Annotated in this window: 55 protein-coding genes and 2 pseudogenes; 29 read left to right on the top strand and 28 right to left on the bottom strand. The window is 39.7% G+C overall.

Annotated elements, in window-relative coordinates; genetic code table 11:
- The first annotated feature begins 123 nt into the window (after positions 1-123).
- From HLH14_RS08515 to dnaX, 5 genes and pseudogenes are all read left to right on the top strand, one after another.
- Positions 124-1,515, top strand: a complete 1,392-nt coding sequence (locus tag HLH14_RS08515) for a 3-oxoacyl-ACP reductase (protein WP_171532908.1) — start codon at positions 124-126, stop codon at positions 1,513-1,515.
- A gap of 163 nt (positions 1,516-1,678) precedes the next feature.
- Positions 1,679-2,533 carry a MaoC family dehydratase gene (locus HLH14_RS08510; RefSeq protein WP_171532907.1) on the top strand — a complete coding sequence of 285 codons (855 nt, stop codon included), beginning with the start codon at positions 1,679-1,681 and terminating at the stop codon, positions 2,531-2,533.
- A gap of 86 nt (positions 2,534-2,619) precedes the next feature.
- A pseudogene (locus tag HLH14_RS08505) lies at positions 2,620-3,743 on the top strand (serine hydrolase domain-containing protein).
- Positions 3,744-3,970: 227 nt separating this feature from the next.
- A complete protein-coding gene (locus HLH14_RS08500) occupies positions 3,971-4,432 on the top strand; it encodes a copper resistance protein NlpE N-terminal domain-containing protein (RefSeq protein WP_171532906.1) in 462 nt (153 codons plus the stop codon).
- Between the two features lie 135 nt (positions 4,433-4,567).
- Positions 4,568-6,661: a DNA polymerase III subunit gamma/tau gene (dnaX, locus tag HLH14_RS08495; RefSeq protein WP_171532905.1), complete on the top strand. Its 2,094-nt coding sequence runs from the start codon at positions 4,568-4,570 to the stop codon at positions 6,659-6,661.
- 2 nt (positions 6,662-6,663) lie between these two features.
- Here dnaX and HLH14_RS08490 read toward each other — a convergent pair whose 3' ends face one another.
- Complete coding sequence (locus tag HLH14_RS08490) at positions 6,664-7,101, bottom strand: acyl-CoA thioesterase (protein WP_171532904.1); 438 nt, start codon at positions 7,099-7,101, stop codon at positions 6,664-6,666.
- A gap of 186 nt (positions 7,102-7,287) precedes the next feature.
- Positions 7,288-8,448 carry an iron-containing alcohol dehydrogenase gene (locus HLH14_RS08485; protein WP_171532903.1) on the bottom strand — a complete coding sequence of 387 codons (1,161 nt, stop codon included), beginning with the start codon at positions 8,446-8,448 and terminating at the stop codon, positions 7,288-7,290.
- A 116-nt stretch (positions 8,449-8,564) separates the two neighbouring features.
- On the opposite strand from HLH14_RS08485, the gene HLH14_RS08480 reads away from it, so the two are divergent.
- From HLH14_RS08480 to HLH14_RS08465, 4 genes are read left to right on the top strand one after another with little or no spacing between them, the layout of a single operon-like run.
- Positions 8,565-9,089 (top strand): low molecular weight protein-tyrosine-phosphatase, encoded by a 525-nt coding sequence (locus HLH14_RS08480; protein ID WP_171532902.1) that lies wholly within the window; start codon positions 8,565-8,567, stop codon positions 9,087-9,089.
- Between the two features lie 12 nt (positions 9,090-9,101).
- On the top strand, positions 9,102-10,136 hold the full coding sequence (murB, locus tag HLH14_RS08475) for a UDP-N-acetylmuramate dehydrogenase (RefSeq protein ID WP_171532901.1): 1,035 nt from the start codon (positions 9,102-9,104) through the stop codon (positions 10,134-10,136).
- Between the two features lie 7 nt (positions 10,137-10,143).
- Positions 10,144-11,271: a YdcF family protein gene (locus HLH14_RS08470; protein WP_171532900.1), complete on the top strand. Its 1,128-nt coding sequence runs from the start codon at positions 10,144-10,146 to the stop codon at positions 11,269-11,271.
- Positions 11,271-12,314, top strand: a complete 1,044-nt coding sequence (locus tag HLH14_RS08465) for an alpha/beta hydrolase (RefSeq protein ID WP_067726148.1) — start codon at positions 11,271-11,273, stop codon at positions 12,312-12,314. The genes HLH14_RS08470 and HLH14_RS08465 overlap by 1 nt, the downstream gene beginning before the upstream one ends.
- An 88-nt stretch (positions 12,315-12,402) precedes the next feature.
- Here HLH14_RS08465 and HLH14_RS08460 read toward each other — a convergent pair whose 3' ends face one another.
- Both HLH14_RS08460 and HLH14_RS08455 read right to left on the bottom strand, forming a co-directional pair.
- Positions 12,403-14,073, bottom strand: coding sequence for an FMN-binding glutamate synthase family protein (locus tag HLH14_RS08460; RefSeq protein WP_214645556.1), 1,671 nt, complete (start codon positions 14,071-14,073; stop codon positions 12,403-12,405).
- A 527-nt stretch (positions 14,074-14,600) separates the two neighbouring features.
- The gene (locus tag HLH14_RS08455) at positions 14,601-15,599 is read right to left on the bottom strand and encodes a helix-turn-helix transcriptional regulator (RefSeq protein WP_067726150.1); all 999 of its coding nucleotides are present in this window, start codon (positions 15,597-15,599) and stop codon (positions 14,601-14,603) included.
- A 244-nt stretch (positions 15,600-15,843) separates the two neighbouring features.
- On the opposite strand from HLH14_RS08455, the gene HLH14_RS08450 reads away from it, so the two are divergent.
- From HLH14_RS08450 to HLH14_RS08430, 5 genes are all read left to right on the top strand, one after another.
- Positions 15,844-17,397, top strand: a complete 1,554-nt coding sequence (locus tag HLH14_RS08450) for a circularly permuted type 2 ATP-grasp protein (RefSeq protein WP_171532899.1) — start codon at positions 15,844-15,846, stop codon at positions 17,395-17,397.
- A gap of 24 nt (positions 17,398-17,421) precedes the next feature.
- Entirely contained in the window at positions 17,422-18,024 is a 603-nt protein-coding gene (locus HLH14_RS08445; RefSeq protein WP_067726153.1) for an alpha-E domain-containing protein, read from the top strand.
- Complete coding sequence (locus HLH14_RS08440) at positions 18,021-18,800, top strand: transglutaminase family protein (RefSeq protein ID WP_171532898.1); 780 nt, start codon at positions 18,021-18,023, stop codon at positions 18,798-18,800. The genes HLH14_RS08445 and HLH14_RS08440 overlap by 4 nt, the downstream gene beginning before the upstream one ends.
- 26 nt (positions 18,801-18,826) lie before the next feature.
- The gene (locus HLH14_RS08435) at positions 18,827-19,567 is read left to right on the top strand and encodes a proteasome-type protease (RefSeq protein ID WP_067726157.1); all 741 of its coding nucleotides are present in this window, start codon (positions 18,827-18,829) and stop codon (positions 19,565-19,567) included.
- Positions 19,568-19,692: 125 nt separating this feature from the next.
- Positions 19,693-20,115 carry a BLUF domain-containing protein gene (locus HLH14_RS08430; protein ID WP_067726159.1) on the top strand — a complete coding sequence of 141 codons (423 nt, stop codon included), beginning with the start codon at positions 19,693-19,695 and terminating at the stop codon, positions 20,113-20,115.
- Positions 20,116-20,170: 55 nt separating this feature from the next.
- Here the strand turns inward: HLH14_RS08430 and alr are convergent, their stop codons facing one another.
- The 12 genes from alr to ppsA all read right to left on the bottom strand — a co-directional run bounded on the left by alr (position 20,171) and on the right by ppsA (position 33,163).
- Complete coding sequence (alr, locus tag HLH14_RS08425) at positions 20,171-21,238, bottom strand: alanine racemase (RefSeq protein WP_067726161.1); 1,068 nt, start codon at positions 21,236-21,238, stop codon at positions 20,171-20,173.
- 398 nt (positions 21,239-21,636) lie between these two features.
- Positions 21,637-23,088: a replicative DNA helicase gene (gene dnaB / locus HLH14_RS08420; RefSeq protein WP_067726163.1), complete on the bottom strand. Its 1,452-nt coding sequence runs from the start codon at positions 23,086-23,088 to the stop codon at positions 21,637-21,639.
- Between the two features lie 250 nt (positions 23,089-23,338).
- Positions 23,339-23,785 (bottom strand): 50S ribosomal protein L9, encoded by a 447-nt coding sequence (gene rplI, locus HLH14_RS08415; protein ID WP_067726165.1) that lies wholly within the window; start codon positions 23,783-23,785, stop codon positions 23,339-23,341.
- A gap of 9 nt (positions 23,786-23,794) precedes the next feature.
- On the bottom strand, positions 23,795-24,022 hold the full coding sequence (rpsR, locus tag HLH14_RS08410; protein WP_004676982.1) for a 30S ribosomal protein S18: 228 nt from the start codon (positions 24,020-24,022) through the stop codon (positions 23,795-23,797).
- A gap of 11 nt (positions 24,023-24,033) precedes the next feature.
- Positions 24,034-24,420, bottom strand: a complete 387-nt coding sequence (gene rpsF / locus HLH14_RS08405) for a 30S ribosomal protein S6 (RefSeq protein WP_053578020.1) — start codon at positions 24,418-24,420, stop codon at positions 24,034-24,036.
- Positions 24,421-24,693: 273 nt separating this feature from the next.
- On the bottom strand, positions 24,694-25,572 hold the full coding sequence (gene cyoE / locus HLH14_RS08400) for a heme o synthase (RefSeq protein ID WP_067726167.1): 879 nt from the start codon (positions 25,570-25,572) through the stop codon (positions 24,694-24,696).
- 10 nt (positions 25,573-25,582) lie between these two features.
- On the bottom strand, positions 25,583-25,909 hold the full coding sequence (gene cyoD / locus HLH14_RS08395; protein WP_067726169.1) for a cytochrome o ubiquinol oxidase subunit IV: 327 nt from the start codon (positions 25,907-25,909) through the stop codon (positions 25,583-25,585).
- Positions 25,909-26,526 carry a cytochrome o ubiquinol oxidase subunit III gene (cyoC, locus tag HLH14_RS08390; RefSeq protein ID WP_067726171.1) on the bottom strand — a complete coding sequence of 206 codons (618 nt, stop codon included), beginning with the start codon at positions 26,524-26,526 and terminating at the stop codon, positions 25,909-25,911. Before cyoC ends, cyoD begins: the two co-directional genes overlap by 1 nt.
- A 4-nt stretch (positions 26,527-26,530) precedes the next feature.
- Positions 26,531-28,519 carry a cytochrome o ubiquinol oxidase subunit I gene (gene cyoB, locus HLH14_RS08385; protein WP_067726173.1) on the bottom strand — a complete coding sequence of 663 codons (1,989 nt, stop codon included), beginning with the start codon at positions 28,517-28,519 and terminating at the stop codon, positions 26,531-26,533.
- Between the two features lie 3 nt (positions 28,520-28,522).
- Entirely contained in the window at positions 28,523-29,596 is a 1,074-nt protein-coding gene (gene cyoA, locus HLH14_RS08380; protein ID WP_067726175.1) for a ubiquinol oxidase subunit II, read from the bottom strand.
- Between the two features lie 316 nt (positions 29,597-29,912).
- On the bottom strand, positions 29,913-30,683 hold the full coding sequence (locus tag HLH14_RS08375) for an RDD family protein (protein WP_067726177.1): 771 nt from the start codon (positions 30,681-30,683) through the stop codon (positions 29,913-29,915).
- A gap of 101 nt (positions 30,684-30,784) precedes the next feature.
- Positions 30,785-33,163, bottom strand: a complete 2,379-nt coding sequence (gene ppsA / locus HLH14_RS08370; RefSeq protein WP_067726180.1) for a phosphoenolpyruvate synthase — start codon at positions 33,161-33,163, stop codon at positions 30,785-30,787.
- 154 nt (positions 33,164-33,317) lie between these two features.
- Between ppsA and ppsR the strand changes: the two genes are divergently transcribed.
- Together ppsR and HLH14_RS08360 are read left to right on the top strand one after the other, a co-directional pair.
- Positions 33,318-34,154, top strand: a complete 837-nt coding sequence (ppsR, locus tag HLH14_RS08365) for a posphoenolpyruvate synthetase regulatory kinase/phosphorylase PpsR (protein WP_067726182.1) — start codon at positions 33,318-33,320, stop codon at positions 34,152-34,154.
- A gap of 151 nt (positions 34,155-34,305) precedes the next feature.
- Complete coding sequence (locus HLH14_RS08360) at positions 34,306-34,992, top strand: hypothetical protein (RefSeq protein ID WP_171532897.1); 687 nt, start codon at positions 34,306-34,308, stop codon at positions 34,990-34,992.
- A 51-nt stretch (positions 34,993-35,043) separates the two neighbouring features.
- Here HLH14_RS08360 and HLH14_RS08355 read toward each other — a convergent pair whose 3' ends face one another.
- The 6 genes from HLH14_RS08355 to HLH14_RS08330 all read right to left on the bottom strand — a co-directional run bounded on the left by HLH14_RS08355 (position 35,044) and on the right by HLH14_RS08330 (position 39,556).
- On the bottom strand, positions 35,044-35,598 hold the full coding sequence (locus HLH14_RS08355) for an NAD(P)/FAD-dependent oxidoreductase (RefSeq protein WP_171532896.1): 555 nt from the start codon (positions 35,596-35,598) through the stop codon (positions 35,044-35,046).
- 364 nt (positions 35,599-35,962) lie between these two features.
- Positions 35,963-36,439, bottom strand: coding sequence for an inner membrane protein YiaA (yiaA, locus tag HLH14_RS08350; protein WP_171532895.1), 477 nt, complete (start codon positions 36,437-36,439; stop codon positions 35,963-35,965).
- 174 nt (positions 36,440-36,613) lie between these two features.
- On the bottom strand, positions 36,614-37,615 hold the full coding sequence (locus tag HLH14_RS08345) for an LLM class flavin-dependent oxidoreductase (protein WP_067726191.1): 1,002 nt from the start codon (positions 37,613-37,615) through the stop codon (positions 36,614-36,616).
- Positions 37,616-37,774: 159 nt separating this feature from the next.
- The gene (locus HLH14_RS08340) at positions 37,775-38,308 is read right to left on the bottom strand and encodes a hypothetical protein (RefSeq protein WP_067726193.1); all 534 of its coding nucleotides are present in this window, start codon (positions 38,306-38,308) and stop codon (positions 37,775-37,777) included.
- Between the two features lie 187 nt (positions 38,309-38,495).
- Entirely contained in the window at positions 38,496-38,933 is a 438-nt protein-coding gene (locus HLH14_RS08335) for a hypothetical protein (protein ID WP_086194715.1), read from the bottom strand.
- A gap of 191 nt (positions 38,934-39,124) precedes the next feature.
- Complete coding sequence (locus HLH14_RS08330; RefSeq protein ID WP_067726197.1) at positions 39,125-39,556, bottom strand: hypothetical protein; 432 nt, start codon at positions 39,554-39,556, stop codon at positions 39,125-39,127.
- 368 nt (positions 39,557-39,924) lie between these two features.
- Here HLH14_RS08330 and prfA point away from each other — a divergent pair, with 368 nt between their 5' ends.
- Positions 39,925-41,013 carry a peptide chain release factor 1 gene (gene prfA, locus HLH14_RS08325; protein ID WP_067726199.1) on the top strand — a complete coding sequence of 363 codons (1,089 nt, stop codon included), beginning with the start codon at positions 39,925-39,927 and terminating at the stop codon, positions 41,011-41,013.
- Complete coding sequence (gene prmC / locus HLH14_RS08320) at positions 41,013-41,831, top strand: peptide chain release factor N(5)-glutamine methyltransferase (RefSeq protein ID WP_067726201.1); 819 nt, start codon at positions 41,013-41,015, stop codon at positions 41,829-41,831. Before prfA ends, prmC begins: the two co-directional genes overlap by 1 nt.
- Before the next feature lie 48 nt (positions 41,832-41,879).
- On the opposite strand, the gene HLH14_RS08315 is transcribed toward prmC, so the two are convergent.
- The 3 genes from HLH14_RS08315 to HLH14_RS08305 form a co-directional block, all read right to left on the bottom strand.
- Positions 41,880-42,713, bottom strand: coding sequence for an ABC transporter permease (locus HLH14_RS08315; RefSeq protein WP_067726203.1), 834 nt, complete (start codon positions 42,711-42,713; stop codon positions 41,880-41,882).
- Positions 42,714-42,715: 2 nt separating this feature from the next.
- Positions 42,716-43,594: an aliphatic sulfonate ABC transporter substrate-binding protein gene (locus tag HLH14_RS08310; RefSeq protein WP_228283959.1), complete on the bottom strand. Its 879-nt coding sequence runs from the start codon at positions 43,592-43,594 to the stop codon at positions 42,716-42,718.
- A gap of 842 nt (positions 43,595-44,436) precedes the next feature.
- Positions 44,437-45,648 carry a multidrug effflux MFS transporter gene (locus HLH14_RS08305; protein WP_171532893.1) on the bottom strand — a complete coding sequence of 404 codons (1,212 nt, stop codon included), beginning with the start codon at positions 45,646-45,648 and terminating at the stop codon, positions 44,437-44,439.
- 89 nt (positions 45,649-45,737) lie between these two features.
- On the opposite strand from HLH14_RS08305, the gene HLH14_RS08300 reads away from it, so the two are divergent.
- Entirely contained in the window at positions 45,738-46,355 is a 618-nt protein-coding gene (locus tag HLH14_RS08300; protein ID WP_171532892.1) for a TetR/AcrR family transcriptional regulator, read from the top strand.
- Positions 46,356-46,449: 94 nt separating this feature from the next.
- On the opposite strand, the gene HLH14_RS08295 is transcribed toward HLH14_RS08300, so the two are convergent.
- A complete protein-coding gene (locus tag HLH14_RS08295; RefSeq protein ID WP_171532891.1) occupies positions 46,450-46,803 on the bottom strand; it encodes a hypothetical protein in 354 nt (117 codons plus the stop codon).
- Between the two features lie 204 nt (positions 46,804-47,007).
- The gene (locus HLH14_RS08290; protein ID WP_171532890.1) at positions 47,008-48,030 is read right to left on the bottom strand and encodes an AraC family transcriptional regulator; all 1,023 of its coding nucleotides are present in this window, start codon (positions 48,028-48,030) and stop codon (positions 47,008-47,010) included.
- Between the two features lie 155 nt (positions 48,031-48,185).
- Here HLH14_RS08290 and HLH14_RS08285 point away from each other — a divergent pair, with 155 nt between their 5' ends.
- The 10 genes and pseudogenes from HLH14_RS08285 (at position 48,186) to HLH14_RS08240 (ending at position 57,097) form a co-directional block, all read left to right on the top strand.
- Positions 48,186-48,956, top strand: coding sequence for a 3-hydroxyacyl-CoA dehydrogenase (locus tag HLH14_RS08285; RefSeq protein ID WP_171532889.1), 771 nt, complete (start codon positions 48,186-48,188; stop codon positions 48,954-48,956).
- A 259-nt stretch (positions 48,957-49,215) separates the two neighbouring features.
- Positions 49,216-50,352, top strand: coding sequence for an acyl-CoA dehydrogenase family protein (locus HLH14_RS08280; protein WP_067726218.1), 1,137 nt, complete (start codon positions 49,216-49,218; stop codon positions 50,350-50,352).
- A gap of 239 nt (positions 50,353-50,591) precedes the next feature.
- The gene (locus HLH14_RS08275) at positions 50,592-52,238 is read left to right on the top strand and encodes an AMP-binding protein (protein ID WP_171532888.1); all 1,647 of its coding nucleotides are present in this window, start codon (positions 50,592-50,594) and stop codon (positions 52,236-52,238) included.
- 245 nt (positions 52,239-52,483) lie between these two features.
- Positions 52,484-52,741: pseudogene (locus HLH14_RS08270) on the top strand (ATP cone domain-containing protein); the annotation flags it as partial.
- Positions 52,742-53,021: 280 nt separating this feature from the next.
- Entirely contained in the window at positions 53,022-53,222 is a 201-nt protein-coding gene (locus HLH14_RS08265) for a hypothetical protein (RefSeq protein WP_171532887.1), read from the top strand.
- A 91-nt stretch (positions 53,223-53,313) separates the two neighbouring features.
- A complete protein-coding gene (locus HLH14_RS08260) occupies positions 53,314-54,069 on the top strand; it encodes a HesA/MoeB/ThiF family protein (RefSeq protein ID WP_171532915.1) in 756 nt (251 codons plus the stop codon).
- A gap of 58 nt (positions 54,070-54,127) precedes the next feature.
- Entirely contained in the window at positions 54,128-55,426 is a 1,299-nt protein-coding gene (locus HLH14_RS08255; RefSeq protein WP_171532886.1) for an ABC1 kinase family protein, read from the top strand.
- 120 nt (positions 55,427-55,546) lie between these two features.
- Positions 55,547-55,927 carry a dihydroneopterin aldolase gene (gene folB, locus HLH14_RS08250; RefSeq protein WP_171532885.1) on the top strand — a complete coding sequence of 127 codons (381 nt, stop codon included), beginning with the start codon at positions 55,547-55,549 and terminating at the stop codon, positions 55,925-55,927.
- Positions 55,884-56,321: a 2-amino-4-hydroxy-6-hydroxymethyldihydropteridine diphosphokinase gene (locus HLH14_RS08245; RefSeq protein ID WP_171532884.1), complete on the top strand. Its 438-nt coding sequence runs from the start codon at positions 55,884-55,886 to the stop codon at positions 56,319-56,321. The genes folB and HLH14_RS08245 overlap by 44 nt, the downstream gene beginning before the upstream one ends.
- A 338-nt stretch (positions 56,322-56,659) precedes the next feature.
- Positions 56,660-57,097, top strand: a complete 438-nt coding sequence (locus HLH14_RS08240; protein ID WP_171532883.1) for a hypothetical protein — start codon at positions 56,660-56,662, stop codon at positions 57,095-57,097.
- A gap of 500 nt (positions 57,098-57,597) precedes the next feature.
- Here HLH14_RS08240 and HLH14_RS16245 read toward each other — a convergent pair.
- Positions 57,598-57,671 (bottom strand): IS3 family transposase (locus HLH14_RS16245; RefSeq protein WP_171532914.1); only part of this gene is annotated, 74 nt, incomplete at its 5' end.

Raw genomic sequence — 57,671 nt, 5'->3', positions numbered from 1 at the left:
ACTCAAGTATGATTCTATAGAAACTGATGGATGTATTGAAATATAAGACTCTAGACATCATATTGAAGTTAAAAGGATATCTTTAAATCCATCAAAAATTAATTTGTATGAGAGATAATAAACATGACTGACCAATACCAAACCTTCGCAAAATCTCCTATTGGTAAATTTGTCATCAAAAATTTAGGTTTGCCATCACCGATTTTTTTAGATCGTTTTGAGTCGGCAACTCCGGTGGTTAAGGGGGCAGTTTTATTTGGTGCTGCACCATCTTCAACTTTATCGGGTTCAATTGCGCAAGTTCTTGCAAACATTCATGCCAACAGCTATGCAGGTAACAATACTGAATTACAACAAGCTGCTGCAAAAACAGGTTTAAACCTGAGTGCATTTAATGAAGGCGACAAAGAATCTAAGTTTAAAGCTGTGATTTTTGATGCATCTGGTATTCAAAATTCTGAACAACTCAAAGAGCTCTATAACTTCTTTAATCCGATTGCACGTCAAATCCAGACGTCTGGTCGTGTTGTGGTTGTTGGCATCACACCTGAAACTGCAAAAACAGTGAAACAAGCCATTGCACAACGTGCACTTGAAGGTTTTGTGAAATCTGTGGGTAAAGAATTCAAGAAAGGTATTGCTGCCCAACTAGTTTATGTCGATGAAGGTGCTGAAGCAAACCTTGAATCTACAGTTCGTTTTGCATTGTCTCCACGTTCTGCTTATGTGTCAGGTCAGGTGATCCGTGTTTCTAAAGCAGATGTTGTAGATATTGACTGGGCAAAACCACTTGCGGGTAAAACAGCTGTTGTCACAGGTGCGAGCCGTGGTATTGGTGAAGCGATTGCACATGTATTGTCACGTGATGGCGCGCATGTGATTTGCTTGGACGTTCCGCAACAACAGGCTGACCTTGACCGTGTTGCCGGTGAAATTGGTGGTTCAACGTTAGCGATAGACATTACTGCTGCGGACGCTGGTGAAAAAATCAAAGCCGCTGCGGCTGCTCAAGGCGGTCTGGATATTATCGTGCATAACGCAGGGATTACCCGTGACAAAACTTTGGCAAACATGAAGCCTGAGCTTTGGGACTTGGTGATTAACATTAACTTGTCTGCAATTGAGCGTGTCAATGATTACCTTCTTGAAAATGATGGCTTCAATACAAATGGTCGTATTGTGTGTGTATCTTCTATCTCAGGTATCGCAGGTAATTTAGGTCAAACCAACTATGCAGCATCTAAAGCGGGTGTAATTGGGGTAGTTAAATTCACTGCACCATTATTGAAAAATGGTGTGACCATTAACGCCGTTGCACCTGGTTTTATTGAAACACAAATGACAGCTGCAATTCCATTTGCCATTCGTGAAGCAGGCCGTCGTATGAACTCGATGAGCCAAGGTGGTTTACCTGTCGATGTTGCTGAAACGATTGCATTATTTGCATCTTCTGCTTCTACAGGTTTAAATGGCAACGTAGTTCGTGTGTGTGGTCAAAGCTTGTTGGGTGCTTAATCCTCAAAAGCCTTGAATTTTCCCTCTCCTTAAAGGAGAGGGCTAAGGAGAGGTAAAATTATTTGTATTATAAATGGGATGGAATTCACCCCTCATCCCAACCTTCTCCCTGAGGGAGAAGGAGCTTTCAAAATATTGAAATAAAAACTTCCAAAGGTTCAGTATGAATACTCGCCATTTTAGTCAACTTCCAAAACCTTATTTAGCCTATCCGAAAGTGATTCAAGGCTTGATTTTTAAAAAGCCGAAGGGTGAAAAAGTGCTACCGCAAGTTGAATATGTGGTGGATTCATTCAAGGTCGATCAAAAACATTTAAAAGCCTACAACGAAGTGTGTGGCTTTAAAAATAACGGTTATATTCCTGCGATTTATTTAGCGGTACTGTCTCAAAGCCTGCAAATGCACATGATGACGCAAGAAGCATTTCCATTTGCGATTTTAGGTCTGGTGCATATTCGTAACCAGATTAAGCAGACCCGTAAAGTTGGGGTAAATGAACAACTGACTTTGTCTTGCAAGTTTGGTGAATTACAAGCGCATGACAAAGGTGTTCAGTTTGACTTTATTACCATTACAAAAGTGGGTAATGAAGTGGTGATGGAAGGTACAACGACTTATCTGGCACGCCAAAAAACCAATGGCAAAGTTGCAGCTAAAGTCGCTGAATCAAAAGCACCTGCCTATGAAATGCAAGCAGAGTGGAATGTGTCGGAAAATACCGGTCGCCGTTATGCTTTAACTTCAGGTGACTTTAATCTGATCCATATTCATGCCATTACTGCAAAAGCTTTTGGTTTTAAACAAGCCATTGCCCACGGGATGTGGAGTAAAGCCAAAGCATTGGCGAGCTTAACTCTTCCAGACAGCTATGAAGCGGATGTCTGGTTTAAGTTGCCGATGTATTTACCTTCAAAAGTTGAGTTTTTAACGGCAAATAAAGGTAAGGATATCGAATTCCTGATTCGAAATACAAAAAACCAAAAACCACATGTGTCGGGTAGTATTAAAGCACTATAAGAGCAAAGCCTAATTCACTGCTGATTTAGGCTTTTTTGTTTTAAGCTCTGGGTAAATAACGACTGGTTTAGGGAAAGCACAGTTTAATGAACAAAATAAAAGAATATATCTTCGCCAATACAGAAAATTATCAGGGACAGGTGGATAAGCGCTTTAAAGACCTCGCCAAACAATTTAGCCGTATGCAGGATGCGCGTGCTGAACAAGGTGGGGCAGCTTAGTCGTTTATTTCCAGGGGCAGAAAGTCGTTGATATTTACACAGGTAAAAAATCAGAAACTGAAAACTGGCAATCCGATACTCTGTCAGTGTGCTATTCAACGGGTAAAGGTGTACTTTCGACACTGGCTCATATTTTGGTGAGTGAAGGTTTTTTAGATTACGACACGCCAGTTGCACAGTATTGGCCTGAATTTGCACAGAATGGTAAAGAGCAAATTACTTTAAGGCATATATTGAGCCATCAAAGTGGCTTATATGACATTCGTAATCATATTGCTGATGCATCTGAGATGGCTGACTGGAATCATATGCTCGATGTCATTGCCAATGCCAAACCGCGATTTGAAATAGGTGTAGATGCAGCTTATCAACCCTTAACTTTTGGCTGGCAGGTGGGTGGTGTGCTTGAAAAGGCGACAGGGAAATCTTTGTCAGCTTTAATGCAACAGTATTTGGTTGAACCTTTAGCTTTAGATGGTGCGTACTTTGGCGTTGCTGAATCTGAGTTGGCTCGAGTTGCAAGACCATTCTCAAAATTAAAAACAGAACAAAAGCCTTCATTACAAGCAAAACCGAAAAAAAAGAAAGCTTCAGTATTTGATAAGGTTGCTGAATGGTCAGGACAAAACCCGCAAGATTTCCAAGATGCCATGATTCCCAAAGGAATGAAGAAATTTAGTTTCTTTAGTGACGAAGGTTTAAAAGCGGTTATCCCTGCTGCAAATGGAGTTTTCACTGCGAATAGTCTGGCAAAAATTTATGCCATGCTTGCGAATGGGGGTGAGTGGAACGGTCAGCAATTGATTCGCCCAGATATCTTTAAAAATTTAAGTACAGTTCAATATACCAAGCGTGACCGTATTATGCCCTTACCGATGCATTGGCGTTTGGGCTATCACCGGGTTTTAACTATGGGAAAAAATCAAACGGTTTTGGACATATTGGATTTAATGGCTCTGGCGCATGGTGTGACCCTGAGCGTAATCTGAGTTTCGCTTATACGCATAATTTTGCTACAGCTTCGATCACGGGGGATTATCGTCTGTGGGGTTTAACCCAAGAAACCTTACGTAGTGCGGATGCAGCATTAAAAGGGCGTAAGGGCTGGTTTTAAACGGCATATCATTTGGAAATGTAAGCGCATATTCTGAAGGCGTAAATTCGGAAAAAGTGTGATATTTTCCCCACACCAAAATCTCTACATTGGGTTGTCCTGATGAAAAAGCCGATTCTTATTCCCCTAATTGCTTCTTCTGTCTTGTTGGGTTGTCAGGATTCTACACAGGTGAGTAACGAAAATAATAAGCAAACCGACACTGTTGCAGAGCAGAAAGTCACAGTTGCGAAATGGGTTGGGGAATATCAAGGAACGACACCGTGTATGAGCTGTATTTCACGTTGTGAAGAATGTCCTGGCATGGCTGTAGATTTAGTGCTCAATCAGGACAAGAGCTATACTTTAAAACGTGAAAGTTTAAGTGGAAATGATAAGCGGGAAATCTATACAGGACATTTCCTGTTTAGTAATCCTGATCAGAGCAAGCTTGAATTGATGCAGGTCAAGACACGGAATTTAATCTATGTGGATTTAGATCAGCAACTGCTTGAAATTCTGGAAGATCAGACTGGTAATATTTATAATGCGGAAGATGATTTTATTTTAGAAAAGAAGGTTTAATCCATTTTCTTTAAGTTATGGCAAAATCGAAAAAATAGTTCTACTTATCTCGTATTTGATTGAAAGCTTTTGCAGATTGTTCATTCACTCTTACTCAAAAAAACAGTATGCTTAGACCTGTAAAAAGGAGCATACATGTATCAAGTACTTGCGCGTAAATATCGTCCACGTAATTTTATTGAATTGGTTGGACAAAACCATGTGTCACGAGCGCTCACCAGTGCCTTAGAACGTGGTCGTTTACACCATGCGTATTTATTTACTGGCACACGTGGGGTCGGTAAAACTACGATTGCCCGTATTTTGGCAAAGTGCTTGAACTGTGAAACGGGTGTAACCTCTACACCGTGTGAAGTGTGCGCAACCTGTAAAGCGGTCAATGAAGGTCGTTTTATCGATTTAATTGAAATTGATGCTGCATCACGTACTAAAGTTGAAGATACACGTGAACTATTGGATAACGTTCCGTATGCGCCAACGCAAGGTCGTTTTAAGGTTTACTTAATCGATGAAGTGCATATGCTTTCTACGCATTCATTCAATGCCTTACTGAAAACATTAGAAGAACCGCCTGAACACGTCAAATTCCTTTTTGCGACCACCGATCCACAAAAGCTTCCGATTACCGTCATTTCTCGTTGTTTGCAATTTACTTTGCGTCCGCTTGCTGTGGATGAAATTACTGAACATCTGACGCATATTTTACAGAAAGAAGAGATTCAGGCAGAACAGGATGCAATTTGGCAAATTGCTGAATCTGCACAAGGTTCATTGCGTGATGCATTGTCTTTAACCGATCAGGCGATTGCTTATGGTCAGGGCGCAATCCAGCATCAAGATGTCAAAGAAATGCTTGGCTTGATTGACCGAACCATTATTTATGATCTGGTTTTAGCCATTCATCAAAATCAAAAGCAACGTGTTAGCGAATTGTTGATGCAATTTAGACAACAGGCTTTAGATGTTTCACTGGTTTTAGATCAGTTGATTTCCACTTTGCATGAATTGGCTTTACTGCAATATTTACCAGATTTAAGTCTGAAATATAGCGCTGAAATTAATAAAAAAATCATGCAATTATCGCAGCTGATTTCAGCACAAGATTTACAACTGTATTATCAGGTGGCTTGTAAAGGCCGTGCGGATTTGCAACTTGCGGTGACACAAGAGCAAGGTTTTGAGATGTGCGTGTTACGCTTACTCGCGTTCCGTCCATTACAACCGAATGAAGTTTTGGTATCTGCACCACAGCAGGTTCAGCAACAAGCGCCACAGATCACCGCTCAGGCACCTGTCCAAAATGCACAACTACACGTTGACGAATATCAAGCACCTGTTGCTGAAATTCAATCACAGTTAAGTACGCAAATTCAAGAACCATCTTCAGATGATTTCTTGGACGAACCGATGCTTGAGGTTACAGAGCCGAATTCAACAGCAAACTCAGATCAAATTGTATTTGATCCTGCATCAGAAGATGCATTGTTTGATTTAGATGAATCGAATGATGATGTTAATGTTGTAGCAGATAACGCAGATCAAGAAGACGCAAGCAGTGATGATTTCCTGTTTGATGAAATCGCACCGTTAAATGATGCGGTAGAAGCTGAAACGATAAAACCACAAGATGGCATTGTTGTAGCTGTTCAAGAAGATGATTTATTCTTAAGCCAAGAACAGATGCCGATTGAGTCGGTATCTAAAGTTGCAGCAGTCAAGGTTGTCGATGAGCCTGTTCTTGAATTAGAACAACCGAGTCTTGAAGAAAAGCGAGTTGCTGTTGAAACTGTATCAGCTCAAAATTCAGGCTTAATGCCACAAGATATCTTAAGACTAACGCCTCAACAGCTTGAAGGTGATTGGACGGTAGACAAGTGGGAATACTGGTTTAGAAATAGCACTTTAACGCCTGCTGTACAGGAACTGGCACAACAAGGTGTGATGACCGGTCAGATTGATGGGGAATCATTATTCCATATTCCACCGCAATATGAACAGTTGTTAAATCAGTTACAACACACCTTAGAACAAGCATTAAAAAATGAATGGCCGAATACGCATTTTCAGGTCAAATATGCTGAAGTTGAAGCAATCACGCCATATAGCATGCAAAATCAACGTAAAGAAAAGGCCTATGCACGTGCTTCAGAGCTACTTCATGCAGAAGCAGCAGTGAAGGATATTCTGCAAAACTTTGATGCTGAAATACAGAATATCCAGCTCAAATAAGTTTATTCATTCACACAATATTGAGATAAAGCATCCCGCATTTCGATTGGAATCGGGGTGCTTTTTCTTGTCTGGCGATCCACAAAGACATGTACGAAATGACCTTGTGCAGAGGCGACATCATGGAACGGTTTAAAAATTGCTAAATCGTATTGCATGGATGAATTACCAAGTTTGGAAATCACCACGCCGACCTCAATAATTTCAGGATAAGAAAGTTCTTGGAAAAAACTGCAGGCCGAATCAACGACCAATCCAATGACTGGAGAATATCGAATATCAAAGCCTGCCTTTTCAATCAATAAAGCATTGGCTGCGGTATCAAAATAACTGTAATAGGTGACATTGTTGACATGACCATATATATCGTTATCTGACCATCGCGTTTGAATGGGTAAGAAGTATGAAAAATCAGCGCGTTGTTTTGGTATTTGCTTCATTGTGATTTTATGTTCTACAGGTCATTTATATTCAGTTGTACTGTTAAAAATAAATGAATGCAAGCGGGTAAAAGCAAGGTCATCTACAGGCGAGCAAATGACTTTGCGATATTGTTTTTATTGATACGATCTTTTGATTGCAATAAAAAATCGCTTAAAAATGATATGAAGATAAACAAAAACAAATTATGCATAAATAGCTTCATAAATTTTTCGGGCATCCTGCAATTGGAGTTCACGCGGATTATTTTGTAAAAGTCGGGTTTGCAACATGGCATCATTGGCTAATTGCTCAAGCTTATTTTCCGGAACATTTAAATCTTTCAGTTTTAAAATCAAACCGCTTTTATCTAAATGATTCTGCATATGATCAATAAATAAATCGCATAAACCATCAGTGCTGCCGGTACTTTTGGGATCCAACCAGCACATCAATTCAGCATAGAGTTGCTTTGCCTTGGGCGCATTAAATTTTAAAACCTCAGTCAAGACCAAGGCATTGCTATGACCATGCGAAATATGGAAATGTCCACCTAGCGGATAAGCCAGTGCATGTACCGCAGCGACAGGTGCATTGGCAAAGGCTTGACCGGCAAGCATTGAACCGACCAGCATATTTTGACGTGCCTCTAAATTCTGTCCATCCGTCAAGACTAAGCTTAAGTTTTTATTCAGTAATCTGAGCGCCTGTTTGGCCAACATATCGGCATAGGGATTCTTTTTTATTTTTGATGTGTAGGCTTCAATCGCATGCACCATCGCATCTATGCCGGTAGCAGCCGTAATATGTGCAGGCAAGTTTTGAGTAAAAGTCGCATCTAAAATGGCGACATCTGCAAATAACACCGGAGAGACGATGCCAGTTTTTGTGGTTTCACCTGTGGTGACAATAGAAATAGGGGTCACTTCAGAACCCGTACCTGCCGTAGTGGGAACTAAAAATAACGGCAGTCGTGGATTTTTAACATTATTTACGCCATATAAATCTTGCAAAGTTTGCTGTTGCTCAGGATGTGCCAAAATGGCGATCACTTTCGCGACATCTAGAGAACTTCCGCCACCAAAACCTAAAACGATATCGATTTTTGCATTTTTTGCGAATTGAACCGCTTCTAGAACAATATGTTCGGGAGGATCTGCTTGAACGCTAGAATAAATGACATAATCAAGCCGAATCATCTCCAAAATTTCAATAATCGGTAAGTGTAATTGTTGCTTAATCATTCCAGCATCGGTGACCAATAATAGTTTTTTATAGGGCTGCTGTTGCAACAATTGCTTTAACTCATAGATCGAGCCGAGCCCTGAAATAATATTCGAGACGGTCTGGAATTGAAAATGGCTCATCTATTGCATCCTTTTTGATATCAAATTCAAGATTATTGTTTTAGCGTTCTATAGGATTCATCCCATAAATAACTTAACATAAGACACCTGAAAATAAAGCAGTTATCGAGGTTGTTATGTCATCCAAAACGCCATATAAGGTGTTATGTGTGTGTTTAGGAAATATTTGTCGCTCTCCTACGGCAGAAGTTGTGCTTAGACATTTTTGTGATGAACATCAGCTCAATATTGTGATTGATTCAGCGGGAACCAGTAATTATCATCCCGGAAAAGCGCCCGATGAACGTAGCCAGAAACATGCTTTAAAGCGTGGTTATGATTTATCAGCCCTGCGTGCGCGCCAATTAAAGCCTCAAGATTTCATTGAATTTGATCTGATTTTGGCGATGGATCATGAAAATTTATTTAATATTCAGGCTCTTTCAGAACAGGTACATATAGAATATGGAACAGGTCAGATTCGGGCAAAAATTGCATTGATGAGTGAATACGATCAAATTTATCTCAAACAAGCTTTACCAGACCCATATTATGGCGGTGTAGAGGGTTTTGAGCGTGTACTCGATCAGTGTGAATCGAGTAGTTTGGCGTGGGTCACTATTTTCAAACAACAGTTTAAACAACAGATCGATGTGAAATAAAGGTTTAAGCACATGAATATTCAAACTCAAATTCAACTTAAGCCTTTTAATACCTTAAGTCTTGATGCGACTGCATCACATTACATTAAAATCCAATCGCAACAAGAGTTGGTGGATGCCCTAAATTATGCCAAGCAACAACAGTTAAATGTTCTGATTCTGTCTGGTGGTAGCAATATGTTATTGCCTGAACATATTCATGCGCTGGTGCTGCATATGGATATTCAGGGTATTGAATATCTTGCTGAAGATGAACACAGCAAGACTGTTCGTGTGGGTGCAGGTCAAATATGGCATGACTTCGTTTTGTGGACCACAGAGCAAAATCTGTATGGCTTACAAAATTTGGCTCTTATTCCGGGTTTAGTCGGTGCGTCTCCAGTACAAAATATTGGGGCTTATGGCGTTGAAGCCGGTGAGTTTATTGAATCGGTTCAGGTTTATGATCGCCAATTAGAAAAATTCAGTACTATTCTGGCTGTAGACTGTGATTTTTCATATCGACATAGTATTTTTAAAGATGATCCGAATCGTTTTGTGATTACTCATGTGACTTTTAAATTGCTTAAACACGCGAATCTAATGTTGAATTATGGTGATCTCAAGCAAGCAGTAGGTGATGAGCAAACCGCTGAAAACTTGCAAAAGCAAGTGATTCAAATCCGTCAAAGTAAGTTGCCAGATCCAAAAGAATATCCCAATGTGGGAAGTTTCTTTAAAAATCCGGTGATTTCAGAACAGCTTTATGACTATTTAGCACTATCATTTCCGAATTTGCCCCATTACCCTCAAGCGAAAGGTGGCGTTAAAATTGCAGCAGGCTGGTTGATTGATCAATCGGGTTGGAAAGGTAAGCAGCTAGGTATGGTGGGTATGTTCCATAAACAAGCCCTGGTTTTGGTGAATTATGACCAGGCAACTTTGGCTGATGTGAAAGCCACTTATCATGCCGTACAACACGATGTGCAGCAAAAATTTAACATTTTATTAGAACCTGAACCGGTACTGTTTGATGAAGCCGGTTTAATTCGTTCACATTTGGAATAAGAAAATTATGGCGAAATCGCATTGGATGGTTCGATTGGTACAAATAGCATCGGTGTTATTTGTTCTTTTCGGCTGTTTCATGGTTTTGATTTATTCGCCATTTTATTCAGGCTGGGTGGTAAAAGCTCTGAATAGTTTTGTTCCTGTTGAAGTCAATCAAGTGGCTGCGAAAAGTCAACAAATGGCTGCATTGAGCGAACATGAAAATCTGGAGCCGGGTTCTAAGTTATGGATTGCTCGACAAGCCTATTTAAAGTTGATGGAAGAAGCGATCCAAAACCATAATTCGCAGAATTTGACTGTGATTCAGGCACGTTATAAAGCCTTGCAACAAATGATTGAAGAAGCGCAACAGGAGGAAAATGATGATCAGGAAAAACCACGTATTCCCTTGCTTGCAAAACCGGTAGATGAAGAGATAGAACAGGAAGATCCCGCTCAAACAGTTAAAGATTTGTTGGACTTGAACAGTACTGAAAATAAAGCGTTGATGGAAAAATATGTAGAATTTCTTCGCACACATGAAATTGAACAGGAACTGGTCGCTCAAGAACCTGTCGATGAAACCATTTATCAAGATATTGCATTAATTCACGAACAGAATGAACAACCTCAGCTACAAAGTTCAAAACCTTATGCGATTGTGGTCTTGGGTGGCGGACTCACTTTGGATAAAAACGGCAAAGATATTGTGGTGAATGACTACACACGGCTGCGTTTAGAAAAAACTTTAGCCATTGAAAAAGAATATAAACTCCCGATCGTACTGAGTGGTGTGGAAGCACCTTATATGCAGCGCTGGTTGAAAGAACATGATGTGGATGCGAAATTGCTGGAAGATCGAAGCATGAATACCTGCGAAAACTCGCGTTTTAGCTCGTTGTTATTGCAAAAAAAAGGTGGAGCACCGAGAGTGATTTTAATTACCGATCGTTATCATATGCCGCGTACGCGTCGTTTATTTGCCTTAAATGGTATTGAAACTATGCCTGTTGAAGCGCCCATGCCGACACATCTGACACGCTGGCGTCCAAGTGAGCGAAATTATGATCATAGCCGCCGTGCAAATTATGAAATGTTAGCCACGATTCGTGATGTCTGGTTTGGTTCCAGTGATTGCCGGGAGGTGCCTTGATGCCAGATATCCCATTTTTAAATCCCAGTATTTTAAAACAGCTGGATTTGCCGGTTCCAAGTCGTGAAACCACACCTCAATTGCTTGAAGCCTTAAACCTGAATAAGCCTTATCAACCTTCAGTGGAGATTCAGGCTTATCGTAAATTATATGGTATGCATTTACTGGATTGTGAGCATTGGCAAGGCTATGTACAAATGCCTTTATTCAAATTGCATGTACAGGTATTCCAACCCAATTTAGCCAATATTGCTTTTAATAAAATACGCGGAACCGTGTTTTTATTGCATGGCTATTTGGAACATAGTGGTATTTATCAGCCGATTATTCGCGAATTACTGGAACAGGGTTTTAGTGTCATCACCTATGATTTGCCCGGTCATGGTTTAAGTGATGGCTCACCTGCGAACATTAAGAACTTTGACCATTATCAGCAGGTTTTGCACGCTGTTTATCACTATGTTAAAAATGCCAGTCAACTGCCTAAACCATGGTTGGGAATTGGACAAAGTACCGGTGGTGCCATTTTGCTGCATCATTTACTGGAGTTTGCGGAACGCCGTGAAAATCCATACGTGGAGCGGGTTTTATTACTTTCTCCACTGATTCGACCGGCGAAATCGGCCTGGTGGCATAATTCTGTAGGTTTGGGCATTATTCGCCGCATCAAGCGTCAAGTACCACGTCATTTTAGACGTAATAACCACAATCCAGAGTTTCTACGCTTTGTGCGTTTAAAAGATCCCTTACAGCCTCGTATGATGGGCATGGACTGGATTCTAGCCATGTCCAAATGGATGCAGGAGATGGAAGCACGTCCTGCATGTCGTATTCCTGTATGGTTGGCGCAAGGTGCGCAAGATCAGACCGTGGACTGGCGTTATAACATTGAGTTTATTCGTCGTAAGTTTCGGCTACAAACCTTATTAATGCTGGAAGAAGGTTCGCATCAGTTAATTAATGAACGCGCTGATATTCGTGCGGCATTAACGGGTTTAATTCCAGCATTTTTACATGCCCAAAGTTCAGATGGTTATTATTGATTTTCTATTTAATCAACGTAGAAGAGAGGTCATATTGACCTCTTTTTTATTGAAAAAAATGTGCTTCTTTTTTGGTTTATGTCGTTGATTAAAATTTCTCTGCGTGGGCTAAATGCCACATCTGAGAATAAAAGTTTTCGCTATGTTTCGCTTCGCTGCTGAGTAATTCACCGTCTTTTAACCAGAAGTGTAATTGCTTATAGTTTTTAATTTCCCTGTCGTTAATGCGTTGTGCTAAATGATGGGCCTTAATATCAGCTGGGTGTTTTAGTCCAGCCGCTGCAATCATTTCGGATAAGGCGCGCAGGGTATTTTTTTGAAAATTCAATACACGAACTGCCTTGGTTGGAACATGCAGGGCCATTTGACGCTCTTGATCTTGGGTGGCTACTCCGACCGGGCATTGGTTGGTATGACAGCTTTGCGCCTGTATACAACCGACAGCGAACATAAAACCACGTGCCGAATTTACCCAGTCAGCTCCAATGGCCATGATGCTGGCAATATCAAATGCACTAATAATTTTACCACTGGCACCTACTTTAATTTGATTGCGTAAGCCTGCACCAACCAAAGTATTATGCACAAACAGTAAGCCTTCTCGTAACGGTGTGCCCACGTGGTCAATCAGTTCAATCGGGGCGGCACCGCTACCTCCTTCAGAACCATCGACCACAATAAAGTCAGGCACAATTTTGGTTTCCAGCATGGCTTTAACAATACTCATAAATTGCCAGGGCTGACCAATACAAAGCTTGAATCCAACCGGTTTACCGCCAGATAGTTCACGCAGTCGCTGAATGAAATGCATCATTTCAATCGGGGTGCTAAATGTCGAATGTTGCGAAGGGGATACACAGTCATGATCACGACTCACGCCACGAATTTGGGCAATTTCTGCTGAAATCTTGCTTTTAGGTAAAATACCGCCATGCCCGGGTTTTGCCCCTTGCGATAACTTGATTTCAATCATTTTGATTTGTGCTAACTGGGCTTGTCGGGTAAATTTTTCCGGATCAAACTGGCCATCCAGCGTACGACAGCCAAAGTAGCCACTGCCCAGTTCCCAGACAATATCGCCACCATTTTCCAGATGATAAGGACTAATGCTGCCTTCACCTGTGTCATGGTAAAAATTGCCCATTTTCGCACCCAGATTTAAAGCACGAATGGCATTGGCACTGAGGCTGCCAAAACTCAGGGCGGAAATATTCATGATGGAAGCACTATAGGGTTGCTGACATTGATGATTACCAATCTGAATACGAAAACTTTCAGGGTCAGCAGGCTTGCATGGCGTAATGGAATGAGTGATAAAACGATAGTCTTGCTGATAGACGTCAATAATAGAACCAAAGGGTTTGTCTGCATTTTCATTCTTTGCCCGCCGGTAGACCAGGCTGCGTTGCATGCGTGAAAATGGCAGGGCATCTTGATCAGATTCAATAAAATATTGACGAATTTCAGGACGGAAATCTTCGAAAATAAAGCGGAAATGTCCAATGATGGGATAATTTTTTAGAATTGAATGTTGGCTTTGCAAGATATCATATACGCCAACCAGTGTAAGGATTCCTGAAATCAGCCATAAAGAATTCAGAAAGGGATCTGAAAGAAAATAATGAATAGATTGAGGCTCATAGATAATACGAAACCAGCTAATCGTTAAGGTAATAAAAATACAGCTAAACCAGACTGAGTATCGTGAGAAAAAAGTATTTAAAAGTCTATGTCTGACGGCTTGGGCTGGAACTGGCATTTTCATGTTTTCCATCGAATTCTGCATAACATGAATCTGCCTATTTTATATACACTGCACAAGTTCTGATTTGTAAAATCCATATGTATAAGTCATGGATCGGTGGCCTTAAAGATAAGCATGGGCTGTACAAGTTTCACTTAAATTAAAGTAAGGATTAAAAATGTACAGTATATGAAAAAGGGGAAATAGAGATTCACAATAAATGCTTAATAAAAATTCAGCTTAAAGCTTCTGATCTTATGATTTCTCATTCGTTGGATTGTGGGCTACATTGGTTTTACGTTAGCAACAGAGGTAATTCATATGACGATGAAATCAATTCGATATAACACTGGAGATTTGGCGTGCTAAAGCGCAATGTTTATTTCTCCATTGATAAAATCAGCCGCCATCAAGCTTTGTATCAGGGTGAAACAATAAAGCTTGATGTTCTTGAAGCCCACAGTACGACAATAAAAAATAGATCCAAATAGAAATATTCTCCAGTCCCAATCATTGGGACTTTTTTTATTTTAGTATTTTATTTAATCCGTAATTTGCCGTACAGCATTCGAAACTTCAATCGGCTCAATCTGCTGAATTTTATTGCCAAAACTTCTTAACCACCAAGTCAATTGTGAGGTAAAAGGCACGGTTGCTGTGACTTGGGCTAAACCATTGTCCAGTTTTTGGATGGTCTGGTCTTTACTGAGTTGGCTTTCATCAAAATAATGGGCATCTTCTTCAGACATAATTAGTTTTAATGCCACATTTTCGGTCGGTTTGGTATAGTCAACTCTAAAGCCTAATGCCCCAGAATCGATATAAGCATCGATATCAAAGTTAACTGGATGCATGGCACGCGAATTTAGCACTATTGCTGATCTAAAACGGTGCAGGGCAAAGGTCTGAATGTCGGTTTTATCATGACGGGTACAGATTAAATAAATGATTGCACCTTTTTGTACCAAAGCTAAGGGGTTCAAAATATAGGTTTTTTCTTCACTTAAATGACTGCGCCCCTGATAGACACATTCCAGTTGTTTATCTTGCAGTAAGCCTTCATAAATGGCTTGTTGCGCCAGTTTATCGACTACAGGCGGAATCAGAGGTTGAGTGGCAGGAACAATACGAACCCGGTTAATCCATTGTCGGACATTGTTTTGGGTCGATAGGCTACGACGCGCCAAATCAAACCACGGGTTCATTTCTTCAATCAAGCTAGGCGGCAGCAAGTGCTTTAAATGTTCTTCGACCATCATAAAGGTCACCGCTTGAGAACTGGTCATATGCGGCAGGCTTTGAATAGGTGCATCCGAGCGCCAACGCCAGCCCTGAGGCACAGTTTTACTGCTTTCTATGGGAAAGCGTAGCGAGATCTGATTTAAGTCACGTTGAATGGTGCGTAAGCTGATATCAATACCTTCACGTTGCAAAATTTCTTGTAACTCTCGGGTACCCATCCACTTCCCGGTAGAAAGACGAGATAAAATTTGCCATTGTCGGTACAGGCTGTTCGAGGTTTCTTTTTCTTGTGAGGACATAGCTTAAATTAAAAAACGAGTAGCTTGTTTATATCTCCATTGAATGCTGAACACAATAAAAAACCTGAATATTTTTCGACAGTCTTCCAATTGAGCTCGTCTATATTTCGAAACATGTTTGATCGAAACGGCCATTGAATAACACATATCTTGATGAATAAATAGACAAAAGCGATAAAAGGATTTTTATTGGCATATTTGTTGCTTAATTGCATTCAAAATATATAACAATTAAGAGGGTTGTATGCTTAAAGAAAAGGATCGAACAGATTTAACGTCTACGGCTGAAGGGTTTTCTCATCCGGCGGGAACTAATGTTAATCCATCAACAGGAGGATATAAGAATCATTCGAAAATAAGCGGTTTATTTCAGCAGCTCAAATCACATTTTTTTAATGAAATGGTGGATGATCAAACCATGTCAGGGGAGACCTGTAGCAAAATAGAACATTGGTTATCACAGCATACTATTGATGAATTAAAGTTGTTAAACCAAGCAGCGAAAGATCACTTTTTGTATGAAGGCATTACTTTTACTGTCTATGGGGAATCGGAAGGGATTGAACGAACCATTCCTTATGATTTAATTCCGCGGGTGATTGAGAAAAAGCAATGGAATAAAGTCGCACTCGGTTGTTCGCAACGGGTACGTGCGCTGAATTTATTTTTGCATGATATTTACCATCAACAAGATATTTTAAAAGCCAATATTGTGCCTGAACTGCAAGTGCTGACGCATGAAGCTTATCAACCGCATATGTATGCACACGATTTAAAGGGTAAAATTTATAGTCAGATTAGCGGGATTGATATTATTCGCGACCGACATGGCGAATTTTATGTACTGGAAGATAATTTAAGAACGCCATCTGGTGTGTCTTATATGCTGGAAAGCCGCAAAATCAGTCAAAAATTAATGCCGGATTTATGTCAGCAAAACAATATTCTGGGCATTGAACAATATCCGCAATTACTTAAAGAAGTTTTGGCTGAAAATGCCTATGTCGATAAGCCTTTTATTGTTGTGTTAACGCCTGGACGTTATAACAGCGCCTATTATGAGCATTCTTTCCTGGCAAGGGAAATGGATGTGCCTTTAGTGACATCACGTGATCTTTTTGTAGAAAACGATAAGGTTTATGTCAAAACCATCTGTGGAAGACAGCAGGTTGATGTAATTTATCGTCGAGTGGACGATGCATATCTCGATCCATTATGTTTTATGCCTGATAGTACTTTAGGGGTGGCTGGATTAATGTCAGCCTATCTACGTCACAATGTTGTGATTGCAAATGCACCCGGTACTGGTGTGGCGGATGATAAATCGATCTATCCTTATGTTGATAAAATGATTCATTTCTATTTGGGTGAGCAAGCCATCTTAAAAAATGTACCGACTTACCAATGCCGCGAAGCTCAAGATCTGGATTATGTCCTATCCAACTTAGAGCAATTGGTGGTGAAAGAAGCCCAAGGTTCGGGTGGTTATGGCATGTTGATTGGTCCACAAGCCTCGAAAAGTCAAATTGAATCATTTAGAGACAAAATTATTGCGACACCGAATCTGTATATTGCGCAGCCGACTTTGGATTTATCAGTTTGTCCAACCTTAAACGATTTTGGAGTTGCAGAGCGTCATATCGATTTACGTCCCTTTGTCTTAAGTTCACCCTACCGGACAGAAATCGTTCCCGGTGGTTTAACACGAGTGGCAATGCAGGCGGGATCTTTAGTAGTGAATTCTTCACAAGGTGGTGGAGTTAAAGACACATGGGTTGTCGATAATCTTCATTCTTAAACATCTAACCATGGGAAAGAAATCATGATTTTATTAAATAGTAATGCTCAACATATTTTTTGGTTAGGTCGGTACTTAACGCGTATTCAGTATTTGTGTAGTCAATTTCCATTTCATAATAACCAGGACGCATTGGAATATGCGCATGCATTTTGCTTGCCGGCTTTTGATGCAAGCTCGTTAAATACATTATTGCTTGATACAGAACAACCTTCATCTTTTGGCCAGCAATTTCAACATGCCAAAGATAATGTACAGGATTTACGTGGGGTATTTTCCGCAAAAGCTTATGCGGAACTCAATCAGCTGATCAAAAATGCCACTGAAAATGTCTCTTATATTTGTGATGTTGCCGGAGAGTGTCAGGAGATATTGGAAGCCGAATCTGAATTTATCTTTCTATTTTTTACTTTGGGACAAAATATAGAACAGCTAGATCGACAGCTTCGTCTAAAACAAGATCGAACCATGACACTGGAAAATATTGATAAAACAGTCGATTTATTGAACCAGATGGGTTGGGATCGACTGGATAGTGCATGGCAGCAACTTAAGTTAAAACCAGACAGCATGAATTTTTATCAGTTTAGTGACCATATTCAAAATCTATTTGAGGTGGATGTATGAAGCTGATGATTAATCACCAAACCCATTACCGATATACTGATCAAGCGCGTAACAGCATTCAATATATCAAGATGACTCCAACCTCGAATGTACATCAGCAAGTACATTCTTGGAATGTGAGTGTACCTGGTGAGAAACAAGTTCAATCTGATGCTTTTAATAATGTCTGGATCACCAGTTCGCAGCGCCAGCCTTATCAACAAATGACCATTATGGCGCAAGGCATTGTGGAAATGAATCCGAATAGCCAATTTGGAATTGATATTGCCGTCAATCCCAAATTGTTTCTACAGCCTACGCCAAGCACAATGTGTAATGCAGAAATGAAAAGTTTTGCAGAATGTTATGTTCCTCAGTTGAATCGAGCCAACCTAATGGTTTTGTCTGAAGCAATACTCAATTATATTCCTTATGTGCCTGATCGAACCTCTGTACAAACCTCTGCTATTGATGCCTTCCAATGTCGACAGGGTGTGTGTCAAGATCATAGCCATGTGTTTATTGCGATGTGTAAGCACTTAGGTTTACCTGCACGCTATGTATCAGGTTATTTATTTGTACCCAATACATCTCACCTTGCAAGTCATGCTTGGGCAGAAGTATTTTTTGAAAATTCGTGGTATTGTTTTGATACCAGCAATCAGTTGTTTGTGCCTAATTCGCATATATATGTGGCAATCGGTCGAGATTATTGGGATGTTGCACCAGTAAGAGGCATAAGAGAGCGTGGTGGTATTGAGTCTATGAATTCTATTGTTCAAGTACTCGCTTGCTGAAAATTTAAAAGTCATAAGGAGTTCTCATGACTTATTGTTGCGCGCTACGTTTAAAAGATGGTTTGGTCTTTGTTAGTGATACGCGCACTAATGCGGGTGTGGACCATATTTCGGTATTTCGTAAACTCTATACCTTTGGTGTGGAGGGTGAACGATTTATCACGATACAAACATCTGGAAATTTAGCCACAACACAAGCAGTCATTGGTCATTTGAACAATCACTTGGAACTTGGCCAAGAACCCAACTTGTATAGTGTCAATACCATGTTCGAAATGGCAGAGTTGGTGGGGCAGACATTAAGAAAAGTCATTGCTGATGTTACCCAAGATACTCACAATCACGAACAAAATAATTATTATTGTAGTCTTTTACTGGGTGGGCAAATTAAAGGTTCAGAAATGGAACTTTATAATATTTATCCGCAAGGTAATTTTATTTGTGCAACGGAAGATACGCCTTATTTTCAAATTGGGGAAAGCAAATACGGCAAACCGATACTCGATCGGGCATTAATTTATGAAATGCCTTTAGATGAGGCGGTACGTTGTTGTTTGATCTCGTTTGATTCTACTTTGCGTTCCAATGTTTCAGTTGGAATGCCATTAGATACGATCGTTTATGAAAAAAATTCGTTACATATTCCGAATGGCAAGCGGATCTATGAAGAAGATCCTTATTTTAGACAATTGAGTAAACAATGGTCAGATACTTTACGCCGTGGCTTACAAAAATTGCCTATTCCAACAGATGATTATCTAGATTAATCGCCTGTTATTCACAGCTAAAAATACATCTGCTATATTTTATCCAATGGATAAATTCCATTGGATATTTTTATCTTTTATTAATATTTATTTTTTATTTAAAAACAATAAGAAGGCATTGGGTCATGATATTTCAGCTGTGTTATGCCAGTAAAAAAACCTCAAATGATGAAACCATTTTAAAAGATCTTCGGGATATTTTAACTGAGGCGAGAGATTTTAATACAAAGCATCAAATTCATGGAGTTTTGTATTATGCCGATGGTTATTTTTTTCAATGTCTGGAAGGCGAGGAAAAACATATCCTGACGCTTTTAAATAAACTGAGAGAAGATCCTAGACATCACGAAATCGTTTTGCTTAAAACATGTGCCTTGAAGGAAACTAACTTTTATAATTGGTCAATGAAATACGTGGGGCGAAATAGTAAGATACAAAACTATTTTAAATCTTTGGGCTATAACAGTTTTGCCCCAAATCAGTTAAATGAAGAAAGCCTAGATGCTTTCTTGAACTTTTTATATGATGTGCAGCCTAGTGTGGCTTAATGATTGAGTTAAAAAAAACCCAAATTAAACTTGGGTTTTTTTAAAATTTAAATATCTACTTTCTTCTTGGGCGAGCACTTAGGCGGCACAAGAGTTCATAACCAATTGTACCATTGGCTTCTGCAACATCATCGACTAAGCGGTTTTTGCCCCAAAGTTCAACTTCTGTACCAATTTTTGCATCTAAGCCTGTGACATCAATGGCAATCATGTCCATAGCAACACGACCAATTACCCGTGTTTGTTGACCATTAATTGCAACATAGTTTTGTTTGGGGAAAGCACGTGGGTAACCATCACCATAACCAATCGAAACAATGGCTAAATCCATTTCTTTTTCAGCGCTAAAAGTTGAGCCATAACCCACAGATTCACCGGCTTGAATATGGTTTAAAGCAATAATTTCAGCAGTAAAAGTCATCACTGGTTTAAGGTCTAAATCGTGCACTGATTTATCCGCAAATGGTGATGCACCATAAAGCATGATTCCTGGACGAACAAAATCAAAATTCAATTCAGGCCATTTATAAATGGCTGCCGAATTACAGCAAGAAGCCATCACTGGTGCACAAGCTTGTTTGACTTGAAGGAATTGATTTTTTTGTTGTTCATTTAAAGGATGATTTTCTGCATCAGCATTGGCAAAGTGCATGGCTAAAACACAAGTAAAACCTTCTGCTTTAAGTGAGTTAATCACCGCAATAATTTCTGGTACTTTAAAACCCAGACGGTTCATACCGCTATTGAGTTTGACCCAAACTTTTAAGTTTTTGCCAATATAGGCATTTTTGTATGTTCGCAACCAATCGAGTTGTTGTTGGTGATGTACAACGCATTCAATGTTATTTTCAACCACAACCTGCATTTCATCTTCAGAAAAAATACCTTCGATGAGAGTAATCGGTTGTTGATAGCCGAGTTCACGAATTTCAAGTGCTTCTTCAAGGCAGGCGACACCAAAGGCATCCGTTCCACTTAAGGCTGTTAAACAGTCTTTGACTCCATGTCCGTAAGCGTTGGCTTTAACCATACTTACAATTTGAGCAGTTGGTGCAAGTTGTTTAACACGGTTTAAATTATATTGCAGGGCTTCTCTGTCAATATAAACTGTTGCTTGGCGCACCCTAGTTACTCCTTGGGGTTACATGAAACATTACAGCAATTTGAATAAAATTACTTATAAGCTACGATCAGAATCTTGAAGATATGCTTGTCATCTCACTCAAAAGGGAGTGAGCAACTTAAGCAGAATAGAGTGCCATATTGTATTCCTATGACTGAAAATAAACACTAATTTAAAGTATATTTCAATAAAATTTTAGATAGCATTGTTTGATTCTATTATTAAAATATCAGGGTAGGCGGAATATTGTTATTTGATCTTTTCTAATATTTAAGTTGAATGAGCAGTATAAAAAGATGCTGCGCTGAAATCATGTTTCAATTTAAATGATTAAAGAGCAGACTGTGAGAAAATAGTCAGTTAAAAAAAACGAGGTCATCACCTCGTTTTTTTATTACTTATTCTTCATCATTATATTGAGCATAAAACTCTGGTGAAAGGTTACTAAATCGCGTGTATTGACCTTCAAAAGCCAGACGAACTGTACCGATCGGACCGTTACGCTGTTTACCAATAATAATTTCGGCAGTACCGGCTTCTTTCGATTCTTTGTTATAAACCTCATCACGGTAAATAAACATAATCAAATCGGCATCCTGCTCGATCGCACCGGATTCACGAAGGTCAGACATCACAGGGCGTTTGTTTGGTCGGTTTTCCAGTGAACGGTTAAGCTGTGAAAGTGCAATCACCGGACACATCATTTCTTTGGCCAAAGCTTTTAAGCTTCGTGAAATTTCCGAGATCTCACCGACACGGTTGTCGCCCATACCAGGTACTTTCATTAACTGTAGGTAATCGACCATGATACAGCCAATTTTACCACCATGCATTTTCGCAATACGACGTGCGCGGGCGCGTAATTCTGTGGGTGGAAGGGCGGATGAATCATCAATGTACAGGTTTTTTTCTTGAAGTTGTAAAATCGTACCGGTGACTTTGGACCATTCATCACCATCCAGTTTGCCTGAACGTAAATGACCTTGGTGAACTTTACCGTAAGCCGAGATTAAACGCATGGCAATCGAATCTGCTGGCATCTCCATGGAGAATACCAGGGCAGGCAAGTCACAGTTAAACAGCACACTTTCCACCAGGTTCATGGCAAAAGTGGTTTTACCCATAGATGGACGTGCAGCGACAATAATCAAGTCACCCGATTGCATACCCGAAGTTTTATTATCCAGTTCCATAAACCCAGAGGTTAAACCGGTAATGCTGCCTTCCATTTGAGAAAGTTCATTTAACTTGTCAAATACGTCTGCAACCACGGCATTAATGGGTTTTGGACCTTGAGCTTTGGCATTGTTATTATGTTGTTCAGCAATGGAGAAAATATTGGTTTCAGCCAAGTCTAAAATTTCACTGACACTACGACCTTTGGTGTCATAAGCATTCTGTAAAATTTCAGAGCTGACTTTAATCATGCTGCGTAAAGTAGAAAATTCTTTAATTTTATTGGCATAGGTTTCCAGGTTGTAAAAACTGGAAGGTGAGTCTGCCATTAATTGCATTAAATATTCTTCACCACCGACAGCATCAAGCAAATTCTGTTTGATCAGCCAGTCATTGACCAAAACGGCATCGTAAGGCGAGTTTTCTTGGGTTAATTTTTCAATGGCGCGAAAAATATACTTATGACGTGTCGCGTAAAAATCATTTTCACTGAGTACATCACCAACTTGTTCAAAAGATTCAGCAACGGTCATCAGCGCTGCAAGTACAGCTTGCTCGATCGCCAAGTTATGCGGTGGGGTACGGAACTCTTTTAATTGACCTGACTCATTTCCTTTATTATCTACTTTAGATGAGTTAAGCGTAGCTTTAGAATTGGCATTCGCCTGTGACATATAAAACCCTGATTTTAAATGCGATAAATGAGTAATTTAGAAATTGGGACGAATAATGAATTTTCAATGATCTTCGTCTAAACAGATCATACGCGTTCTTTAAAAAAATGCGAATCGAAAATTTCATTTAGCTAAAAACAGTAAAAATAAATTGTATTCACTACTTTTGAGTAAATCTGGATAAGCTATTTTGACTATTTTCAGAGATAAAAAAAGAGCATGCAAAAGCATGCTCTTTTTCTTGCAAAAATTACTCAGATACGATAGTAACGAGAACTTCAGCAATAACATCATGATGCAATTGGATTGCGATGTTGAATTCGCCAGTGTGACGAAGCGCGCCATTTGGAAGACGAACTTCCGCACGGTCAACTTCTAGACCAGCATTTGTCAACGCGTCAGCGATGTCACGAGTACCGATTGAACCGAATAGTTTACCTTCGTCACCAGCTTTAGCAGTGATTACGATGTTAACTTCGTTCAATTGGTCAGCACGTGCTTGAGCAGCAGCTAAAACATCAGCTTCAGCTTTCTCAAGTTCTGCACGACGAGCTTCAAAAGCAGCAGTATTCGACTCAGTCGCTGCTACTGCTTGACCTTGAGGGATAAGGTAGTTGCGGCCGTAACCAGCTTTAACTGAAACTTTATCGCCTAATTTACCAAGGTTTTTAATGCGTTGTAATAAAATAATATCCACAGCTCAACCTCACTTATGATTGTCAGTGTAAGGGATCAAAGCCAAGTAACGAGCTTGTTTAATAGCAAGCGCTAATTGACGTTGGTAACGAGCTTTAGTACCTGTAATACGGCTAGGAACAATCTTGCCGTTTTCAGTGATGTACTGTTTTAAAGTATCGATATCTTTGTAGTCGATGTACGCAACTTTCTCAGCTGTAAAGCGGCAGAACTTGCGACGACGGTAAAAACGTGCCATTAATGTTCTCCTTATGCTTCAGCAGAGTCTTGAGATTGTTGTGCTTCTTCACGTTGTGCTTTACGCGCACGTTTTTCTTCAGCACTTTTAGCAAGCAATGATTCTTCAGTGATTGCGTTTTCACGACGAATAATAACATTACGAAGGATTGCATCGTTATAACGGAACAATTCTTCTAATTCATTAAGCGTAGTTTGACCACATTCAACATTCATTAAAATGTAGTGAGCTTTATGAATTTTGTTAATTGGGTAAGCCAATTGACGACGGCCCCAATCTTCTAAACGGTGAATTTGACCTTCAGCTTCTTTGATGTGAGTTAGGTAACGTTCTACCATACCCACAACTTGATCGCTTTGGTCTGGATGTACCAAAAGTACGATTTCGTAGTGACGCATTGTCAGCTCCTTACGGTTTGTGCAGCCCCTAACTTTTGAAAAGCCAGAAGCAAGGAGTCACAACCAAAGTTGTGTCGCAAAAATTGCGAAGCGTGAATTTTAGTGGTTTTAGGGAGGAATTACAAGGGAATCTTTTTGTAATGATTGATTTGCATACAAGCCTGGACATGCGGAAGCTGGAATAGATGAAAATGGAAGGGGATATTGAATCGGTCTTTTAGAGTAATGAAAATTGAAGGGTGAAAAAAAAGATAGAGTTAAACTCTATCTTTTTTAAAAAAATACGATTTGTGTTGCTGGTGCTTGGGAGGTAAAACTAAAACATATACTGATGATTGTAATCAGAATAACCGAAAACAGGAAAAAGCGTTTTGCCCATAATTGGTCATTTTCAGCTTTAAAGCCAAGTACACCAATATAAAACCAATAAATGCATAACGCGTTTAAAATAACGAGATACAGCCAGTTTACATAACCATATACAAACAAGGCATTCATTGTAATGGTAAATAATACAACATAAATCAGTGATTCAATTTTAGTACGTAAAATGGAACGTGCTACAGGGAGAATCGGAATACCTGCATTTTTGTAGTCATCAAAACGATATACTGCAATCGCCCATGAATGGGGCATTTGCCAAAGTGCATAACCAATAAAGATAAGCAGTGCAGCTAAGTCAAATTCATTACTAACAGCGGTATATCCAATCACTGGTGGGCTTGCACCAGAAATACTTCCAATAACTGTTTGGTGAATTGTTGTGCGTTTTGTCCAAAGGCTATAAAACACCACATAGACTACAAAACCAATCACTGCAAATAAAAAAGCGTACGCATTTACCCAGAACCATAAAATGCTAAAACCAATCACGCCCAGTACTAAGGAATACACCAAAGCCACAGGAACGGAAATGGATTTTTTAACCATCGCACGATTTTGTGTGCGCTGCATTTTTTGGTCGATGTCTTGGTCAATAACGTTATTGACCACACAACCAGAGGCAACAACTAAAGTTGTACCAAGGAGGGTAATAAGCAATAAAAGGAAATCTACAGAACCTTGAGCGGCTAAGAAATAGCCGCCCAAAGTGGTAACAAAGTTACCAAAGAGAATTCCTGGTTTAGTCAGGAATAAATACTTTTTCAGCATGACAATCAGTTTAGATCATCATGTTGTAGTGAAGGTAGTTCATGATCCATACAGAACCCACTAAAAGAATAGCGATGGTTAATATTGTATAAATAAATGCAATCACGTTCCAACGTTGCTCTGAAGAAGAGTTCATGTGCAAGAAGAACATGAGCTGTACTAAAACCTGAGCAACTGCAGTAATAGCAATTACAGTAACCAAAATACCACGTCCAAAGCCACCGCTCATTACCATTCCAAAAGGAATGATAGTGAGAGCAACTGAAAGGATGAAACCGACAGTATATTGTTTTAAGTTACCGTGCGATGCACCAGCAGAAGTGTGATCGTGACTCATTAGAGAACTCCCATCAAGTAAACTACGCTGAATACACAGATCCAAACGATGTCAAGGAAGTGCCAGAACAAGCTTAGGCAAGCAAGACGACGAGTGTTTGGAAGTGTCAAACCATTTTTCTTGATTTGATACATCAACACAAGCATCCATACCAAACCAGAAGTTACGTGAATACCGTGCGTACCAACTAAGGTAAAGAACGCAGATAAGAACGCACTTGTGCTTGGGCCATGGCCAGCGTGTACAAGGTGATTGAACTCATAAAGTTCCATACCGATGAAGGCAGCACCAAATAGCCATGTAATTGCTAACCAAGTTAAAACTTGACCCACATTTTTCTTGTATGAAGCAAGTACGGCAAAACCGAAGGTCACAGAAGAGATCAAGAGAGCGAAAGTTTCAGTTAAAACGAAACCTAAAGAATCACCAAAAAGCTCTTTAGCACTTGGAGTACCAACAGGAATGTGACTGCTTAATACAGCGAACGCGATGAAGAGTGTCCCGAATAGGATCAAGTCACTCATCAAGTAAGTCCAGAAACCAAAGACGGTGATGTCAGTATCATCGTGATGATGCTCATCGTGTCCTTGGTTGTCGTGATGAAGTACTTCAGCCATTGTCTTAGTCCTTCTTCAAGTGTTTTTCAAGAATCGCATAGCGTTCGTTTTCAATGCGTTCTACTTCAGCAGCAGGCACATAGTAATCCACTTTCTTAGTGAATGAACTTACGATAAACGAAACGATAGCACCAATGAATCCAACAGCTACTAACCACCAGATATGCCAGATTAAAGCAAAGCCCATTACAGTAATTAACATTGCAATCACGAAACCAGCCGCACGGTTGGTTGGCATATGAACGTCTTCATACTGAGTTGGTTTGGCATATGCGATGCCATTTTCTTTGTCAGTCCAGAAAGTATCAATACCATTGATCTTAGGAAGATGTGCAAAGTTATAGAAAGGAGCAGGTGAAGAAGTAGCCCATTCTAAAGTACGACCATCCCAGATATCGCCAGTGTTATCGATATTGTTGTTGCGTTGTAAGAAACCAACAATGATTTGCATTAAGAAACATGCAATACCAAGTGCAACAAGAACAGCACCAAAGAGTGCAATAGCAATGTATGGATCCCACTCTGGGTTGTCATATGTATTCAGACGACGAGTCATACCCATGAAACCAAGGATATAAAGTGGCATGAATGCAAAATAGAAACCGAAGAACCAGAACCAGAAAGCTGCTTTGCCCCAAGTTTCATTCAATTTCCAACCAAACATTTTTGGCCAGTAGAAAATGATACCTGCGAACATTGCAAATACTACACCACCAATAATTACGTTATGGAAGTGAGCAATCAAGAATAACGAGTTATGTACCAAGAAGTCCGCTGGTGGAACTGCCATTAATACACCCGTTAAACCACCGATACCAAAAGTCACAAGGAAGCCAAGTGTCCAAAGCATTGGTGTTGTAAAGGTAATGCGACCCTTGTACATGGTGAATAACCAAGAGAAGATTTTCACACCAGTAGGGATGGCAATAATCATGGTCATGATACCGAAGAACGCGTTAACGTTGGCACCAGCACCCATGGTAAAGAAGTGGTGAACCCATACAACGAAAGACAATACTGTGATTGCTACAGTTGCATACACCATTGATTTGTAACCGAACAATGCTTTGCGCGAGAAAGTTGCTACAACTTCTGAGTAAATACCGAATGCAGGTAATACCAAGATGTAAACTTCCGGGTGACCCCAAGTCCAAATCAAGTTTACATACAACATCGGGCTACCACCCAAGTCATTTGTAAAGAAGTGGAAACCGAAGTAACGGTCAAGCGTTAACATTGCAATAGTTGCAGTTAACACAGGGAAAGCTGCAATGATCAATACTGCTGTACATAAAGATGTCCAGGTAAAGATCGGCATATCCATCAGTGTCATGCCAGGTGCGCGCATTTTAATGATGGTAACAAAGAAGTTAACACCGGTTAAAAGCGTACCCAAGCCTGAAATTTGAAGTGCCCAGATATAGTAGTCAACACCTACGCCCGGAGAATATTCAATGCCTGATAGTGGAGGGTAAGCCATCCAACCAGTTGCAGCGAATTCACCCAGTGCAAGAGAAGCCATCATCAGACCCGCAGCGCCGGCAAATAACCAGAAACTTAGAGAGTTCAATAATGGGAAGGCAACGTCACGAGCACCAATCTGTAATGGTACAGAGATGTTCATTAAGCCGACTACAAGACCCATCGCTACGAAGAAGATCATGATTACGCCATGGGCAGTAAAGATCTGATCGTAATGTTCAGGATGTAAATAGCCTTCACCACCACCTTTTGCAAGGAACTGCTGAAGACGCATCATGATCGCATCTGCAAAACCACGAACTAACATGATTACAGAGACGAAGATATACATGATACCAATTTTTTTATGGTCTACAGAAGTGAACCATTCAGTCCACAAGTAGTTCCATTTTTTAAAGTAGGTAATCCCTGCAACGACTGCAAGGCCACCTAGGATCATCATCGCAACAGTCACCAATACAATTGGATCGTGTGGAATTGAATCCGGACCTAACTTACCTAATAAGCTCATGTCTTATTCCTCTACAGAAGCTGCAGTCGCATGTTCAACATTTGCATGAGCATCAGAAGCAGCAGCTTCATGACCAGCAGTTGCTGAATGGTCAGCACCGTGGTAATTACTCATGTATCTGTTAATCACTGATTCGAACAATTTAGGCTCTACTGAAGAATAATAAGTCACTGGATGTGGCTTAGTCGGATAAGACTTCATTGCTTCAGCAGCAGCCTTTTCTTCAGGAGTTTGGGCATTCACAACCATTGCTTCGATTTGGTGCTTAGAACGGTTACCGTCACGTAAAGCTGCAAATTCAGCTTGGTCTAAAACAGCTTTTTGAACTGCATTAGGATTTACTGAAGTACCGTTGCCTGCTTTAACTGCTGCTACCCATTCAGCAAACTGAGCATCTGTCACAGAATGAGCACGGAAGCGCATTTGTGAGAAGCCATAACCTGAATAGTTAGAAGAGAAACCGCGGTAGCCTTCAGCTGGGCTAGTTTCGTCTGCCAAGAAGTTCAAGTGAGTCTGCATACCCGCCATTGCATAAATCTGACCAGACAATGCAGGGATAAAGAACGAGTTCATTGTGAAGTTGGAAGTTAAACGAAGACTAACCGGAGTTTTCTCTGGGAAGCGAATTTCGTTAACAGTCGCAATGTTTTGTTCAGGGTAGATGAAGATCCATTTGAATTGTTCAGCAATAACTTGAACAGTTAAAGGTGCTTTATCAGATTCGACCGGACGGTATGGGTCATACTTGTGGGAACCCCACCAAGTTAACCACGCTAGAATACCAATAATAATGACAGGTATACCCCATACTACAATTTCAATTGCAGTTGAGTGTGCCCATGTAGGTTTATAGTCTGCATCTTTATTCGATGCGCGATATTTCCATCCAAACCACAATGCCATAATTGCTGATGGAATGACCACCAAAAGCATTAAATAGATCGCAGTCATCATCAAGTCAGATTGACCTTGAGCAACTGGACCTTTTGAGTTTAGAAGTACCATATCACCGCCACACCCAGTCAAGAGTGCAGCCATCGCAGATAAAGACAATACAGCTAAAATTGTTTGTCTCATTTTACAACCTCGGTGAAGAGTCCCATTCCCTAATTTAATATGGGATAGCGATTAAAGTGTCGCATGATTGGAAATATTTTATTTTCACTTAGAAATTCTAAGCATAGAAAATCCTTCCCAATCATGAGGCACCGCTACGTTGTGAGGCATTATGCCTCATATTGTTGAACTAAGCTATATGTAAAGAGGCTTTAAATGACTGTTATAAAAACTGATTTTTTTACTCGGAATTAAACTTTCAAGATAGTAATTTTATTTTAATATCAATATTCTGGGGAAAAACAGGGATATAAAATAATCCCTGTTTCTTGTATGATTATTGTTTGACCACTTTGGTTTTGGCGAGCTTATCATGCAAAGTTTGGCGTTTTTCGCCAATAGCAAAAACATGGTCAAGGATGGTGATAAACGGCATAAACAGCAAATTTAAAATAATAAAGATGAAACTGCGTAAGGTGAATGCACGCATTAAGCTTACTTTCTCACCACTTTCCACATCTACAATTTTGATTTTGGTTAGTTTTTTGCCAATACTTTGCCCAGATTTCGCCAACATAAATGCCTGAATTCCAAGCATAATAATGATGTAGATGAGCATTGCTTGCCAAGCTTCTGCTGGAATAAGGGTAAATAATTGCTGTTGTAACTGGACTGCTTGAGTTGATGTGTCTGCAGACTGCATCTTTTGCTGAATTTCTGATAACTGATTAACTTGATCCGGTTTTAGGAAAAAAGATGGAATGGCAGCTGCAGGCAACCAGAGCAATAAATCGATAATTTTTGCTAAGACTCGTGTGCTAATTGAAGCGAGCTCATTATTTTGTGCTGCTTTTTTTTCAACATGTATTTTGTTAAAGCTGGAGTTCTGGAAAGGGGGTTGCTCAGGGATAGGTGCGGGAGCTATATAACCTTCAGGTTGATATACAAGTTTACCTTGGGTTAATTCACCTAAAGCTTTCCATTCGGTCATGCCTTGGTGCCAAGCCAAATCTGTAAGCAGAACTTGCTGACTAGCGAGCATTTGATTTAACTGCTCTAAGGTGTATGGACCAGCTTGTTGATTATTACGAGCCAAGTAAATTTGCATAAATATTAAATCTCAAAACGTAAATTAGGTTTGTATAGCAAACCCTTAAATTATAGATGAAAAAAAAGACCCAAATGTGGGTCTTTTTTTAACATAGTTTCTTAAACTTGTTGAGCTTTTTCTTCAGCAAGGAAGAACCATGTGTCTAAAACCGAGTCTGGGTTTAAAGAAACCGACTCAATACCTTGCTCCATCAACCATTTAGCAAGATCTGGATGGTCAGAAGGACCTTGACCACAAATACCTACATATTTGCCTGCTTTACGGCATGCATGAATCGCCATAGAAAGTAGCGCTTTAACCGCTGGATCGCGTTCGTCAAACAGGTGAGAAACGATACCAGAGTCACGGTCAAGACCGAGTGTTAACTGAGTCAAGTCGTTAGAACCGATAGAGAAGCCATCGAAGTGTTCAAGGAACTGTTCAGCTAACAATGCGTTAGTTGGCAATTCACACATCATGATCACTTTAAGGCCGTTTTCACCGCGTTTAAGACCATTAAGCGCTAATAACTCGATCACACGTTTCGCTTCAGCAACTGTACGTACGAAAGGAATCATGATTTGAATATTTGTTAAGCCCATTTCGTCACGTGCTTTCTTCAATGCACGGCATTCAAGTTCGAAGCAGTCACGGAAGTTGTCAGAAACGTAACGACTCGCGCCACGGAAACCAAGCATTGGGTTTTCTTCTTCTGGCTCGTATAACTTGCCACCGATCAAGTTTGCATATTCATTTGACTTGAAGTCAGACATACGAACGATCACTGGTTTGTCAGCGAAAGCAGCAGCAAGCGTCGAAATACCTTCAACCAATTTTTCTACATAGAATTCGATTGGAGAAGAGTAACCCGCAGTACGTGCCATTACAGCGGCACGAGTTTCGCGTGGAAGGCTGTCAATATTCAATAACGCTTTAGGATGCACACCAATCATACGGTTGATGATGAATTCTAAACGTGCAAGACCAATACCTTCGTTTGGAATTTGAGCGAAGTCAAATGCACGGTCAGGGTTACCAACGTTCATCATAACTTTGAACGGAAGTGCTGGCATAGATTCGATAGAGTTACGTTGAACTTCGAAATCTAAAGCACCTTCGTAGATGAAGCCTGTATCACCTTCAGCACAAGAAACGGTTACTTCTTGACCATCAGTAAGTACTTCAGTTGCATTACCACAACCCACGATTGCTGGAACACCAAGCTCACGTGCAATGATTGCTGCGTGACAAGTACGACCACCACGATTGGTTACAATCGCAGCTGCACGTTTCATTACTGGTTCCCAGTCTGGGTCAGTCATGTCAGATACAAGAACGTCACCGTCTTGTACTTTGTCCATTTCTTTGATTGAAGAAACGATACGTACTTTACCAGAACCGATACGTTGACCAATTGAACGACCTTCACAAATCACAGTACCTTTTTGTTTAAGCAGGTAGCGTTCCATTGTGCCGACATTTTCACGGCTTTTTACTGTTTCAGGACGTGCTTGAACGATATAGATTTGACCGTCGTCGCCATCTTTCGCCCATTCGATGTCCATTGGTGAACCGTAATGGTTTTCAATGATCAATGCTTGTTTAGCAAGTTCTTGAAGTTCGTGATCATTTAACGCAAATTGTTGGCGTTCTGCTTTTTCAACGTCTACAACAACCACAGATTTACCAGCAGAAGCTTCTTCGCCATAAATCATTTTTTGGTGTTTAGAGCCAAGATTACGACGCAGAATAGAATGTTTACCAGCGTTTAATAATGGTTTAGACAGGTAGAATTCGTCAGGGTTTACCGCACCTTGAACAACCATTTCACCCAAACCATAAGATGCAGTAATAAATACCACATCACGGAAACCAGATTCTGTATCAAGTGTAAACATTACACCTGCAGCACCAGTTTCAGAACGTACCATACGTTGAATACCCGCAGAAAGGGCAACAACTTCATGTTTGAAGTTTTGGTGTACGCGGTATGAAATTGCGCGGTCATTATATAAAGATGCAAAAACTTCTTTAATCGCGATCAATACATTGTCGATACCACGGATATTCAAGAATGTTTCTTGCTGGCCGGCAAAAGAAGCATCGGGTAAGTCTTCTGCAGTTGCAGATGAACGAACGGCAACCGCGATGTCAGGGTTGCCGTTAGATAATTCAGCGAAAGCGTTGCGAACTTCTTTTTCGAGTTCTGCTGTAAGCGGAGTATCGACAATCCATTGGCGAATTTTAGCGCCAGCTACTGCAAGAGCATTTACGTCATCAACATTTAAAGTTGATAGCTCTGCCTGAATTTTAGCGTTTAGGCCACTTTGCTCGAGAAATTCACGATAAGCAGCCGCAGTCGTTGCAAAACCACCTGGTACTGACACACCAGCATTGGATAAATGGCTGATCATTTCACCTAAAGATGAGTTTTTCCCACCTACAAGTTCAACGTCGTGCTTCCCTAATTTTTCTAGACCAATTACGCGCGCTTCCAAAGTTGTTACTCCACTTTTGCAGTATTAATCACTATCTTGGCATGAAATTATAACAAATCGCGTGGCTTTTTGATTTAACTCGGCGACAGTCATGTAAGATCGGTTTACTATAAAGATTTTACAGTACTTAGACAAATATTTAAGGAGAATTTTAATGTCAGAAGGTAAACAGATTAAGCGCAGTGTATTTTTTATCTCTGATGGTACGGCAATTACCGCTGAAACCCTTGGACATTCACTGTTAGCACAGTTTCCTCATGTTAATTTTGACATTCATATTATTCCTTATATTAGCTCTGAAGAAGCTGCAATGAATGTGGTTGCAGAAATCAATCAGCGCGCTGATCGTGATGGGCAGCAACCCTTGGTTTTTGATACCCTGGTAGACCCCTATGTACGTGACATTATTAACACTGCGAATGCAGTAAATCTTGATGTATTTGAAGGGCTTATTGGTAAGTTGTCTGAGGTTTTAGGTACTCCTCCTACAACTTTAGTCGGACAAACCCATGCAGTGACCGATTCTGAGTCGTATAAAGCCCGTATTGATGCGGTGCATTTTGCCTTAGACAACGATGATGGGGCACGTACCCGCCATTATGACAAAGCCGATTTAATTCTGATTGGCGTATCACGTTCAGGCAAAACGCCAACCTCGATTTATTTGTCATTACAATTTGGCATTCGTGTGGCGAACTATCCGTTAACCGAAGAAGACCTGGATGACAACCGTTTGCCTGCAGTATTGCGTCCACATAAAAGTAAACTGTTTGGTTTAATGATTGATGCGGAGCGTCTTGTAGCGATTCGTACTGAGCGCAAGGCAAACAGCCGTTATGCAAGTTTCAGTCAATGTCTGATGGAACTTCGTGCGGTTGAAGGAATTTATATTTCTGAAGGCATTAAATATTTGAACGTTTCGGAAATGTCGATTGAAGAAATTTCAACCCGTGTTTTACAAATGACAGGTCTTAAACGTCGTATTGGTTAAAGTGAAAGTAGAGTTAAATTAATCTTTAACTCTACTTTAAATAATCGAAAAATATGAGGATTGTTATATGTATAAAATATTAAAGCTAAAAACAATTACTCTTTTTTTCGCTATGTTGAGCCTGGTAAATAGCCAGACTTTTGCAGAATCTGTGGCAAATTTTGAAACCGATATCATCAATAAATATTATAAAACCAGTTTGACTGATCGCTATGAGAATGACGGCATTAACCAAGAAGTGGCATCAAAATTCGCAAATTTTATTGAGAAAAATTCACAAAGTTTTGAATACCCATTTAAAAAATTACTCGATAAAAATCTACTTTTATTGAATTACAGTCCTGATCGAAAGCTCAAGTTTTATACATTTAATATTTCTGCTGGTGGCTCAATGCGTGAATTTGAGTCTTATGTGCAGTTTAAACAGGGCAGAAAAGTCATTACACACGCACTCAATGATGGGGGGGGTATTAAAGCAATTCGTCAAACTCAATTGAATAATATTCCAACCTATCTTGTTTCTAAAACTTATATTGGGAGTGGTTGTGAAGGGCAATATGGCATTCAGGCGACTCAAATTAAAAATGCCCAATATAAAAGTGTGAATGTCTTTAAGACTAAAACAAAAGCACTTGATCACATTAATGTCGCTTATGACTGTAATTATTATCCCAAAAATATAGAACCTTTTGATATGGATCGACACTATATTCGTGTATCTCCAGATCTTCAAAAAATTGATATTCTAGTGATTAAGCCATCAGGTGAATTGACACAAAATTATTTGCGTTATCAAAAGAATAACAACAATTATAAATATATCGGTACAGTGAAATAAATTGATCGATAAAAGAAGAGGCATATCAGCCTCTTTTTTTATGCTTAAAACTTAATAGGTCGTAATGATTACGTCGACCAAGTGTTCAACACCTTCCATGCTTTGTACGGCTTGCTCTGTAATTTTAACCACTGGCCAAGTAATTAACTTACAGTTTTCACGCTGTAATGCTGCATAGTAAGTATCTGACTTAAAGAACACTTTATTTTCACTTGCCGAGTTGGGCATTAACTGACGTTTTAACCAGTTGTCTTTCAATTGTGATTCAAGATAGCGAATAGCCAATAATGATTTGACACGATTATTAAATAAGCGGCGATTTTTAATAATTAAAGGATGTGAAAGCAGTCTATGAATGCCTTTTTCGGTGTGTGGCAAAATAAAATGCGGGGTAATTTGAAATATTTTAACCAATTTTGCCTGATTACAGATTTGATCTAAATGCGTCACTGTCATTTGATTTGCACCCACAATGGCAACATTTAAATTGGAAAAATCAAAGTGTTTAATATCTTCTGATGAAACAATTTTTCCCTTAAATTTTTGAAAAAAATCGGGTGTATTCTGAAAGAAACCATCCAATGGATCTTTTTTCTTGTTAACCATTTACATATCCTTTCTTATTTTTACTTTGTCGCGGTCGGTTCTACAGTTCTTTGGTATATCCAAGTTGGAACTTTTGGTAAAGATTTTTCTGAAATCTGGTCAGTCATCGCAACTATGTTGTTGTTTCGAATGTGGATTAATTTTTGCTTATGATTTAGGCTGTTATGCGTTCAGGATAAAATAATTTAATATCAATCGTTACAATGACTCTAATTTGATTTTCCTTACCATCATAGAAAATTCACCGTGGCAGAGTGATTCTCGTCTGCTTTATCTTCATAGTTTTTTAATGGTGAACTGATAAAAAATAAAGACTTGCCAGTAAGGGACAAGTCTTAGCTTTATTCTTGATGCTTATAGAAGCTTAGTTTTTTTCTTCATCATTTTCTATATGTTGAAATTGTGTATTGGAGTAATTGGGGACACTTGGTGGCTGGGTATGTGTTCTGAGATAGTCTAAATCGCGAATATTTTTTTGCACCGCAACTGCACCAAATAAACTCAGTAAAAAAGCCATGATATAAAATCCTTTTTCACTTAATTCAAGTGAGGCATTCCATAGACCAATGGCAAGCAATGTGATACAGATCACGATTGATGCCCAGCAAAGTCCAAAATAAATCGCAGTCACCTGAATGCCTTCGAGTTTATCGCGGACAATTTTTTGCAAAGATACAGCGGCGAATAAACCATATAAAATCAGGATTAAATAATAGCCTTTTTCATTCAGTAACATTGACGCATTAAATAAGCCGATGATATATGCAGCTGCACCCGTGATAAGCGCAACCCAACTTACAGCAATAAATGCAGAGCTAGGTTTATTAATATATTGATTCATTCTATTTTCCATTTTTGTATTCGATTGTTTTTATAAAGCTATTATGTCTAAGCTAAACAAGATCACAAATGTTGTCCAATTGAATCGGCATAAAATAGATAAGATGATCAGCTGAATAGACATTTAACATAAAAAATAGCACCTACACAGGTGCTATTGGGGATTTTAAAAGTATCAAGAATTTTTGATATCCATTAATAATTCAAAGTTCTGAATACGTTTATCTGTGTCGTAAATGTCACAGGTAAAAATGAATTCATCGACATTATATTTTTCTAACAGCTTTTCTAAACCGGCTTTGACTGTCTCTGGTGAACCAATTTGTGCCATCGCATAAAAGTTATCGACTGACATTTTTTCTGCAGGTGACCAAATTCCTTCCATGGTTTCAACAGGGGCTTTGAGTTTTAAGCTTTGTCCACGCATTAAGCCCAGTACACGTTGATAGGCACTGGTCGCCAGATATTGAGCTTCTTCATCTGTTTGAGCAACCACAGTTGGAACACCCATGGAAACATACGGTCGATCCAGATATTCAGAAGGTTCAAAGTTTTCTCTATACAGTTTGATCGCTTGATCCAGCATGCGTGGCGCAAAATGTGAGGCAAATGAATAGGGAAGTCCTAATTTTGCAGCCAGTTGTGCACTGAATAAACTTGAACCTAAAAGCCAGACTGGAACATGGGTACTTTGTCCCGGTGTTGCAACAATACGTTGATGTGGTGCCGGTTCTTTAAAGTACTGCAGGATTTCAAGCACATCTTGGGGAAATTGATCTTCAGTTTCCTGGCGACCACGACGTAAGGCACGCATCGTGACCTGATCTGTACCTGGGGCACGTCCTAAACCGAGTTCAACACGATTCGGATAAAGGGTTGCCAAAGTACCAAATTGTTCTGCAACCACTAAAGGTGCGTGGTTGGGCAACATAATGCCACCCGAACCGACTTTTAAAATAGTAGTATTTGCTAAGATATAACCCAGTAAAACCGCAGTTGCTGAACTGGCAATACCATCCATATTATGATGTTCTGCAAGCCAGAGACGTTTATAGCCTAATTGTTCGGCTTTTTGTGCCACTTCCAAAGCATGATGCAGTGAAAATTGAATGCTTTTATCATCACGGACGGGTGCAAGTTCAAGAATTGCAAATTGGATGTCTTTTAATGAACGCATTGTTTTTCTCAAATATGAAATCTAAGAAAAGCATACGATGACTGAGTGAATTTGTATATCGTTTTTTTTCGATATATTGAAATTGTGAGTATGAATTAAGTAATTGCGGGGCGTATATAAAAAAAGCACCCGAAGGTGCTTTAAATTGAATTTTTGCAATTAACGACGTTTGTTCCAGCCTACATGACGACCATTGTCGTGGCGGTCACTGTAACGGTAACTATTATTACGGCGGTCATAGCGATCATTATAGCGACGGTCGTCACGATCATATCGATCATCATAACGACGCTCATCACGATCGTAGCGATCATCATAACGGCGGTCTTCACTGACTTTTTTACCCAGTAATGCACCACCTGCTGAACCTAAGCCGGCGCCAATATAACCACCATTGGTACCACCCATGTTTTTACCTACGGTATAGCCACCCGCACCACCCAAAGCACCGCCGATCACGGCACCAGTACGGTCACGTTTGTTAGAAGAAACACCAGCACCTGCACCACCACCAATAGCGGAACCTATCATTGCGCCCGTAGTACCGCCCATTTGTTTACCGACTGCGGCACCGACGACACCACCTAAGGCAGAAGTTAAGGCTGTATTTGTGGTATTGCCTGCATTGGCTGTAGTCATCGTTAAAGCGGATGACGTCACTACAGCAGCAAGAATGATTGAATTAAATTTCATGGCAAACTCCTTTTTGAAGCTTTTGTTATCTCTTAAGTTAAATGTAATAAAAAATGTGGAAAGGAAGATGGATGAGTTGTTACTTGTTTGTATTTTTTTTCTTCCTGATTTATTCATAATTAGTCATGCATCATCATGATAAAATTAAAAAAGCACCCGAAGGTGCTTTAAAATTTAAATCTGAAAATTAACGACGATTGTAGCGACGGTTGTTATAACTATTATAACGGCGGTCTGTACGATCATCATAACGACGGTCTTCGCTGACTTTTTTACCCAGTACCGAACCACCGGCAGCGCCTAAAGCAGAACCGATATAGCCGCCATTTGTACCGCCAATGCTTTTACCTACAGTGTAACCACCCACACCACCTAAACCACCACCGATTGCAGCGCCAGTACGGTCACGTTTATTGGCTGAAACAGCAGCACCACCAGCACCACCAAGTGCAGAACCAATCATGGCACCTGTATTGCCGCCCATTTGTTTACCCACCGCTGTACCCACTACGCTACCAAGCGCAGAGGTTAAAGCAACATTGGTCGTATTGCCTGCATAAGTTGTTGTAGTGGCAATAGCAGATGTTGCAATGACTGTAGCAAATAAAATTGAATTAAATTTCATGGTGAACTCCAGTTGGAATCTTTTGTTATCTCTTAAGTCTAAGATAGTAGAAAGCGTTGCATTGAAGATGGATGGCTTGTTAATCGTTTGTATTTTTCTCTTCCAAATTTATCCATAATTAACAAGTAATAATGATGATGCAAAAAAAAGCACCCGAAGGTGCTTTTTAAGTTCAGCCGAACGGTGATGAATTAACGATGGCTGCGACGGTATTTTTTAGAATGTTTTTTGTAAGAGCGTTGGTCAGCACGACGGTCTTCTGATACTTTTTTCCCGAGAACTGAACCACCGGCAGCACCTAAAGCTGAACCAACATAACCACCCGTTGTTCCGCCCATGCTTTTACCTACAGTGTAACCACCAACACCACCTAAACCACCGCCGATTGCAGCGCCAGTACGGTTACGTCGGTCAGCAGAAACTGCAGCACCACCAGCGCCACCAATTGCAGAACCGATCATTGCGCCAGTATTACCACCCATTTGCTTACCAAGAGCAGTACCTGCGACACTACCTAAAGCAGAAGTTGCAGCAATACGAGTTGAATTGTCGGCATGAGCATTAACTGCCATCATTGATGATGCAGCTAAAGTTGCGCTTAATAATAATGCATTCAGTTTCATAGTTAACTCCGTGTCCAAAAAAGCGGACGTTGTCAGTCAGTTATTTCGATGGAGCAAATGTAACAAAAAGATTTTCGAGAAATGTGGAGACGAGCAAGCATAGTTGTGGCGTTTAGTGTCTGCTTTGTAAAGTTATATTAACAATGTTGAAAAATGCTCATAAAATAAACATTTATAAGATGAATATGAATAAAACGAGAATGGATTTAGATCCTATCTTAAAAAAATCCCTTTTTATATGTGGTTTTGTCCCCACAATATCTATGTCATTTAACCCTTAGAATCGTTACACTAGGCACAATTTTTTTTGCGCTGATCTATGTCATATAAGGCATGGAGATAGCCTTTGTATTGAGATATTTTGCAAAATGAAAGAATCGTTACGTTTACGATTAGATCAACTTTCTGACCGTCATGAAGAATTAAACGCATTGCTTGCGGATATAGAAGTCATTTCTGACAACAAACGCTTTCGTCAACTTTCGCGTGAACATAATGACTTAACGGAAATCACCGAAGTTTGGAAAAAGTACACCCAAGCTGAAAAAGACATTGAAACTGCTGAAGCCATGTTGTCCGATCCTGATTTTAAGGAAATGGCGCAGGAAGAAATTCAAGAAAATAAAGCGCTGATTTCATCTCTTGAAGCAGACTTAAATATCCTGATGATTCCGAAAGATCCGAATGATGCCAACTCTGCCTATTTGGAAATTCGTGCCGGGACGGGTGGTGATGAAGCTGCGATTTTCTCGGGTGACTTATATCGCATGTATAGCAAGTACGCTGAAGCTCAAGGCTGGAAACTAGAAATCCTGTCCGAGAATGAAGGTGAACATGGTGGTTATAAAGAAGTCATTTGCCTGATTAATGGTGAAGGCGTGTATGGTCGCCTGAAGTTTGAAAGTGGTGCGCACCGTGTACAGCGTGTACCTGCAACTGAATCACAAGGTCGAGTACATACTTCAGCTTGTACCGTTGCCATCCTTCCAGAAGTGGATGTCGATACTTCAGTTGAAATCAATTCTTCTGAACTGCGTATTGATACCTACCGTGCATCGGGTGCGGGTGGTCAGCACATTAACAAAACCGATTCTGCAGTGCGTATTACCCATTTACCAACAGGTACTGTGGTCGAATGTCAGGACGAACGTTCACAACATAAAAATAAAGCCAAAGCCATGGCTTTACTGGTTTCACGTCTGGAAAATGCCAAACGTGCGGCTGCCGATGCTGCTACCTCTGAAATGCGCCGTGACTTGGTCGGTTCAGGTGACCGTTCAGAACGTATTCGTACCTATAACTATCCGCAAGGTCGTATGACCGATCATCGTATTAACTTAACCTTATATAAGTTAGATGCCGTGATGGAAGGTGATTTAACAGAATTGCTCGACAGTTTACATCGTGAATATCAGGCGGATCAGTTAGCAATGCTCGCACAGCAGAATGGTGGATAATGAATATTGCACAGGCTTTGGCCTTACGTGGTGAAGCAGAAAGTTATGAGCGCCAAGAAAATGCTTGGTTGCTCGAACATATCACCAAAATTGATTCTTTTGATTTGATTATGAAAAAGGATCAGCAACTGACAGCTGACCAAGAAGATGCCTATATCGATGCTTTGAACCGAATAGAAGATGGTGAACCTTTGGCCTATGTCACAGGTTCACAGCCATTTTGGACACTGGATTTAAAAGTGACCAAAGATACTTTGGTGCCACGTCCAGATACTGAAGTTCTGGTGGAATCGGTTTTACATTTGGACTTGCCTGAAGATGCGCGTGTCGTTGATTTGGGTACGGGAACGGGTGCAATTGCTTTATCGCTTGCCAGCGAACGTCCTGAATGGCAAGTAACTGCAACGGATATTTATGCGCCAACTTTAGAAGTTGCGAAATTCAATGCTGAAAAGCATGATTTGAATCATGTGAAATTTTCATGTGGCAGTTGGTTTAAAGCACTAGAAAAAAACCAGTTCTTTGATGTGATTGTATCGAATCCACCCTATATTGATCCTCAGGATAAACACATTAAAGGTTTGGCGGCAGAGCCTCGACGTGCTTTGGTTGCGGGCAATAATGGTTTGGCCGATATTGAATTTATTATTCAAAACGGTAAAAAGTGGTTAACTGCCAATGGCTGGATTGCACTTGAGCATGGCTATGACCAAGCCGGTGTGGTGTATCAACTGTTTAAAAAATATGGTTATAAAGATATTCAAACCATCAAAGATTACGGTGGCAATAACCGTGTGACGATCGGCTGTTCCAAATAGTTGAAAAAGTAGTAATCGATTTAAAAAAATAAAGTGCTCAAAAGCGCTTTATTTTTTGACCACATCGCGCCAGCGTAACAGCCAGTTTTCCGCAAGTTTCATTAAACTATCGGTTATTTTTCCTAAAATGGCCAATAAGATAATCGCAATAATGACAATGTCAGGTCGTGAAGTTTCCCGTCCATCACTGAGTAAATAGCCGATCCCTTGTGTTGCGGCAATCAGTTCGGCGGCAATCATAAACATCCAGGCTAAACTTAAACTGTTGCGTAAACCGGTTAAAATGCCGGGTGAAGCGGCAGGTAAAATAATTTCTTTAATCTGCTGCAAATATTTCAAGCGATAGACTTGTGCGACTTCAATCAGTTTACGGTCTACACCCTGAATGGCGGCAACGGTATTGGTATAGGTCGGGAAAAATGCACCAATTGCAATCAGGGTGATTTTTGATGTCTCATCAATACCTAGCCATAAAAGTAAAAGTGGAATCCAGGCCAGACTTGGAATCGATTTAAGCGCTGAAAAAGAAGGTTCTAAAAACTCTTCAGCTTGCTTGTTTAAACCGACCAGAATGGCAAAAACCAGAGCAAGACCACTGCCGATAAAGAAACCTAAAAATACCCGCCAAGTACTGGTCCAGATATGCAGCCACAAATCGCCTGTAGACAGTTCTAAGAAAGAGTCCCACAAGCTACTCGGTGCTGGGAGCAAGTAAGGTTCTATAAAACTATTTTTAACTAAAATTTCACAAAGGATGAGTAAAAAAACAGGAATGACCAGCCCCTTGAGCTTGCTTATTAATTTAAGCAAGCGAGGAGCTGTGGCGCTGCTATCAACTTTAGGTTTAATAGCTGCCTTATGGGGTGTTACAGGCAAACTCATTATTACTTCACAACCTTCTGCGCATATTTTGCATCAAACAGTTGATCAATCACCTGATTCACATTGGTGCTTGGGCGAACCAAAGCTTCTTCAGTCAAAATGCTGCCCGATTTTTTCAAGGCATTGGTGTGTTTTGCGGTCGGTATATTTTGTTCAAAATTGGTTCGGCTGAGTTGAAGTTTGGCTACTGCAATGGGTAGCTTGGATTCACGCGCCAGCAATTCTGCCAGTTTATCCGGATTGGTTTTGGCCCATTTACGTGCCTGTTCATAGGCTTTAATCACCGCTTCAATGGCTTCAGGACTTTGTTTGGCGAATTGCTCTTTGGTACTCAATACGCTGTAACTGTTAAAACCGACATTTCGATAGAGTAGTTTTGCACCAGATTGTACTTGAGCAGATGCCATCAAGGGATCTAAACCTGCCCAGGCATCGACTTGTCCACGCTCAAGTGCTGTTTTACCATCAGGATGTTGCAGGTGTACCAGTTGAACATCCTTTTTATTCAGGCCTGCAGTTTCAAGTGCCTGTAATGTGAATAGGAAAGGATCTGTCCCTTTGGTTGCTGCAATTTTCTTACCTTTTAAATCTTTTAGGCTTTTAATCGGAGAGTTTTTTGCAACGACTAAAGCTGTCCATTCAGGCTGACTTTGGATATATACAGTTTTAATCGGGCTACCATTGGCACGGCTGAGTGCTGCAGCTAAACCTGCCGTTGAGGAAAAATCCACACTATCACTATTTAAATATTCGAGTGAACGGTTACTGCCTTGGCTAAATACCCATTTAATTTGAGTTTTAGGCAAAGCTTTTTCCAAAAGTTTTTGTTCCTTAACCACTAAACTGGTAGGCGCATAATAAGCATAATCCAGCTTAAGCATATCGGGGATCGCGGCTAGACTATAATGACTTGCCAAGCTCAGTGTAATTACACTCAGTATTTTAGTTTTAAAGCCAAAAAATTGCATATAAACCCCATTCATTAAATTATTAGAACTATGTATGCAGCGAATAGTGCCAGTGAATAACGCGGCAAGACAAAAGAGTAATTTTTATAAAATTATCTTAATTCTAGATATGTTAAGTTTTATATTGTAAGTTTTTGAATTTTATTGGTTTTAATTTTAGTTTTGCAATATTTATGACTATATATTAAAAACATACATCGGCATGAATAAAAGTAAAATAAAAAGTATTTTAAAATGGAGGGTTATAGGATGAAATTTCATTGTAATTATAATGTAATTACATGGTGGGTGAGCGAATAAAAAAGCCGACATTTACCTAATGCTGATCAGTTAAGAGATTGGACCATAAACTCCTTAGCTTTTGAGTTATTCACAGCGGAGTCTTATCTGTTTAAATTAAATATTTGTAGTTCGTCAGTTCTTTTGTTTAGCCAAATGAGAAGCGAAGCTTCGCAAGAAAAGCATCTTATAAAGACTTTAAATAATTTATTTAAAGTCTTTTCATCGCAAAACTCGTCTATTACCACCGAGTAGTAAATCTATCGCAGAAACAGTAGCTTATTAGTCTTGCGGTGCAATGCGCCTCATGCCTCAAACAGTTGCGAATGACGTTTCCGCGTATCAAATAACATGATAATTTATAATAAAAAATGCCAGTCAATTTCTTAACTGACTGGCATTACGATATTTACCGGCATTTTTATTGCACATTTAAATAGCCATTTATTTAAATAATAGACGATTTAAACAAAAGATTACTTAAATGAAGGCTGTTGTACATCAGCATCTTGTTTTTCAAATAAGGTATTGCACATCAGTGCTGAAACCAGAGCGCAGACAAAAATAACCAGAATCAGTCCTAAACTACCCCAAGCAGCTAAAGCCCCAGTGATCGCAGAAACAAGCGCACCTGTACCGAACTGCATTGAACCTAAAAGTGCAGAAGCCGTTCCTGTATGTTCATGTTGGTGCATTAAAGCGAGTTGACTGCCGGTAGGCATAATAAAACCGAGTAAGGTCACGGCAATAAACAGTCCAGCGCATACGATATACAAATTGTGATAGCCCATGCAAAGCAAGCTAAACAGTAAACCAATGACAATGAAGTAAGCCGTATTGACTAGACGATATGTTTTTAAAGCGCCAAATTTTTGATGCAATTTAGGATTAAAAATGGCTGCGGCAACCAGTCCTAAAGCATTGATGGCGAATAACACACTAAATTGTGTTGCAGTGAGTTTGTATTCAGTAATGAAAACACTTGCAGAACCGGCCAAGTATGCAAAGAAACCGGCTTGTGCAATACAAAGGGTCAGTGCATAGACAATAAATTTTCGATCAAAATAAATTTTAAAATAATGATGAAACGTTTTAGAAAGTTTGAATGAAGCACTGTGTTGTTTAGAGCACGTTTCTGGCAATAAGCTTGCACATGCAATGAAAACAATTGCAGCATAAACTGCTAAAAAGATGAAAATAGCACGCCATGATTCTAAATGCTGTAAGCCATTACCAATCAGTGGAGCCAGTATCGGTGATAGGCCCAGAATCGCCAAAACCATTGACATCATTTTGCCCATCATTGGCCCCTGATACAGGTCTTTAATAATGGCAAAGGCAATCACCATACCAATAGATCCACCCAAACCCTGGATTAAGCGTAAAAAGTGTAATTGCATCACTGATTCTGCAAATGCACAACCGATCGAGCCTAAAACAAAGATGCTTAGACCCAGATAAATTATCGGTTTGCGACCAAATTTATCTGATAAAGGTCCGTAAAAAAGCTGACCAAACATCAAGCCTAAGAAAAATGTCATTAAACTGAGTTGAATCGCACCTTCTGTACAATTCAACGATGCGGCCATAGCAGGAATACTGGGTAAATACATATCAATCCCGAGCGGACCAATAGTACTGAGTGCCGCAATGAGCAGCGGTGTGGTACGATTTGCAGAAGAAGTCATGAGTGCCTAAGATGTGATCTTTTTTTTACAAGGTGCACATTAGAAACCAATGAGTTTCCTAAGTCAAGAAAACCTGATGAGTGAGTCAAATGACGAAAATTGGTCGGCCATTGGTAATGCCAGTAGAAGATCGGTGTAAAGAAATTTATGCTGCTGCAGAAAAACTCTTTGGTGAAAAGGGTTTTGCAAATGTGACGATGGCTGAAATTGCGACTGCAACAGGAATGTCAAAAAAGACCTTATATGTGCATTTTTCCGATAAAAGAGAATTACTCAATTCGCTTATCTCTTCTTCATATCTGTGGGCAGAACAGACTGTTGATTTTAAAAATGAAGATAATCCTATTCATGCCTTGAAACAGCATCTCAAAATGATTGCTGAATATGTGCTGTCTGAACGGCATTTGAAATTATGCCGTTTAGCGATTGCGGAAAATTATGGCTTGGAGGGGATGGCTGAAACCTTTTATCAAATGGGCATTGCAACGAGTCGGCAAAGCTTGATTGACTCGATTCAGCGTATTCCAGATTCACAGCATAAGCTGCAATTAGACTTGGTTTTGCTGGCAGATATGCTATTTGGGGCAGTGATTGGCAAGTTATTGATTGATGCCTTAATGGGCGCTCAAAATACTGTGATTGATCTGCTGCCGATTCAGCAAAAAATAGAACTGGTGGTCAATGCCATGTTTCAAGTAAATGAATAAAAAGAAATATTGTGTTGATGTGTAATAAAAATAGATTAAATTGATCCAAAGAAAAAGCGACTCACTGGAGTCGCTTTTTTGATTTATTTCAGATTTATACCGGGAAATCTTGCAAGCAATCTGATATTTCTAATTGTGTAAGTGCATCCGTTTCGAGTGCTAAACAAAGCGCCACAATTTTTGCAGTATCTGCAAGATATTGATCATCTTTTAAAGCTGCACCTGTTTGTAAAGCTTGGATACGGTCAGCGCTGATATCCAGTGCCTGAGCTGACTCAATGGCATCTGCACGATTAAAAAAGCTGACGACAGCCTTTTGAAGGGCAGAATCAGAAGCATTTAAAATACCTTGATTCAATAGCTCATCAAATTGAGAAGTGTGAGTGTTGAGAGAATGAGTAAAATTTTGCACTAAGCTTTGCTCTAGTACATCAATCATCTTAAGCATGTCAGAACCTTTAATTTAAGGTGATTCCACGAGGAGGAGAACAGCAGGTCAAGCATAAAACTATGCTTTTAAATTGAGTGAAAAATAACCTATTTTGGAACTTTATGCAAATATCTTTCGATGAATGGAACATCGATTTTTTAAGCCAATGAAAACTTTGGAAATTATTAAATAATGATTTTAGCCTATGTAAATATAAGTCACTTATTGCTCTTTATGCTGACGATAAGCCCCCGGACTGACACCTGTCCATTTCTTGAAAGCACGATGAAATGCACTTGGATCATGAAAGCTCAATTCATCACTAATGTCTTGTAGGGTTTTGTCTGTTTTGGTGAGAAATTCAATTGCGGTATCACGTCGGATATCATTTTTTAATTGTTGATAACTGACCCCTTCACTTTTTAAGCGTCTTTGAATGGTGGCATCCGACATATTTAAACGCTGTGCAATTTCATTCAGTTCTAACCATTCAGCAGGTGGAACATTCATTAAATGTTTACGTATTTGAGAGCTAATGGCATTCGGATTTTTAAAGCGTACCAATAGATTGTGTGGCGTTTGCTGAATGAACCGATACCACGATTGCATATCTTGCTTGATCTGAATGTTCAAATAATTGGCATCAAACTGAATGTAGTTTTCATTGCTATTGTATTGAATATTTTCACAAAACCGGACTTTATAGTCTTGATCATCCAGTGGAGCATCGCATTTGAGTTGAATCTGTTTGAGTAAAATTCTTTGCCCGCTTAACCAGCACATCAAGCCATGAATCAGCATTAAATAGGTGGCATAACTGAACATTCTTTTGGTCTGCTTTTGCTCGTAAATCACGATATAAGCATAGTTTTCCTGAACAAATAACTGGCTCATAAAATCATCCAGAACCAGATTCAAAAACTGCAAAATATGTTGAACTGCTTTTTCCAGTGTTTCGGCATGCATGACGGATTTTGATAACAGTTTAAAACTGCCGCGACGCATCGGATGGCTATCCATGCCAAAAAACTCGTCGTTCATGGCATCCGCCAGTTCGGTCCAAAGCTGAGCATATTGTGAAACGGAAACACGTGCTTTACTGGATTGCATTAACTCAACAGGAATGCCTGATTTGAGTAGGATATTCTGTGTGTTTAATCCTTGATGATCGGCAGACAATAGTGCCTCATGCACCAGACTGATTGAGATTGTTCCTTTGCTATCGTTTAAATCTTGTTCATTCATGTACTGATGTCCATGTTCAGTTCATTTGTGCGATAGATTGGACTGTCCGAATCCATCATTCAGGATGCATTATTTGGAAATTGTACTCTAGCTTAACTGCATTTACTCTGCATCTTAAGTCGAGTGTTCATACAAAGAATTGGCAGGAAAACAAAATGAAAATTCAAGGAAAAGTGTTTGTTGTGACAGGTGGTGCATCAGGTTTAGGTGCAGCAACAGCAACGTATTTGGTCGGTCAAGATGCAAAAGTCATCATGGTCGATATGAATCAAGAGCTAGGCCTGGAAATGCAACAGCGTTTAGGTGAGCACTCAGTATTTGTCAAACTGGATGTGACTGATGAACACGCAGTAAAAGTATTTTTTGACAATGTTGAAAAAGAGTATGGCCAGTTAAACGGTCTGGTCAACTGCGCAGGAATTGCACCCTCTGCTAAAGTGCTTGGGCGTGATGGCATGCATGACTTTGCCATGTTCCAAAAAGTGTTGAATATTAATGTCATCGGCACATTCAACATGATTCGTTTTGCTGCAAATTTAATAGCAAAATATGAATTAAAAGCAGGTGAAGAAGAACGTGGTGTGATTGTAAATACAGCTTCAGTTGCCGCATTTGATGGTCAAATTGGTCAGTCCGCTTATGCAGCATCTAAAGGTGCCGTGGTTGCCATGACTTTACCTTTGGCACGTGAGCTTGCACGTGAAGCCATTCGCGTGATGACCATCGCGCCCGGCATTATGGAAACCCCAATGTTGAAAGGCATGCCACAAAATGTACAGGATGCTTTGGGACAGATGGTGCCGTTTCCACCACGGTTAGCCAAACCAGAAGAGTTTGCGCATTTGGTCGGACATATTTTTGAAAATGCGTATTTGAATGGTGAAGTGATTCGTCTGGATGGTGCGATTCGTATGGCACCTAGATAAAACAGCAAATATGAAAACAACATGGAAGCACTACCTTGCTCATAACCTCAAATTTTGATCTTCATTTAATTGTGGTTGCGTAGGTATTGCCTTCCTTTTGAAGGATCAAAAGGAACAAAAATCCTTTGCTGGACTGAAGATACATCCGTATATCTCAGTCCAGCGGGCGACATCCATGTCGCCCTGCGCGATAGCAATGACTTATTAATGTTCCAGTATTCAAACCGCAATTTATAAATTTAAAGAAAAGGGACGCTCAATGATTTTAAATGATGAACAAAAGATGGTTCAGGACATGTTGCGCAACTATTCGCAAAACAAGCTGAAACCAACTGCAGCAGAACGGGATAAAACAGCCAGATTTCCTGCACAAGAATTAAAAGAATTGGGTGAACTTGGCGCTTTAGGCATGACTGTGTCAGAACAATGGGGCGGTGCGGGCCTAGATTATGTATCACTCGTAGCAGCTTTAGAGGAAATTGCCGCAGGTGATGGTGCGATTTCTACCATTGTCAGTGTCCAAAACTCGCTACCTTGCGGGATTACCCAACGCTACGGTACAGAAGAACAGAAACAAAAATATCTAACCAAACTTGCGACAGGTGAATGGCTAGGATGTTTTTGCTTAACTGAACCACAAGCGGGTTCGGATGCCGGTGCACTTGAATGCAAGGCAGAACGTGATGGTGATTTTTGGGTATTGAATGGCACAAAACAGTTCATTACCACAGGTAAATATGCCCAAGTTGCAATTGTCTTTGCAGTTACGGATAAAGCTGCTGGTAAAAAAGGTATTTCCTGTTTCTTGGTGCCGACAGATACCGAAGGTTATATCGTCTCGCGCCTTGAAGAAAAAATGGGACAACATTGTTCAGATACCGCAACCATCATCTTTGAAAATTGTCGAATTCCTGCCGAAAATCTGTTAGGCAAGGAAGGTGAAGGCTACAAAATTGCATTATCAAATCTGGAATCGGGTCGAATTGGTATTGCTGCACAATCAGTCGGTATGGCACGTGCGGCTTTGGATGCCGCGGTAGAATATGCCAATCAACGTAAGGCTTTTGGTGTGGAAATTGTTCAACACCAAGCTGTGGCATTTCGTCTAGCGGATATGGCCACCCAAATTGAAGCTGCACGGCAACTGATTTTCCATGCTGCGACTTTAAAAGATGCAGGCTTGCCGTGTTTAAAAGAAGCATCGATGGCAAAACTGTTTGCATCCACTATGGCAGAACGCGTCTGTTCAGATGCCATTCAAATTCATGGTGGTTATGGCTATGTATCTGATTTTCCAGTAGAGCGGATTTACCGTGATGTACGGGTTAGCCAAATCTATGAAGGCGCATCCGACATTCAGCGCTTAGTCATTGCGCGTGAGGTCACTAAAATCTAAAGAGCGATTTAGCTGTGATTAAATTTTAGACTTTAGTGGGTGCTCAAATCCTGCACATTTTTTGATGGATGAGGAAATTGCAGGATGTCTTTAATCATGTTTATCTAGGTGAATAGTGAAGCTAAAAGATTAAAAAATGCTGAAGGAATTTTGGCATTTTTAGAGTGAGAACAATAAGCAAAATGGATCAAACAAGGCAGGAGCTTTGTTTATAAAATAACGGATGAGAGGTTGTCGCCATGAAGACACTACAACAAGCATATCAAGAGTTTAATTTTGATGATTTTCTCGCGGAACAACTGGTTGGTACAGCTCAGGCAGTCAATGCCTATGTCGAATGTTGTGAGCGTTATCTCGGTTCAAATAAAATAGCCCTAATCTGGGAAGGCAAAAATGGCGAATCTGCAGAGTGGACATTTGAGCAACTTGCAGACGCTTCTGGAAAATTAGCCAACTACTTTACTTCGCTTGGCTTGAAAGCAGGTGATTGTATCGCAGGTTTATTGCCACGTACCCCTGAATTGCTGATTACGATTTTAGCGACTTGGCGCATGGGTGCAATTTATCAGCCATTGTTTACAGCGTTTGAGTCGAAAGCAATTGAACACAGAATTAATACTGCCAAAACCCAATTGATTGTGACCAATGAAGAACAACGTTCAAAACTGAATAGTGTCGCTGTCCCGCATATTTTAACGGTGTATCAAACCAATACATTAAGTCATCAGGATGATGATTTCTGGACAGAACTGACCAAGCAATCTTCATCTTTTAAACCTGTGATGCAAAGCTTTGAAGATGATTTCCTGATGATGTTTACCTCAGGAACCACAGGTTTAGCAAAATCAGTTCCTGTTCCTTTAAAGGCGGTGCTGGCATTTAAAGGTTATATGACTTATGCAGTGGATTTACGTGAAGAAGATTCTTTCTGGAATCTGGCCGATCCGGGTTGGGCATATGGCTTGTATTACGGTATTACCGGACCTTTAAGCCTAGGTCATAGCATCATTATGGATGAACGTGCATTTAGTGTAGATAACGCCGTGCAAGTGATTCAGAAATATAAAGTCAGTAATTTAACTGGCTCACCAACGGCATTTCGGATGTTCTTTGGATTTAAAGAAAAATTTGATCCCTCAATTAAAGAACATTTGCGTGTGGTTAGCAGTGCAGGTGAGCCTTTAACACCTGAAGTGATTCACTGGTTTAACCATGATTTAAATGTGAATATTTATGATCAATATGGTCAGACTGAACTGGGAATGGTGATTGCCAATCATCATGCATTGGAACATGAAAAGAAAGTCGGTTCAGCGGGTTATGCCATTCCGGGACATCGCTTTGCAGTATTGAATAAAGATAACCAAGAAGTGGAAAAAGGCGGTATTGGAACACTTGCGATTGATAATTCACAATCACCATTGGCCTGGTTTAAAGGTTATGACGGACATAACCGTAAATCCTTTGTCGGTCATTATTATTTAACCGGTGATACGGTTAAATTAAATGAGTTTGGTGGGGTGGATTTTATTGGTCGTGCTGACGATGTAATTACAACGTCAGGCTATCGTGTGGGGCCTTTCGATGTTGAAAGCACTTTGCTTGAATGCGAAGAAGTTTTGGAGTCGGCTGTGATTGGGAAACCGGATCCAGAGCGCACTGAAGTGGTCAAAGCTTTTGTGGTCCTTAAACCGCAATTTTCAGCTTCAGATGAATTAAGTCGTAAGCTTCAGGAATATGTACGTTCACGTTTATCGAAGCATGCTTATCCGAAGGAGATTGAATTTGTAGAAGGTTTACCTAAAACCTCAAGTGGCAAAATTCAGCGGAATTTACTCAAGCAACAGGAAATTGCAAAAATGCAGGGCATTCAAAAAGTCAGTTAAACCATTTTTAAGTTTTTAAAAGTTCCATGCTATTGCACCCGAAAGGGTGCTTTTTTATGATTTTAACTTTTAAAATAAATTATTGAATATCAATATTGCTCTACTCTTAATTTTCCCGTATCTTGTGTTTAATTCGATTTTAAACCACTAGTTCTTGTGTTTATTCCTCAAACACTGAGATGAGATTTCGTCCAGTTCAAATGGTCCACATACATAACAATAGATGACAATGGAGCTATGCCAACATGAGCGTAATAACTTCAATTCCTGGTCAACTTCAGGTGATTAAACGCACCGGTGATATTGCTACTTTTGATGCAGAGAAAATCTCTGTCGCGATAGGTAAAGCTTTCTTGGCTGTAGAAGGTCAACAAAGCGCTGATTCAAGCCGTATTCATGATCGTATAGAACAACTTACCGAAATGGTGACGAATACTTTTAACCGTCGTTTACCATCAGGCGGTACGATTCATGTAGATGAAATTAAAGAAGTTCTTAATCTAAAAGTTAATTCGCATTTTTTAAATTTTTCAATTAAAGGATTATTAAAACAGCAATTAGTAGCTCTATGTTCAGCATTTATTAAACAATTAGATATGATTTATTTGCCAATAATACTTAAAACTATTCGTAATTTTTCACTACAAAAACAAATAGCTATTTCTTTCTAACAGGCTTTTTAAATGTCCCAACGTAATTTAATTACACGTTTGGGATTCATTACTGTTTATTATTGATCACAAGCGTGTAGCCCCAAACTGCTCTTAATTCGGAGTAAATATAATGGCTAGACGTAAGAAAAAGCCAAAAAACAGTAATGGCAAAAAATTAAATTCTCAATCAAGATTTATAGAATTAAAAATTGAAAAACATACAGCTTATATAAAGTTGGTAGTAGAAATTTTTAAATGTATAAATTTACTTTTGATAGAACTTAAACTGGATAACTGGTTGATACCAATTATAAAAGCGTTTTTATCTTAATACTGTTTTATCTGTTTCTAAAAAACAGATGGTATAAACTACTACTGTCTGTTTTTTATGATGGAAATTTTAAGTGACCAACCCACTCGATATGGACTTAGAGTTAAGTGACGCAGAAATGCATCTTTATAGCCGTCAGATTCTTCTTGATGGCTGGGATATTGAAGCACAGGAAAAACTCAAACTTGCCAATGTCTTAATTGTCGGTTGCGGTGGAATCGGTTGTACAACCGCAGAACTTCTAGCTCGTGCGGGTGTGGGGCAAATTACCTTGATTGATGCTGATACGATCGAAATGAGTAATCTACAGCGCCAAATAGCCTATGTAGAAGAAAATATTGGTTTCTATAAATCTGAAATACTGGCTAAACGTTTAAAGCAGATTAATCCACATATTCGTGTTCAATCTCTAACTGTAAAACTTGATGAAAGCAATGCAGAACAACTGATCTCAAATCAAGATTTGGTTTTGGATGGCTGTGATAACTTCACTACACGTTATTTGGTCAATCAAGTCTGCAAGCAATTCAATGTACCTTTAATCAGTGCTTCTGCCATTGGTTTTCAGGGACAACTATTTATGGTTGAAGGGGAATCGGCGTGTTATGAATGTCTATTTCCCAAAGAGCAACATGCCAATGAAAACCTGCGCTGTGCAGATTCAGGTGTATTAGCGACCACGCCTAATGTGATGGCAAGCCTGCAAGCTCATCACGCCTTACTGTATTTGGGGTTAGGTAAAACGCCACTCAAGCAGAAACTGCTGCTTTGGGATGGTTTAAGCATGAAACAGCGCTTGCTCGCTTTCGAAAAAGATACAGATTGTTCAATCTGTCAGGCAAGATAGAACTGCAAACCCATATTTTTTTGCTACACTTCCTACAATTTAATTCTAAGCTGACATTATGAAAAACAATATCTGGTTAGATGGACTGCGTTCAGTTGCCCGTGTGGGTGAAACCGCTGTCATTGCAGCAAAAGCCGGCATTAAATACGCCACAGAAAAACCAAGTAACGCAAAATTGATGCGTGAAACTTTTGAATCCTTAGGTTCAACTTATATTAAGCTGGGGCAGTTTATTGCCAGTACACCTTCATTGTTTCCACGTGAATATGTTGAAGAATTTCAGGGCTGTTTAGATCAAACTCCATCTTTGCCATTTAGCTATGTGCAAGGGGTTTTGGCCTCTGAATTTGCAGGCAGAAATTTAGATGAAATCTTTGCTTCGATTGACGAAAAGCCTTTAGCTTCAGCATCTATTGCACAAGTTCACGCAGCTAAACTGGTGACAGGCGAAGATGTGGTGATTAAAGTGCAAAAGCCGGGTGTAGAAACCATTCTTTATACCGACTTAAATGTCTTGCACTGGGCAACCAAAATTCTGGAAAAAGCGGTACCGAAAGTTAAATTTGCATCACTTGCCGATATTGTCGATGAAATTAAAACCCGTATGGTGCGTGAAGTTGACTTTATTGAAGAAGCGCAAAACCTGGATGATTTCGTGAATTATCTAAATGTGACGCAAAACCAGAAAGCGACTGCACCAAAGGTTTATCATCAATATTCAACCCGCCGTGTATTGACCATGCAACGTTTGTATGGCGTACCATTGACGGATTTTGATGTGGTAAAAAAGGTATCTAAAGACCCATCACAAGTTTTAATTACCGCCATGAATACCTGGTTCGGCAGCTTGATGATGTGTAATAGCTTCCATGCCGATTTGCATGCCGGTAATCTGATGCTGCTTGAAGATGGTCGTGTCGGTTTTATCGATTTTGGTATTGTCGGTCAGCTTAATCCGGAAGTGTGGACAGCCTGTATCGCATTTATGGATGCACTGCAAAAAACTGATTACAACTTGATGGCAGAAAACATGCTGAAAATGGGCATGACGGATAAGCAGATTGATACTCAAGTTTTAGCGGCTGACCTAGAACGTCTATTTAGTGGGGTATTACTTGCCGATCCGCAGGAATTACTCACTTCAAACCCTGCTGATTTAAATGACATCATGATGGATATGGTTGGTGTAGGCGAGCGTCATGGTATTCGCTTCCCACGCGACTTTGCATTGTTGTTTAAACAAATGCTGTATTTCGATCGCTTTATGCGCATTCTTGCACCATATACCGATATTTATGCAGACCAAAGACTGCAAATGGTGCAAACTCTTGATCCGAATGTGTTGTTAAAAAACTAAGTTATTTTTAAGAAAACCCCCCTAAATCCCACTTTTTCAAAGAGGGACTTAAAAGCTCCTCCCTTTAAAAAAGGGAGGTTGGGAGGGATTAAAAAATTAAAGTCAGTTAAGGGTAAAGATATGGATGCAATTATTATTGAAGGTTTAAAGGTCGAAACAGTGGTGGGATGTTTCAATTGGGAACGTCAAATCATCCAGCCTTTAATGCTTGATATGACCATCCAGACCAGTTTGGAACAGGCTTCTAATTCAGATGAACTGGAACATACGCTAAATTATGCGGAGATTTGCGAAATTTCTGCCACGGTTATTCAAAAAGCACAGCCAAAATTGATTGAACATGCAGCAAAGCTTGTTCTAAATGCGCTTTTTACTACCTTTCCTGCGGTTGAATCGATTATGATTACGATCCGTAAGCCTGCCATTATCGCGCAAGCAAATTCTGTAGGAATTCGTCTTGAACGCCACCGAAACGATATTCGCCTTAACTCTGGCGAGTAATTGTCATCCTGAACACCATTTTAAGCAGGCATTTGCCCAGATTGCTGAAATTGGACAGGTTCAATTCTCTGAAATTTATTTAATTCCATGTCGCGATGGCGTGGGTGCAGATTATTGGAATGCTGCGTGTTTGCTCAAAAGTAAAATGAGCGTCGAAGAAATGACCTCTATCCTCAAAAAAATGGAAGATGATTCAGGCCGTGTACGTCCGTCGCATCAAATTTCTTTGGATGTGGATCTGATTGCATGGGGCGAAGACTTATCTCATATGCAATTTAATCCGAACAAATTACCCCTCGCAACTGATGTCAAAATTCCAATGCTGGATATTTGGCAGAGTGTTGAGTTTCAACACGAAAAGCATGAATTTCCAATTGTACATTGGGTAGATTAACTTTTACTAAGTTCATCAGAGGATAAATTTTAGTTTTAAAATAGCCTAAGCAAATTATGACTTTAATCTAAAAGTATTATTCAAGTTGGCTCTAACAACAGAAAATATGGCAATAGGTGAGTGTTGGTAGAATTTGACTGATTAAAATTGTAAAAAAATGATCGAATTTTAGATGCGGAACGTGAAAAATCATTCAAAAAACCTGATCTGTAAGGGTAGAAAATTTTTATTTGAATTAAATTATTGATTTATAAAAAATTTACATTTACAGAGGCAAAGCTCTTTGCGAGAATCGGTATAGTGGTAATATTTATCGAGTAAAGAAGAGAATTAAGTTAATGAAATACTCAAAAGAAAAAATAGTAAAAGCCCTATTACTTGCTCCGTTACCATTACTTTTCTTTGCAGTATTGTTCTTTATCATAATGAATCGTGAATACAGCTTATATTCAATTTTTGTGGTTTTTGTAGGGCATGCTCTTGTTTATTTAGCTTATTGTATTTTAACTGTACCACTCACTTTTTTGTTCTCTATTCTTTTAGATCGTTATTTCGCTCTCAACTTACTAACTATCTGTATAAGCTCTCTAGCTGTTGCTATACCATTTTTTATTCTTTTGGGATGGGGGCATACGGGAGAAATTTCTGAAGAATGGTGGATGATGTACACGAATATACAAACCATTTTTATGGCTCTATTTCCAGGCTTATGTTATTGGCTATTTTTGATTAGCCTAAAAGATAAGAAATTAAAAGCTATTGAACAAACTACTTAGTAGAGATTCTTAAATATTCCTAAAATTAACATAATGCACGTTATACAAAATTTAATTGAAATAATATTGTAATATCAATAAGTTAACATAAAAGAAAAACTAGAAATATCAGCAGAATCCCGGCTTGGAAACAAGTCGAATTTTTTTAATCAATTTTGATAGTTTTTACCAATTAATTCGCTTAATAAGTAATCAAATTAATGCTTTATTGTGAGTTATCACTCCTACCAGATCAGAAAGACTCCCTAATTTCTTCGGATAAAAAGGGGGTAGTTTTTAGCCGAGCGTGTACGCATTTGCTCACAACAATTACAGCCCTTTGCGTCTAGGCGATCTGGGGTTTATTTCTTATGATGGGGACATAGAGAACAGGATGTTCCAAACAATAAAAAGAATAAAAAACAACATAAGGAATGTGCGGTACGACAGGAGTTATACCTAAGCAGCAAATACGAAAAAGCCCAACAGGATGATCTGACCCCCAAAAGTTAGACAGTAAGTTAGGCAATTTCTAAGGACTGATTTCTGTATTCTACAGGGGTCAGTCCTTTCAATTTAACCTTGATTCTTTCAT

It is taken from the genome of Acinetobacter terrae, from assembly GCF_013004375.1.
GTDB lineage: Bacteria > Pseudomonadota > Gammaproteobacteria > Pseudomonadales > Moraxellaceae > Acinetobacter > Acinetobacter terrae.
Note: the sequence above shows the minus strand (reverse complement) of the source record. Positions and strands in the feature narration are given on the sequence as shown.

Excerpts from the sequence above, each read along its gene's own strand:
- HLH14_RS08515 (WP_171532908.1), top strand. The coding sequence starts at position 124 with ATGACTGACCAATACCAAACCTTCGCAAAATCTCCTATTGGTAAATTT.
- HLH14_RS08510 (WP_171532907.1), top strand. The coding sequence starts at position 1,679 with ATGAATACTCGCCATTTTAGTCAACTTCCAAAACCTTATTTAGCCTAT.
- HLH14_RS08500 (WP_171532906.1), top strand. The coding sequence starts at position 3,971 with ATGAAAAAGCCGATTCTTATTCCCCTAATTGCTTCTTCTGTCTTGTTG.
- dnaX (WP_171532905.1), top strand. The coding sequence starts at position 4,568 with ATGTATCAAGTACTTGCGCGTAAATATCGTCCACGTAATTTTATTGAA.
- HLH14_RS08490 (WP_171532904.1), bottom strand. The coding sequence starts at position 7,101 with ATGAAGCAAATACCAAAACAACGCGCTGATTTTTCATACTTCTTACCC.
- HLH14_RS08485 (WP_171532903.1), bottom strand. The coding sequence starts at position 8,448 with ATGAGCCATTTTCAATTCCAGACCGTCTCGAATATTATTTCAGGGCTC.
- HLH14_RS08480 (WP_171532902.1), top strand. The coding sequence starts at position 8,565 with ATGTCATCCAAAACGCCATATAAGGTGTTATGTGTGTGTTTAGGAAAT.
- murB (WP_171532901.1), top strand. The coding sequence starts at position 9,102 with ATGAATATTCAAACTCAAATTCAACTTAAGCCTTTTAATACCTTAAGT.
- HLH14_RS08470 (WP_171532900.1), top strand. The coding sequence starts at position 10,144 with ATGGCGAAATCGCATTGGATGGTTCGATTGGTACAAATAGCATCGGTG.
- HLH14_RS08465 (WP_067726148.1), top strand. The coding sequence starts at position 11,271 with ATGCCAGATATCCCATTTTTAAATCCCAGTATTTTAAAACAGCTGGAT.
- HLH14_RS08460 (WP_214645556.1), bottom strand. The coding sequence starts at position 14,073 with ATGCCAGTTCCAGCCCAAGCCGTCAGACATAGACTTTTAAATACTTTT.
- HLH14_RS08455 (WP_067726150.1), bottom strand. The coding sequence starts at position 15,599 with ATGTCCTCACAAGAAAAAGAAACCTCGAACAGCCTGTACCGACAATGG.
- HLH14_RS08450 (WP_171532899.1), top strand. The coding sequence starts at position 15,844 with ATGCTTAAAGAAAAGGATCGAACAGATTTAACGTCTACGGCTGAAGGG.
- HLH14_RS08445 (WP_067726153.1), top strand. The coding sequence starts at position 17,422 with ATGATTTTATTAAATAGTAATGCTCAACATATTTTTTGGTTAGGTCGG.
- HLH14_RS08440 (WP_171532898.1), top strand. The coding sequence starts at position 18,021 with ATGAAGCTGATGATTAATCACCAAACCCATTACCGATATACTGATCAA.
- HLH14_RS08435 (WP_067726157.1), top strand. The coding sequence starts at position 18,827 with ATGACTTATTGTTGCGCGCTACGTTTAAAAGATGGTTTGGTCTTTGTT.
- HLH14_RS08430 (WP_067726159.1), top strand. The coding sequence starts at position 19,693 with ATGATATTTCAGCTGTGTTATGCCAGTAAAAAAACCTCAAATGATGAA.
- dnaB (WP_067726163.1), bottom strand. The coding sequence starts at position 23,088 with ATGTCACAGGCGAATGCCAATTCTAAAGCTACGCTTAACTCATCTAAA.
- rpsR (WP_004676982.1), bottom strand. The coding sequence starts at position 24,022 with ATGGCACGTTTTTACCGTCGTCGCAAGTTCTGCCGCTTTACAGCTGAG.
- rpsF (WP_053578020.1), bottom strand. The coding sequence starts at position 24,420 with ATGCGTCACTACGAAATCGTACTTTTGGTACATCCAGACCAAAGCGAT.
- cyoE (WP_067726167.1), bottom strand. The coding sequence starts at position 25,572 with ATGCTGAAAAAGTATTTATTCCTGACTAAACCAGGAATTCTCTTTGGT.
- cyoD (WP_067726169.1), bottom strand. The coding sequence starts at position 25,909 with ATGAGTCACGATCACACTTCTGCTGGTGCATCGCACGGTAACTTAAAA.
- cyoC (WP_067726171.1), bottom strand. The coding sequence starts at position 26,526 with ATGGCTGAAGTACTTCATCACGACAACCAAGGACACGATGAGCATCAT.
- cyoB (WP_067726173.1), bottom strand. The coding sequence starts at position 28,519 with ATGAGCTTATTAGGTAAGTTAGGTCCGGATTCAATTCCACACGATCCA.
- cyoA (WP_067726175.1), bottom strand. The coding sequence starts at position 29,596 with ATGAGACAAACAATTTTAGCTGTATTGTCTTTATCTGCGATGGCTGCA.
- HLH14_RS08375 (WP_067726177.1), bottom strand. The coding sequence starts at position 30,683 with ATGCAAATTTACTTGGCTCGTAATAATCAACAAGCTGGTCCATACACC.
- ppsR (WP_067726182.1), top strand. The coding sequence starts at position 33,318 with ATGTCAGAAGGTAAACAGATTAAGCGCAGTGTATTTTTTATCTCTGAT.
- HLH14_RS08355 (WP_171532896.1), bottom strand. The coding sequence starts at position 35,598 with ATGGTTAACAAGAAAAAAGATCCATTGGATGGTTTCTTTCAGAATACA.
- yiaA (WP_171532895.1), bottom strand. The coding sequence starts at position 36,439 with ATGAATCAATATATTAATAAACCTAGCTCTGCATTTATTGCTGTAAGT.
- HLH14_RS08345 (WP_067726191.1), bottom strand. The coding sequence starts at position 37,615 with ATGCGTTCATTAAAAGACATCCAATTTGCAATTCTTGAACTTGCACCC.
- HLH14_RS08340 (WP_067726193.1), bottom strand. The coding sequence starts at position 38,308 with ATGAAATTTAATTCAATCATTCTTGCTGCTGTAGTGACGTCATCCGCT.
- HLH14_RS08335 (WP_086194715.1), bottom strand. The coding sequence starts at position 38,933 with ATGAAATTTAATTCAATTTTATTTGCTACAGTCATTGCAACATCTGCT.
- HLH14_RS08330 (WP_067726197.1), bottom strand. The coding sequence starts at position 39,556 with ATGAAACTGAATGCATTATTATTAAGCGCAACTTTAGCTGCATCATCA.
- prfA (WP_067726199.1), top strand. The coding sequence starts at position 39,925 with ATGAAAGAATCGTTACGTTTACGATTAGATCAACTTTCTGACCGTCAT.
- prmC (WP_067726201.1), top strand. The coding sequence starts at position 41,013 with ATGAATATTGCACAGGCTTTGGCCTTACGTGGTGAAGCAGAAAGTTAT.
- HLH14_RS08315 (WP_067726203.1), bottom strand. The coding sequence starts at position 42,713 with ATGAGTTTGCCTGTAACACCCCATAAGGCAGCTATTAAACCTAAAGTT.
- HLH14_RS08310 (WP_228283959.1), bottom strand. The coding sequence starts at position 43,594 with ATGCTTAAGCTGGATTATGCTTATTATGCGCCTACCAGTTTAGTGGTT.
- HLH14_RS08305 (WP_171532893.1), bottom strand. The coding sequence starts at position 45,648 with ATGACTTCTTCTGCAAATCGTACCACACCGCTGCTCATTGCGGCACTC.
- HLH14_RS08300 (WP_171532892.1), top strand. The coding sequence starts at position 45,738 with ATGACGAAAATTGGTCGGCCATTGGTAATGCCAGTAGAAGATCGGTGT.
- HLH14_RS08295 (WP_171532891.1), bottom strand. The coding sequence starts at position 46,803 with ATGCTTAAGATGATTGATGTACTAGAGCAAAGCTTAGTGCAAAATTTT.
- HLH14_RS08290 (WP_171532890.1), bottom strand. The coding sequence starts at position 48,030 with ATGAATGAACAAGATTTAAACGATAGCAAAGGAACAATCTCAATCAGT.
- HLH14_RS08285 (WP_171532889.1), top strand. The coding sequence starts at position 48,186 with ATGAAAATTCAAGGAAAAGTGTTTGTTGTGACAGGTGGTGCATCAGGT.
- HLH14_RS08280 (WP_067726218.1), top strand. The coding sequence starts at position 49,216 with ATGATTTTAAATGATGAACAAAAGATGGTTCAGGACATGTTGCGCAAC.
- HLH14_RS08275 (WP_171532888.1), top strand. The coding sequence starts at position 50,592 with ATGAAGACACTACAACAAGCATATCAAGAGTTTAATTTTGATGATTTT.
- HLH14_RS08265 (WP_171532887.1), top strand. The coding sequence starts at position 53,022 with ATGGCTAGACGTAAGAAAAAGCCAAAAAACAGTAATGGCAAAAAATTA.
- HLH14_RS08260 (WP_171532915.1), top strand. The coding sequence starts at position 53,314 with ATGGACTTAGAGTTAAGTGACGCAGAAATGCATCTTTATAGCCGTCAG.
- HLH14_RS08255 (WP_171532886.1), top strand. The coding sequence starts at position 54,128 with ATGAAAAACAATATCTGGTTAGATGGACTGCGTTCAGTTGCCCGTGTG.
- folB (WP_171532885.1), top strand. The coding sequence starts at position 55,547 with ATGGATGCAATTATTATTGAAGGTTTAAAGGTCGAAACAGTGGTGGGA.
- HLH14_RS08240 (WP_171532883.1), top strand. The coding sequence starts at position 56,660 with ATGAAATACTCAAAAGAAAAAATAGTAAAAGCCCTATTACTTGCTCCG.